Source organism: Bradyrhizobium sp. 139 (assembly GCF_023074175.1).
Taxonomy (GTDB): domain Bacteria; phylum Pseudomonadota; class Alphaproteobacteria; order Rhizobiales; family Xanthobacteraceae; genus Bradyrhizobium.
The window spans coordinates 55,141-109,960 of sequence record NZ_JADPKS010000104.1 but is presented as its reverse complement, the minus strand read 5'-3'; the positions used below and the strand labels follow the sequence as shown (position 1 = coordinate 109,960).

56 protein-coding genes and 3 pseudogenes (2 of these 59 running past the window's edge) are annotated in these 54,820 nt (G+C 64.0%); 33 read left to right on the top strand and 26 right to left on the bottom strand.

Annotated features, from left to right (window positions below; genetic code table 11):
- A protein-coding gene (locus tag IVA80_RS23510; protein WP_247435921.1) for a ribose-phosphate pyrophosphokinase crosses the window boundary here: on the top strand, positions 1 to 389 show its end. It extends 565 nt beyond the left edge of the window; 389 of the gene's 954 nt are visible here — the last part of the coding sequence; its start codon lies beyond the left edge, outside the window; it ends in the stop codon at positions 387 to 389.
- A gap of 45 nt (positions 390 to 434) precedes the next feature.
- Here the strand turns inward: IVA80_RS23510 and IVA80_RS23505 are convergent, their stop codons facing one another.
- Positions 435 to 1,298: an NADP-dependent oxidoreductase gene (locus IVA80_RS23505; protein WP_247435918.1), complete on the bottom strand. Its 864-nt coding sequence runs from the start codon at positions 1,296 to 1,298 to the stop codon at positions 435 to 437.
- 421 nt (positions 1,299 to 1,719) lie between these two features.
- On the opposite strand from IVA80_RS23505, the gene IVA80_RS23500 reads away from it, so the two are divergent.
- The gene (locus IVA80_RS23500) at positions 1,720 to 2,157 is read left to right on the top strand and encodes a CBS domain-containing protein (protein ID WP_247435916.1); all 438 of its coding nucleotides are present in this window, start codon (positions 1,720 to 1,722) and stop codon (positions 2,155 to 2,157) included.
- A 225-nt stretch (positions 2,158 to 2,382) separates the two neighbouring features.
- Here IVA80_RS23500 and IVA80_RS23495 read toward each other — a convergent pair whose 3' ends face one another.
- Both IVA80_RS23495 and IVA80_RS23490 read right to left on the bottom strand, forming a co-directional pair.
- A complete protein-coding gene (locus IVA80_RS23495; protein WP_247435913.1) occupies positions 2,383 to 3,063 on the bottom strand; it encodes an endonuclease/exonuclease/phosphatase family protein in 681 nt (226 codons plus the stop codon).
- Positions 3,063 to 5,117 carry a VTT domain-containing protein gene (locus IVA80_RS23490; RefSeq protein ID WP_247435911.1) on the bottom strand — a complete coding sequence of 685 codons (2,055 nt, stop codon included), beginning with the start codon at positions 5,115 to 5,117 and terminating at the stop codon, positions 3,063 to 3,065. Before IVA80_RS23490 ends, IVA80_RS23495 begins: the two co-directional genes overlap by 1 nt.
- A gap of 459 nt (positions 5,118 to 5,576) precedes the next feature.
- Here IVA80_RS23490 and IVA80_RS23485 point away from each other — a divergent pair.
- Positions 5,577 to 5,780 (top strand): annotated as a pseudogene (locus tag IVA80_RS23485) (hypothetical protein); the annotation flags it as partial.
- On the top strand, positions 5,695 to 6,018 hold the full coding sequence (locus tag IVA80_RS23480) for a four-helix bundle copper-binding protein (RefSeq protein WP_247435908.1): 324 nt from the start codon (positions 5,695 to 5,697) through the stop codon (positions 6,016 to 6,018). The pseudogene IVA80_RS23485 and the gene IVA80_RS23480, both read left to right, overlap by 86 nt.
- A 267-nt stretch (positions 6,019 to 6,285) precedes the next feature.
- Here the strand turns inward: IVA80_RS23480 and IVA80_RS23475 are convergent, their stop codons facing one another.
- Positions 6,286 to 6,483 (bottom strand): hypothetical protein, encoded by a 198-nt coding sequence (locus IVA80_RS23475; RefSeq protein WP_247435905.1) that lies wholly within the window; start codon positions 6,481 to 6,483, stop codon positions 6,286 to 6,288.
- 518 nt (positions 6,484 to 7,001) lie between these two features.
- On the opposite strand from IVA80_RS23475, the gene IVA80_RS23470 reads away from it, so the two are divergent.
- The 4 genes and pseudogenes from IVA80_RS23470 (at position 7,002) to IVA80_RS23455 (ending at position 10,301) form a co-directional block, all read left to right on the top strand.
- On the top strand, positions 7,002 to 7,442 hold the full coding sequence (locus IVA80_RS23470; protein ID WP_247435902.1) for a hypothetical protein: 441 nt from the start codon (positions 7,002 to 7,004) through the stop codon (positions 7,440 to 7,442).
- 188 nt (positions 7,443 to 7,630) lie between these two features.
- On the top strand, positions 7,631 to 8,293 hold the full coding sequence (locus IVA80_RS23465) for a heme-binding beta-barrel domain-containing protein (protein ID WP_247435899.1): 663 nt from the start codon (positions 7,631 to 7,633) through the stop codon (positions 8,291 to 8,293).
- 20 nt (positions 8,294 to 8,313) lie between these two features.
- Positions 8,314 to 9,021: a dihydrofolate reductase family protein gene (locus tag IVA80_RS23460; protein WP_247435895.1), complete on the top strand. Its 708-nt coding sequence runs from the start codon at positions 8,314 to 8,316 to the stop codon at positions 9,019 to 9,021.
- Positions 9,022 to 9,030: 9 nt separating this feature from the next.
- Positions 9,031 to 10,301: pseudogene (locus IVA80_RS23455) on the top strand (NAD(P)/FAD-dependent oxidoreductase).
- A gap of 33 nt (positions 10,302 to 10,334) precedes the next feature.
- Here IVA80_RS23455 and IVA80_RS23450 read toward each other — a convergent pair.
- The 7 genes and pseudogenes from IVA80_RS23450 to IVA80_RS23420 all read right to left on the bottom strand — a co-directional run bounded on the left by IVA80_RS23450 (position 10,335) and on the right by IVA80_RS23420 (position 15,731).
- On the bottom strand, positions 10,335 to 10,652 hold the full coding sequence (locus IVA80_RS23450) for a hypothetical protein (protein ID WP_247435892.1): 318 nt from the start codon (positions 10,650 to 10,652) through the stop codon (positions 10,335 to 10,337).
- A 132-nt stretch (positions 10,653 to 10,784) separates the two neighbouring features.
- Positions 10,785 to 11,354, bottom strand: coding sequence for a cysteine hydrolase family protein (locus IVA80_RS23445; protein WP_247435888.1), 570 nt, complete (start codon positions 11,352 to 11,354; stop codon positions 10,785 to 10,787).
- Between the two features lie 146 nt (positions 11,355 to 11,500).
- The gene (locus IVA80_RS23440) at positions 11,501 to 11,848 is read right to left on the bottom strand and encodes a DUF3088 domain-containing protein (RefSeq protein WP_247435885.1); all 348 of its coding nucleotides are present in this window, start codon (positions 11,846 to 11,848) and stop codon (positions 11,501 to 11,503) included.
- Positions 11,849 to 11,936: 88 nt separating this feature from the next.
- Positions 11,937 to 12,515 (bottom strand): hypothetical protein, encoded by a 579-nt coding sequence (locus IVA80_RS23435; protein ID WP_247435882.1) that lies wholly within the window; start codon positions 12,513 to 12,515, stop codon positions 11,937 to 11,939.
- Positions 12,516 to 12,715: 200 nt separating this feature from the next.
- A pseudogene (locus IVA80_RS23430) lies at positions 12,716 to 14,025 on the bottom strand (tetratricopeptide repeat protein).
- 13 nt (positions 14,026 to 14,038) lie between these two features.
- Positions 14,039 to 15,049: an aldo/keto reductase gene (locus tag IVA80_RS23425; protein WP_247435880.1), complete on the bottom strand. Its 1,011-nt coding sequence runs from the start codon at positions 15,047 to 15,049 to the stop codon at positions 14,039 to 14,041.
- A gap of 256 nt (positions 15,050 to 15,305) precedes the next feature.
- The gene (locus IVA80_RS23420) at positions 15,306 to 15,731 is read right to left on the bottom strand and encodes a PaaI family thioesterase (protein ID WP_247435877.1); all 426 of its coding nucleotides are present in this window, start codon (positions 15,729 to 15,731) and stop codon (positions 15,306 to 15,308) included.
- A gap of 68 nt (positions 15,732 to 15,799) precedes the next feature.
- Here IVA80_RS23420 and IVA80_RS23415 point away from each other — a divergent pair, with 68 nt between their 5' ends.
- Positions 15,800 to 16,426: a CoA pyrophosphatase gene (locus IVA80_RS23415; protein WP_247435874.1), complete on the top strand. Its 627-nt coding sequence runs from the start codon at positions 15,800 to 15,802 to the stop codon at positions 16,424 to 16,426.
- A gap of 71 nt (positions 16,427 to 16,497) precedes the next feature.
- A complete protein-coding gene (locus IVA80_RS23410) occupies positions 16,498 to 17,712 on the top strand; it encodes a hypothetical protein (protein ID WP_247435871.1) in 1,215 nt (404 codons plus the stop codon).
- Between the two features lie 146 nt (positions 17,713 to 17,858).
- Here IVA80_RS23410 and IVA80_RS23405 read toward each other — a convergent pair whose 3' ends face one another.
- The gene (locus tag IVA80_RS23405; RefSeq protein WP_247435869.1) at positions 17,859 to 18,161 is read right to left on the bottom strand and encodes a hypothetical protein; all 303 of its coding nucleotides are present in this window, start codon (positions 18,159 to 18,161) and stop codon (positions 17,859 to 17,861) included.
- 195 nt (positions 18,162 to 18,356) lie between these two features.
- Between IVA80_RS23405 and IVA80_RS23400 the strand changes: the two genes are divergently transcribed.
- The 5 genes from IVA80_RS23400 (at position 18,357) to IVA80_RS23380 (ending at position 23,544) form a co-directional block, all read left to right on the top strand.
- The gene (locus tag IVA80_RS23400; RefSeq protein ID WP_247435866.1) at positions 18,357 to 18,836 is read left to right on the top strand and encodes a hypothetical protein; all 480 of its coding nucleotides are present in this window, start codon (positions 18,357 to 18,359) and stop codon (positions 18,834 to 18,836) included.
- Between the two features lie 192 nt (positions 18,837 to 19,028).
- Complete coding sequence (locus IVA80_RS23395; protein ID WP_247435863.1) at positions 19,029 to 19,976, top strand: TAXI family TRAP transporter solute-binding subunit; 948 nt, start codon at positions 19,029 to 19,031, stop codon at positions 19,974 to 19,976.
- A 184-nt stretch (positions 19,977 to 20,160) separates the two neighbouring features.
- Positions 20,161 to 22,272: a TRAP transporter permease gene (locus tag IVA80_RS23390; protein WP_247435859.1), complete on the top strand. Its 2,112-nt coding sequence runs from the start codon at positions 20,161 to 20,163 to the stop codon at positions 22,270 to 22,272.
- The gene (locus IVA80_RS23385) at positions 22,269 to 22,646 is read left to right on the top strand and encodes a DUF1850 domain-containing protein (protein ID WP_247435856.1); all 378 of its coding nucleotides are present in this window, start codon (positions 22,269 to 22,271) and stop codon (positions 22,644 to 22,646) included. Before IVA80_RS23390 ends, IVA80_RS23385 begins: the two co-directional genes overlap by 4 nt.
- Before the next feature lie 91 nt (positions 22,647 to 22,737).
- Entirely contained in the window at positions 22,738 to 23,544 is an 807-nt protein-coding gene (locus IVA80_RS23380) for a glucose 1-dehydrogenase (protein ID WP_247435853.1), read from the top strand.
- Positions 23,545 to 23,723: 179 nt separating this feature from the next.
- Here IVA80_RS23380 and IVA80_RS23375 read toward each other — a convergent pair whose 3' ends face one another.
- On the bottom strand, positions 23,724 to 24,494 hold the full coding sequence (locus IVA80_RS23375; RefSeq protein WP_247435850.1) for a hypothetical protein: 771 nt from the start codon (positions 24,492 to 24,494) through the stop codon (positions 23,724 to 23,726).
- A 235-nt stretch (positions 24,495 to 24,729) separates the two neighbouring features.
- Positions 24,730 to 26,274, bottom strand: a complete 1,545-nt coding sequence (locus tag IVA80_RS23370) for a sodium:proton antiporter (protein WP_247435847.1) — start codon at positions 26,272 to 26,274, stop codon at positions 24,730 to 24,732.
- A 110-nt stretch (positions 26,275 to 26,384) separates the two neighbouring features.
- Between IVA80_RS23370 and IVA80_RS23365 the strand changes: the two genes are divergently transcribed.
- The 3 genes from IVA80_RS23365 (at position 26,385) to IVA80_RS23355 (ending at position 29,748) form a co-directional block, all read left to right on the top strand.
- Positions 26,385 to 27,161, top strand: coding sequence for a hypothetical protein (locus IVA80_RS23365; RefSeq protein ID WP_247435844.1), 777 nt, complete (start codon positions 26,385 to 26,387; stop codon positions 27,159 to 27,161).
- Between the two features lie 164 nt (positions 27,162 to 27,325).
- Positions 27,326 to 29,248 (top strand): propionyl-CoA synthetase, encoded by a 1,923-nt coding sequence (locus tag IVA80_RS23360; protein WP_247435842.1) that lies wholly within the window; start codon positions 27,326 to 27,328, stop codon positions 29,246 to 29,248.
- A gap of 230 nt (positions 29,249 to 29,478) precedes the next feature.
- Positions 29,479 to 29,748 (top strand): hypothetical protein, encoded by a 270-nt coding sequence (locus IVA80_RS23355; RefSeq protein ID WP_247435839.1) that lies wholly within the window; start codon positions 29,479 to 29,481, stop codon positions 29,746 to 29,748.
- A 93-nt stretch (positions 29,749 to 29,841) separates the two neighbouring features.
- On the opposite strand, the gene IVA80_RS23350 is transcribed toward IVA80_RS23355, so the two are convergent.
- Positions 29,842 to 30,537, bottom strand: coding sequence for a cell cycle transcriptional regulator TrcR (locus tag IVA80_RS23350; protein ID WP_247435836.1), 696 nt, complete (start codon positions 30,535 to 30,537; stop codon positions 29,842 to 29,844).
- A gap of 265 nt (positions 30,538 to 30,802) precedes the next feature.
- On the opposite strand from IVA80_RS23350, the gene ispH reads away from it, so the two are divergent.
- The 3 genes from ispH to rnhA are packed head-to-tail and all read left to right on the top strand — an operon-like array spanning position 30,803 to position 33,222.
- Positions 30,803 to 31,771 carry a 4-hydroxy-3-methylbut-2-enyl diphosphate reductase gene (gene ispH / locus IVA80_RS23345; RefSeq protein WP_247435833.1) on the top strand — a complete coding sequence of 323 codons (969 nt, stop codon included), beginning with the start codon at positions 30,803 to 30,805 and terminating at the stop codon, positions 31,769 to 31,771.
- A 6-nt stretch (positions 31,772 to 31,777) separates the two neighbouring features.
- A complete protein-coding gene (locus tag IVA80_RS23340) occupies positions 31,778 to 32,761 on the top strand; it encodes a homoserine kinase (protein ID WP_247435830.1) in 984 nt (327 codons plus the stop codon).
- Positions 32,758 to 33,222, top strand: a complete 465-nt coding sequence (gene rnhA / locus IVA80_RS23335; protein ID WP_247435828.1) for a ribonuclease HI — start codon at positions 32,758 to 32,760, stop codon at positions 33,220 to 33,222. The genes IVA80_RS23340 and rnhA overlap by 4 nt, the downstream gene beginning before the upstream one ends.
- A gap of 142 nt (positions 33,223 to 33,364) precedes the next feature.
- Here rnhA and IVA80_RS23330 read toward each other — a convergent pair whose 3' ends face one another.
- From IVA80_RS23330 to IVA80_RS23295, 8 genes are all read right to left on the bottom strand, one after another.
- Positions 33,365 to 33,850 (bottom strand): peroxiredoxin, encoded by a 486-nt coding sequence (locus tag IVA80_RS23330; RefSeq protein WP_247435825.1) that lies wholly within the window; start codon positions 33,848 to 33,850, stop codon positions 33,365 to 33,367.
- 106 nt (positions 33,851 to 33,956) lie between these two features.
- Positions 33,957 to 34,511, bottom strand: coding sequence for a DUF924 family protein (locus tag IVA80_RS23325; RefSeq protein ID WP_247435822.1), 555 nt, complete (start codon positions 34,509 to 34,511; stop codon positions 33,957 to 33,959).
- 13 nt (positions 34,512 to 34,524) lie between these two features.
- Positions 34,525 to 36,207, bottom strand: coding sequence for a long-chain fatty acid--CoA ligase (locus IVA80_RS23320; RefSeq protein WP_247435819.1), 1,683 nt, complete (start codon positions 36,205 to 36,207; stop codon positions 34,525 to 34,527).
- Positions 36,208 to 36,397: 190 nt separating this feature from the next.
- Positions 36,398 to 37,879, bottom strand: a complete 1,482-nt coding sequence (locus tag IVA80_RS23315; RefSeq protein WP_247435816.1) for a D-alanyl-D-alanine carboxypeptidase family protein — start codon at positions 37,877 to 37,879, stop codon at positions 36,398 to 36,400.
- 172 nt (positions 37,880 to 38,051) lie between these two features.
- Positions 38,052 to 39,848 carry a glucan ABC transporter ATP-binding protein/ permease gene (locus tag IVA80_RS23310; protein WP_247435813.1) on the bottom strand — a complete coding sequence of 599 codons (1,797 nt, stop codon included), beginning with the start codon at positions 39,846 to 39,848 and terminating at the stop codon, positions 38,052 to 38,054.
- 73 nt (positions 39,849 to 39,921) lie between these two features.
- The gene (locus IVA80_RS23305; RefSeq protein ID WP_247436042.1) at positions 39,922 to 40,233 is read right to left on the bottom strand and encodes a HigA family addiction module antitoxin; all 312 of its coding nucleotides are present in this window, start codon (positions 40,231 to 40,233) and stop codon (positions 39,922 to 39,924) included.
- A 16-nt stretch (positions 40,234 to 40,249) separates the two neighbouring features.
- Complete coding sequence (locus IVA80_RS23300; protein ID WP_247435810.1) at positions 40,250 to 40,525, bottom strand: type II toxin-antitoxin system RelE/ParE family toxin; 276 nt, start codon at positions 40,523 to 40,525, stop codon at positions 40,250 to 40,252.
- Positions 40,526 to 40,591: 66 nt separating this feature from the next.
- Positions 40,592 to 41,641: an ABC transporter substrate-binding protein gene (locus IVA80_RS23295; RefSeq protein WP_247435806.1), complete on the bottom strand. Its 1,050-nt coding sequence runs from the start codon at positions 41,639 to 41,641 to the stop codon at positions 40,592 to 40,594.
- 227 nt (positions 41,642 to 41,868) lie between these two features.
- Between IVA80_RS23295 and IVA80_RS23290 the strand changes: the two genes are divergently transcribed.
- The 7 genes from IVA80_RS23290 (at position 41,869) to IVA80_RS23260 (ending at position 47,587) form a co-directional block, all read left to right on the top strand.
- Entirely contained in the window at positions 41,869 to 42,255 is a 387-nt protein-coding gene (locus IVA80_RS23290) for a hypothetical protein (RefSeq protein WP_247435803.1), read from the top strand.
- A 119-nt stretch (positions 42,256 to 42,374) separates the two neighbouring features.
- A complete protein-coding gene (hisE, locus tag IVA80_RS23285; protein WP_247435800.1) occupies positions 42,375 to 42,779 on the top strand; it encodes a phosphoribosyl-ATP diphosphatase in 405 nt (134 codons plus the stop codon).
- A 45-nt stretch (positions 42,780 to 42,824) separates the two neighbouring features.
- Positions 42,825 to 43,427, top strand: a complete 603-nt coding sequence (locus IVA80_RS23280) for a YqaA family protein (RefSeq protein WP_247435798.1) — start codon at positions 42,825 to 42,827, stop codon at positions 43,425 to 43,427.
- A gap of 101 nt (positions 43,428 to 43,528) precedes the next feature.
- On the top strand, positions 43,529 to 44,068 hold the full coding sequence (locus tag IVA80_RS23275; protein WP_247435795.1) for a hypothetical protein: 540 nt from the start codon (positions 43,529 to 43,531) through the stop codon (positions 44,066 to 44,068).
- A gap of 27 nt (positions 44,069 to 44,095) precedes the next feature.
- Positions 44,096 to 45,496, top strand: a complete 1,401-nt coding sequence (locus IVA80_RS23270; RefSeq protein WP_247435792.1) for an aspartate ammonia-lyase — start codon at positions 44,096 to 44,098, stop codon at positions 45,494 to 45,496.
- Between the two features lie 263 nt (positions 45,497 to 45,759).
- The gene (locus IVA80_RS23265; protein WP_247435789.1) at positions 45,760 to 46,728 is read left to right on the top strand and encodes a nitronate monooxygenase family protein; all 969 of its coding nucleotides are present in this window, start codon (positions 45,760 to 45,762) and stop codon (positions 46,726 to 46,728) included.
- Between the two features lie 79 nt (positions 46,729 to 46,807).
- Positions 46,808 to 47,587 carry a thioesterase family protein gene (locus IVA80_RS23260; protein WP_247435787.1) on the top strand — a complete coding sequence of 260 codons (780 nt, stop codon included), beginning with the start codon at positions 46,808 to 46,810 and terminating at the stop codon, positions 47,585 to 47,587.
- A 359-nt stretch (positions 47,588 to 47,946) separates the two neighbouring features.
- On the opposite strand, the gene IVA80_RS23255 is transcribed toward IVA80_RS23260, so the two are convergent.
- Positions 47,947 to 49,509, bottom strand: coding sequence for an AMP-binding protein (locus IVA80_RS23255; protein ID WP_247435782.1), 1,563 nt, complete (start codon positions 49,507 to 49,509; stop codon positions 47,947 to 47,949).
- 141 nt (positions 49,510 to 49,650) lie between these two features.
- Here IVA80_RS23255 and IVA80_RS23250 point away from each other — a divergent pair, with 141 nt between their 5' ends.
- From IVA80_RS23250 to IVA80_RS23235, 4 genes are all read left to right on the top strand, one after another.
- Positions 49,651 to 50,616, top strand: a complete 966-nt coding sequence (locus tag IVA80_RS23250; protein ID WP_247435779.1) for a nitronate monooxygenase — start codon at positions 49,651 to 49,653, stop codon at positions 50,614 to 50,616.
- Positions 50,617 to 50,785: 169 nt separating this feature from the next.
- Positions 50,786 to 51,034 (top strand): hypothetical protein, encoded by a 249-nt coding sequence (locus tag IVA80_RS23245; protein ID WP_247435777.1) that lies wholly within the window; start codon positions 50,786 to 50,788, stop codon positions 51,032 to 51,034.
- A 130-nt stretch (positions 51,035 to 51,164) separates the two neighbouring features.
- The gene (locus IVA80_RS23240) at positions 51,165 to 51,872 is read left to right on the top strand and encodes a hypothetical protein (RefSeq protein WP_247435774.1); all 708 of its coding nucleotides are present in this window, start codon (positions 51,165 to 51,167) and stop codon (positions 51,870 to 51,872) included.
- An 85-nt stretch (positions 51,873 to 51,957) separates the two neighbouring features.
- Complete coding sequence (locus tag IVA80_RS23235) at positions 51,958 to 52,629, top strand: hypothetical protein (RefSeq protein ID WP_247435771.1); 672 nt, start codon at positions 51,958 to 51,960, stop codon at positions 52,627 to 52,629.
- Between the two features lie 71 nt (positions 52,630 to 52,700).
- On the opposite strand, the gene IVA80_RS23230 is transcribed toward IVA80_RS23235, so the two are convergent.
- Positions 52,701 to 52,925, bottom strand: a complete 225-nt coding sequence (locus IVA80_RS23230) for a cysteine rich repeat-containing protein (protein WP_247313417.1) — start codon at positions 52,923 to 52,925, stop codon at positions 52,701 to 52,703.
- Between the two features lie 226 nt (positions 52,926 to 53,151).
- On the opposite strand from IVA80_RS23230, the gene IVA80_RS23225 reads away from it, so the two are divergent.
- Positions 53,152 to 53,433: a hypothetical protein gene (locus IVA80_RS23225; RefSeq protein WP_247435769.1), complete on the top strand. Its 282-nt coding sequence runs from the start codon at positions 53,152 to 53,154 to the stop codon at positions 53,431 to 53,433.
- A 134-nt stretch (positions 53,434 to 53,567) separates the two neighbouring features.
- Here IVA80_RS23225 and IVA80_RS23220 read toward each other — a convergent pair whose 3' ends face one another.
- Positions 53,568 to 54,820: the 3' portion of an ATP-binding protein gene (locus IVA80_RS23220; protein WP_247435767.1), read on the bottom strand. Its footprint extends 694 nt past the window's final position; 1,253 of the gene's 1,947 nt are visible here — the last part of the coding sequence; its start codon lies off the right edge, out of view — the gene reads right to left on this strand; it ends in the stop codon at positions 53,568 to 53,570.

The following is a 54,820-nucleotide window of genomic DNA, read 5'->3' as shown; positions in this document are numbered from 1 at the left end:
TTAGCACAACCATGAATGAGGACGTCGAACTGAATGCGCTGGCCAAACGGCGAATAGACCACGTCGTCAGTACCGAGGAGGTTCCGGACGGCGTCCGGGACCGAACGGTGATTGCCTTTGACGATATGATCGCTACCGGCTCCACCATGCTGCGCGCGGTGAAGGCCTGCCGCGAGGGCGGGGCGGCCTATGTAATTGCGGCCGCCACACATGGCCTGTTCCTTCGCTGCGGCGAAGAACTGGTCGCGAGTAGTCTGGTGGATCGGATCATTGTTTCGGATACGATACCGCCCTTCCGTCTCGACGCGCGCCTGGTTGCGGAAAAAGTCACGATTCTGTCGGCGAGCCAGCCGATTGCTGACGCGATTCGCAGAATTGCCGCTGGCTAGTCTGAACGCGATCTCTCGAACTTCCTTGGCACTCATTTCCTGCGTTCAGGCCGCAAGGTCGAGCACGATCTTGCCCTGTGTGTGCTCAGTTTCGAGCTTCTGCTGAGCCGCGCCGGCCTGGCTCAACGGAAAGGTCGCGTCGACGATTGGACGGACCTTCCCCGCGTCGATCAGTTCGCCGATCTCGTTGAGCTGTGCGGCGTTCGGCCGTGCCATATAGACGACCGCGCGCGCGTGCCGCTGTTTGGCCTTTTCTTCCGACGGCTGAGCCAGCGTCGACACGATCGTTCCGCCGTCCTTGAGCACGGCCCAGGAGCGTTCCTGGGTCTCGCCGCCGATGAGATCGAAAACCAGATCGATATCGCGCACCACGTTCTCGAAGCGCTCGGCTTTGTAGTCGACTGCCTGATCAGCGCCGAGCTTCCCGGTAAAATCGATACCGCTGGCCGAGACCGTCGTCGCGACGAACGCGCCTTTTGCCTTCGCGAACTGAATTGCGAAATGGCCAACGCCGCCGGCCCCGCCGTGGATCAGGACGCGCTGTCCGGCCTTGAGGCCACCATGGTCGAACAAGCCTTGCCAGGCTGTCAATGCTGCAAGCGGTACGGCCGCAGCGTGAACATGATCGAGACTGGAGGGTTTGACGGCACCTTCAACTGCCTTGACCAGCACATACTCTTCGTAGCCACCGCGATCCCATCCGAGCATGGCATAGATCGGATCGCCTTTCCTCAGCGTGTGCGCGTCCACCCCGCAGAGTTCAACCGTGCCTGACACGTCGCGCCCGAGCACGACGGGCAATTGCTCCCGCTTCAAGCCGGACTTGCCCGAGCGCATCTTCCAGTCGATGGGATTGACGCTGGCCGCTTGCACCCTCAGGACGACTTCGTCCTCGCGCGGCTGGGGCATCTGGAGTTCGTCAAGCTTGAGGACTTCGGGTCCACCAAATGAATGCAACCGTACAGCTTTCATGATGATCTCGTCCCGGACAGAATCAACCGAATGGAAAAGCTAAAAGCCGATTACACCCATCCGGTTCCTAAGCGCTGGCGCGTTTAATTTCTCACGTAGGTCCGGTGGCTCTCAACGAAATTTGGAGCATTGCCTTGCGCGCCGCTTGGATCGAGCGCGACCCGTCGAGCAGGCGAGCCGCTGTGCTACCAAGGCGATGATCATGCCCGGCTTGCGGTTCCATTCAGCAGCCGCGATGGCGGTCGCGGCTGGGAACGCGGGGCCACCGGGTCAGTTGACTTGCAGTTCGCACGTCAATGGAAGAATCCGCCGAGTTCGCTCCGAGAGCTGCGGATGACGGCGGCCATAGGAGATGACCATGAAAATAATCAACGTAATGAAGCGCGACGCCAAACTCATAGGTCCGGACGATACGCTCCAGCATGCAGCCAAAATGATGAAGGATTGCGATTGCGGCGTGCTTCCTGTGGCTGAAGGTGACCGGCTCGTCGGTATGATCACCGACCGCGATATTGCGGTGCGTTGCATCGCGGAGGGTAAGGGGCCGAATGCCAGAGTTCGCGATGCAATGACACAGGAAGTGAAATACTGCTTCGAGCACGAGGATATATCGCACGTGTGCGCCAACATGAGCGAGATCCAGGTGCGGCGATTGCCGGTCGTGGATCGAAACAAGCGTCTCGTGGGAATCGTGTCTCTCAGCGATTTGGCCCACCAGTCGCCAGCGACTGCCAGGGCGCTGCATGGCATCACGCAGCCGAGCCAGCAACACAACCAGAGCTTCGCTGCCGCCTGAGTGGTATCTCTCTTTCGCAGGACCGTTGGGCACGCCTTCCGGCGCGGAGGATGCTTACGTTGTCGAAGAATATGCTCCAAATGGAACATTGATCCGACAATGGTAGCATTGGCTATGCGCGCGAGCTGGAACGAGGCACGCATGTTGTAGCTGCGCGCGAGGTGTCCGGCCACGTCGATTGCCGTTATCTGCGATGCCCGTCGGGGCAAGCAACGCAGAGCGAATTTACCTGGCCACTGCAATGTCGGCCAGCACGGGCAAATGGTCCGAGTAGGCTCGCGCGCTGCGATCTGTCCATGCCTCCATGATTTCACCACCGGGAGCGACGTAAATCCGATCAAGTCGCATGATCGGAAAACGCGAGGGGAACGTCCGCAGTCTCGTTCTCGATGGGCAGTGTTGTGCCAGTACACCTCTGACCGACTTCACCCAGAACCAGTCGTTGAAGTCACCGACGACGGCTGTCAGCGGCGCATCGATCAGGCGCGCCAACGCAGCCGCCTGAGCGCGCCGCTCACGGATGCTCAGCCCCAGATGAGTGGCAACCACTCTGACTCTGCCGATTGGGCATTCGATGTGCGCGGAGATGGCCCGCCGCGGCTCTCGCTCCTGATAGGAGACGTCCGTCACCGTTGGCTCATCGACAAATGGCCAGCGGCTCAGCAGAACCTGACCGTAGTCGCCATCCTTCGTGACGATAGATCGAGCATCGAATTGATGTCGGCCGACCGCCTTGGCAAGCTCTTTGAACGGGTCAGCTGTCCTATTTCGCGAGTCGACCTCCTGCAAGGCAGCAATATCTGGCGACCATTTCCGAATGGTCGCGCATACGCCGGCAAGGTCGAACTTCGGATTGAGGTTGAACGTGCCGTGTACGTTCCAGGTCAATACCCGAATCGTCGTCATCAACGCCGCTCACCCAGCAAGGTTAGAACGAATTGCACGCCGAGGCAGATCATCATCCAAAGTACGATCGTCAGCCCGATGGCGAGCGCCTTCGATGCGCTGGCTTGATTGACAAAATCCGCAAGCTGGGAGCCGAGTGCAGCCATCGCCGCGATCCCTGGAACCATGCCAAGGACGGTTCCTATCAGAAAGTCGCCCAGCTTCAGCTTGCTCGCTCCCGCTAGTAGGTTGACGACGGAAAATGGAGCGATCGGCACCATTCGGATCAGTGCCACGGCAATGATCCCCTTACTGACGATCCCTTTTTGGATATGAACGGCGCGCGGGCCAAGCAATGATTGCAGAGTTTGCTGACCCAGCACACGGCCGATCACAAAAAGGATAAGCGCGCTCAGGAGAACCCCGGCCGTCGCCGTCAACGAACCGGCCCATGGGCCGAGCACGATCGAGGTTGCGGCAATTAAGACAAGCACTGGAAACGCGACCAGGCCACCAAGGATGAAGCCTGTGATCGCATAGAACGGCGCGAGTGGAGAGTGAGAGTAATGCCCGAGGAGATCTGACACAAAGCCGAGATCGGCGTAGCTGCTCGGCGACAGGTAGCGCCACGCCAGGGCCACGCCGACCAGCGAGATGATGGGTATCCCGATCGAAAGCAGCGTTTTGCCAGTCCATACCTGCCGCGCGGCAGCCGCAACATCGAGCGGATCCTCGGGATCCGCGACCGGCTGAATAATTTCGGTCAAGACCCGAGAGGACGCGTCCTCCGGGTCGAGGGGACGGAGCATGATCCGTGATCCTGGTTTCGAAGTTCCATCCACCAGGGCGAAAAGATCATGCTCTGCCGCCGCAACTTCATGCTCGGCCAACCCGCAGAAATGACCGATCAGTTTGCGTCGCACGGATCGAATAAATGCGCGGTGCGCCTCGCAACCGGCTTCGAAGGCAAGATCGCATTCGGTATCTGCACCCATCGATCTGTTGTTCAGGTTCGCCGAACCGATGCGCAGAAAATCGTCGTCCACGATCATGAGCTTGCTATGGACCATGACGGCTGACGCCTGATCCTCGTCGCCAACCAATGGGTAAACTATTCGGAGCCGATCCGTGACCCGGGCTGTCTGGAACGCGCGCATGAACACCGCTCGACCGCCCTGCATCGCCTGTGTCTCCAGCCACGACGAATGCGCCCGGGGTGTCACGATCAGAACGCGCAGCGACGGAATTTCCGCCATGCGTTGCGCAAGCAGGTCGGCGATCGCCCCCGCCGTTGTGAACTGGCTTTCGACGTAGATGAACCGTGTGGCGGCGCGAATGGAGGCTTCGAAAAGCCGGACGACTTCGCGGACCCGATTTTCAGCCGCTTGTCCGACCTCTGTCCGCGCGACGCCTACTGGAATCCTGCTTGCGTGAACCGCGATCGAGTGCGGCCATCGTTGGCCGGGCGCAGTCGCGATCGGTTCCGTCCTCCAGCCCATGAGAGCGCACCGTTTCCGTGCGATTTCGGCCAGAGCACTTGCGACCTCGCCCTCGACCATGCACTGGACGTCATGAAAAGGTGGATAAGGTTTGCCGTAGGGGTCTTTTCGATATGGGTTTTCGGTCAGATGTTCGCTCGTGTCCCAGCGTCGGATCGTCAGGTCTAGACCACCCGCGAATGCGATCACGTCATCGATGACAACCATTTTCTGATGCTGGGCCGAGCCAAGCGGTAGGCTTGGATCAAGGCAGAACCGGATATTGCCGGAACAGCCCGAGGTAAATCTTTCCGCTGAATCCAATTCTCGCTCGGCAGCATACAGGCCAGAAAAATTCCAGATCAGAATGTGAATCTGAAGCTCGGGCCGGGTCCGCACCAGCGCCTTCAGGAAATCGCCGAACTGTTCCGGAAAGCCGTCGTCTGCGCGGCCGGACGGCCCGACTAGGCGTGTCCTGCTGTGAATGTCCCATCCGACAATGTAGATTTGCCTCTTGGCCAGCAGAAGCGTTGCTCGAAGGGCGCCGAAATATTCGGCAGCATCATTCAGAACCGCAACGCGGGTTGCTCCGCACATTCTCCAGACGGTTTTTCCGGGAACGAGAATGGAGGAGCTTTGTAGCAGGCGAACACCTCAAGAGCACCATGGGATCATTGGCCGGCGCCAAGTCAATGGATCATGCCAGAAAAACGCGCCACGAATGAACGTGTTCCCATACGCGAGGGCGACGAAGCAGTGGTTTGCTTTAACCCACGCTCGTAGCTTCCCCGCATCGCAACGATTGGCACGCCTGCCTTCATGGCTCGGCAAAGGGCGCTCCGGTTGGTCGGGTCGCTGAACTGTTCCCGCCTGATTTCGGTTTCTGTGTGGGAACTGTGAGCGCGACTTCGCGCTTTTTCCCGCACTTCGCCTGTCTCAACCTAGGCCTTGAAGCAAGCCACAGCTCGGTCCGGCGGGATCCGGCAGACGGCTCCTATTGGAACGATGGAAGCCCATCCCGGTTCACTGGAAAGTGCCGAGTTGGAGGTCTTGCATGGTGGAAAGCTTGGCGGCGAAGCATCGGCTCGCCGGCCTGCGGCGGAGCGCTTCGCTTCGGCCAGGAAGGCCGCCCGCACCCGCAAAAGACAAAAGACATGTCGCCTAGGAGCACGTCATGAACGAGGAGATAACGCGCTGCATCGAGACCTGCTTGTCCTGCTACAAGACCTGCCTCTCGACGGCGATGAACCACTGTCTTGAACTGGGCGGCAAGCATGTCGAAGCGGCCCATTTCCGTTTGATGATGGCGTGCGCGGAGATGTGTCGGACCTCGGCCCATTTCATGTTGATCAACACGCCGCATCACAAGCACACCTGCAAGGAGTGCGCGGAGATCTGTGCGGAGTGCGCCAGCGACTGCAGGCGGATCGGCGACATGGACGAATGTGTCGCCGCCTGCGAGGCCTGCGCCGAATCCTGCCGCAAGATGGCGGCGTAAGCGAACCGGCAGGCCGCCTGCTCGTGTACACCGCAGGGTGAGAGCGCGTTGTTGAAGAGGATCATGCCGTGACAGTGCATGCGATGCACGATCGAACCGACGGGCCGGCTTGATCGCGAGCGGATATGCTTCGCATCAATGGGATATTTCTGGAACGGCAGCACGGGGCCTCGGTTGTCCCACCTCCAGAATGAAAGGACATCGCATGAAACCCGCAACGATTGGCTTTGCCGCAGCGCTCGTACTCACCAGCTCTGTCGCGTTCGCTCAGGGCGGTGGTGGTGCAGGCGGCGGTGCTGGTGGCGCGACAGGCATGTCTGGCTCAAGCTCGACCGGGACGACGGGCAGCCCGGGATCCAGCAGCATGAGCAGCGGCACCGCCAGGTCCGAAAGGCGCGGGTCGAGCACAACGGGTTCGACCAGCGGAACCGGTTCAACGGACATGAACTCAACGGACATGAACAAGGGGACAACCGGCACAATGAGCCCACACGCGGGCTCGACCGGCAAGTAAACGCCACGGCGCAGATCGCGGCATCAATGCGTTGCAGCGAACTGCGTTTCGTATTGAGCTGGATCGACTGCTCGACTGCATGCGCCAGACATGGGGCCGAGCTCGGCTCGTGCGAGGAGCCAAGCTCGGTCCGTACCGATTTTACTCCACCCCAGCCGGCTGCACGATCGAACCGATCGGCCGGCGTGATCAAACGCAAATCTATAAGTGCTCAGTCGCTGTAGTGCGCCGGTGGCAAAGCCGAACTCGGCGCAAATCTCGTCCAGAACCTGATTAAAACTGTGGCAGCTGTGGCGTGATTGCGCGCCGGTGCCTCGGATCAAGTTGCGGGATTCGAGGATGCAACCTCGATTGTCTCGTGATATCCTCGTCTCGGGGATGGAATTGACCGTCCTCCCGCATCATGCCCATGACGTCATCGTCACGCTTCGTTACGCGTCCCGCTGTCGCACTCCCAACGATTGCACTGTTGCTGTGTGGCCTGAGCGGCACGGCAATGTCCCAACCGACGCAATCGGGCGGTGGCGGCGTCGAGCTTCCCCGCGTCACGGTCGACGCGCCGAAGCAAATGGCGAGGCCGCACAAGCCAACGTATCACGTGGCAGCCCGCAGCACCGGGTATCGGACGTCGTCACCCGCATCGAGCATCGCGACGGCGCCAATGTCTGATGCCGCGAAGCTCGCCAAGCTCGAACGCGAAACGAGCAGCTGCGCCGGCGGTTGCCAGTCGAGCTTCAAGTCCGCCAAGGGGCCGTGGACCGGCTGCAACGTTTCGGGCGGCGTGTATTCGTTCACGTGGCGGAACATCGGCAACTACAAGACCTACGACGAGTGCAAGGAGGCCGGACGGGTCACCGGCTGGCGCTCCGGTGAAACCTCGGCGTATTGCAGCAGCCTGGCGTTGAAGTAGGGCATCACGCCTGTTGCGGACCGGCGATCGCGGCACGCGGGGGCGCTGGCCGACAGATGCAACGGGCGTCGCCGCATGGCTCGAATGCCTCGGGCGCTTGTCGGAGACATGAGTTGAATTCACGAGTTGAATTCACGCCTCGTCTTCCTGTGATATTGCTGGCCTCTGCATCTTCCCGCGAGGCCATCATGCTCCCCATTCCCGCCGACATCTTCACCGAGCCCGAGGACGTCTCGCCCGCCGGCCTTGCCAATCTCGGCCCGCTGCGCCGTCTTGCCGGCATCTGGCAGGCGGAGAAGGGCATCGACGTCAATCCGAAGGCGCAGGGGCCTGAGCGGCGGGTGTTCATCGAGCATATCCGGATGGACCCGATCGATCCGCAAGCCAACGGGCCGCAGCTTCTTTACGGGCTGCGCTATCACATCCACATCAACACGCCTGAGGAAGATATCACCTTCCACGACCAGGTCGGCTATTGGCTATGGGAGCCCGCGACCGGGCTGATCATGCAGACGCTAGCGATCCCGCGCGGGCAGGTCCTGCTCGCCTCGGGCAAGGCCGGGCCGGATGACAAGACGATCTCCGTGACGGCCAAGCGCGGCGATACCGCTTACGGAATCTGCTCGACCGATTTCCTGGAACAGGCCTTTCGCACCGACTCCTATCGCTGCGACATCACCTTCAACGATGACGGAAGCTGGACCTATCTGATCCAGACCGAGTTGTTCGTGCGCGGCGCGCCATTCAACGATCATGACAGCAACACGCTCAAGCTCGTCGCGCCGCCAAAGCTCAATCCGCTGGCGGTGATCGTAAACGATCGCGCCAAGGGCAATGAGCCGGCCGCCTGAGCGCGGCCTGGAGATACCCCATGAAGCCTTACGTCATCTGTCTGATGCACTCCAGCCTGGATGGCCGCACCCATCCCAGCCGCTGGCGCCCGAAAGGCGCGGGCACCGACTGGTTCGAGAAGATCCATGGCGAGCTCGGCGGCGATGCCTGGGTGATCGGCCGCGTCACCGGATCCGAGTTCGCCAAGGGGAAGCCTTATCCCGCGACGACTGCGACATTTCCGCGCGAAAACTGGTTCGCGCGGCGTGATGCGAAAATCTACGGCGTCGTGCTCGACGCGCACGGCAAGATCGGCTGGGGCCGCTCCGATATCGGCGGCGATCCGATCGTGGTGGTGCTGACCGAGAGCGTGCCGGATTCGCATCTGGCTGGGCTCCGCGGCGAGGGCGTATCCTACATCTTTGGCGGCACGTCGGAGATCGACCTCGTGCTGACGCTCGATATCCTCAATCGCGAGCTCGGCGTGAAGCGCTTGCTGGTGGAGGGCGGCGGCGTTGCCAATGGCGCATTCCTGCGCGCCGGTCTGATCGACGAATTCAATCTGATCCTCAGCCCCGCGATCGACGGCGCCAGGGGCGCACCCTTCGTGTTCGACTCGACGGACGTGGAGAGCGACCAGCGCGCGCCACTGACTGCGATGACGCTGGAAAGCACGCGACCGCTCGGCGGCGGCGTGCTGCTGCTGCGCTACCTCATCCAGAACGACCCGCAAGCCGTGGCCAAGTAAAGCAGCGGCATGTCGGGACAATCGGAGCATATCGTTGTCATCGGCGCCGGCGCGGCCGGGCTGATGGCGGCGCGCAAGCTGGCACGTGCGGGCAGGACGGTAACGATCCTGGAGGCGCGCGAGCGCTGCGGGGGGCGCATCCTGCCGCTGCCGGCGTCGGAGTTTGGCTACCCCGCCGATGCCGGCGCCGAATTCGTCCCTGGCGAAGCGCCGGTCACGCGCGGGCTCCTGCGCGAGGCCGGGCTGTCCGTCCAGGAGATCGAAGGCACGCAGTGGAGCTTTGACGGCACGAGACTCTCGCGCGAGGATCGGCACGATCCGGATCAGGCGGAGTTGCATGACGTGCTCGGGGCGTTGCAGGACGACCTCACCGTCGCCGATTTCCTGCGCCGGCATTTTGCCGGGCCTGACTATGACCGGCTGCGCCATTCGATCGGGCGGATGGTTGAGGGCTACGACGCCGCTGATCCCGAGCGTGCCTCGACGCTGGCGCTGCGCGAGGAATGGATGGACGGCGGACGTCACACGCAGGCGCGCATCGTCGGCGGCTATGGCGCGCTGATTGACTTTCTGGCGGGCGAGTGCCGCGGGCTTGGCGTGACGTTTCGCTTCGGCTGCGCGGTGTCGGCGATCGAGGAGACGGGCGGCCCGCTGGCCGTCCGCTGTGCCGGCGGCGATTTGCATGGCTGCGATCGCGCGGTCCTCACTGTTCCGCTGCCGTTGCTGCGCGACATCGCGCTTCCGGAGAGCGCACGCGCGAAGGCCGCTTCCGCCGGCGACATTGGTTTCGGCAGTGTCATCAAAATCCTGCTGCGGTTCGCGCGGCCGTGGTGGCGCGAGCGAAACGAAGATCTCGCGGACATGACCTTCCTGCTATCGGACCAGTCGATCCCGGTGTGGTGGACGCGGCATCCGGACCAGCACCCCGTGCTCACCGGCTGGTTCGGCGGCCCGCGGACGGCCGAGCTGGCGACGCTCGATCGCCACGGGCTGATCGAGGCCGGTCTCGATTCGCTTGGCGCCATCTTCGGGATGTCGCGGGACGACATCGCGCGCGATCTCGTCGCGACTGCGGCGACCAACTGGCTGCACGATCCGTTCGCCCGCGGCGCCTATTCCTGGGCGACGCCGCGGACACGCGAGGCGCAGGCGATCCTTGCGTGCGCCGACGGCCCGGTGTTGTTCTCCGGCGAAGCGCTCTATCGCGGCGCGTCATGGGCACGGTGGAGGCGGCGCTGGCGAGCGGGCTGGAGACGGCGGAAATGATTTTGCGGGGATAAGAAAAAGGCCCGCACATTCGCGGGCCTTTCGTCTCACCATCGGCCGCCGCCGAATCCGAACGTCACACTGGGACCGCCGCCGCCGTAATATCCGTATGGTCCGCCGCCATAATAGCCGCGGTGCCGCGGATAATAGCCGTAGCTCCGGTAATGCGGCCGGTAGTAGCCGTGATGGCGCCAGTGGTGGCGATGTCCATAGCCGTAATGGTGATACCTGTGCTGCGCGCTGATGTCGGTCGATTGGCCGATCTGCCCGTTCTGCTTGGCGGTTCCGCCGTCGGCCGCATATGCCGCGGATCCACCGGCGAGTGCCGCAGCACCGACGGCCATCGCGGCAAAGAGATACTTCATGTCGTCACTCCAGTTGAGATATCGAGTGACAACACATGGGCGTCCGGCGTGTTCCGGCCAGTGCGGGCGTCGAAACGACGCAGACGGGAATTCCGATCAACGCGTGAATGTTCGATGTGCCGCGATCTATTGTCACGTCGCTTCGAACGAAGCGATCACGTCATCGGCGGCGACGATGCGCGCGAATTCGCCGTTGAGATTCGACAGCGTCATTGCATGAACTTCTTCAGCCGAATGCTTGTCGCCATCTGGCCCGATCCGGTCGAAGGTCCAGGTCGCATCGCGCACCAGCTGCGCGTCGAAGCCGAGGTTGCCGGCCATCCGCGTCGTCGTCTCGACACAATGATTGGTGGTGGCGCCGCAGATCACGAGCGTCGTGATGTTGACCGCGCGCAGGCGCGTATCGAGATCGGTCCCGATGAAGGCGCTGTTGACGCGCTTGACGACCACCGCCTCACCCGGCGCTTCGCGCGCCTCGTCCTTGACCGCGTAGCCGGAGTTTTGCGGCAGGAACGACGAGGTCGGCTTGGTGCCCTCGTGGCGGATGTGGAAGATCGGCGCGCCGCTCCTCCTGAATGCCGCGAGCAGATCGGCGATGCGCGCCACCGCATCCGGATTGTTGCGCCGCTTGCCTGCCGCCTCCCATTCGTCGAACGCGCGCTGAACATCGACGACGAGGAGGGCGGGGAGGGGACTGCGCATGGAGGACGGCTCTCAGTCTTGCTTACTGCGCCAAATATGCGAGGCAACGGCGGCGGCCGGCAATGCCGATTTTCCCTCCTTTCGGGACGGCTCACGTGCCCCGTCCGGGACACGAGAGTGGGTTGCACCGGCGTCGCGCGTCCTCCTCACGGATGCGGATCGGGGAAGCCGTGGCGTTCGGAGAGCGCGGCGAGGATCGCGTCCTTGTCGGCAACGAACGCGCGGCCCTGGTGGCTGCCGGTCTGGTGCCGCGACGTCGCCCCATCCGCCAGCACGAGCAGCGGCAGCGACTGGTCCTCCTCGCCGACCAGCGCTATCACCGGCTGCCTTGGGTGCGGCCATGCGATGCGCTCGACCTCGAGCTTTTTGGAAAGCGCCGGAAACGAGGCGAGCACGCCCTCGATCAGCGCGCAATGCCAGCAATAGAAGTGCCGGCCCGGAAATGCGGGGTCTTCGAAACCGGGCCGCAGCAGAAACAAAAGGTCGCGTGTCATGGCTCGCTCCGAAGCATGGCGCAAATCATACACAATGACTGGTGTCCGGCGTCATGCGTTCCGGCTTTTTCGCCAGGACGGGATGCCGTTACTTGAACGGATCCTGGATCGACGGCGACGATTGCCGGATCCGGCGCACGCTCACCGGCTTGCCGTCCGAGACGAACAGCAGCTCATATCGGCGGCCATCGCTGTCGGTGGCTGAGCAGGTGACATCCGTCACCTTCTTGGCGGCGAAATTGCCGGTCTGGCGGCAGACGCCCGTCGAGGTCTGCTCGGCCGGCACCGGCAGGCCGTCGATCCTCGGCCGATCCTTGGAATTGAGCAGCATGCGGTCGATCCGCAGCTCGTAGGAATTGTCGTCGGCCCGCTTACCGTTCTCGCCGGAGAACGACACGACATGGTTGTCGTCGGCGGGATCGTCGACGGCGACCGTAAAATTGACCCGGCCCTTGTCGCCATGGGCGTAGGCTACAGTCCTGCAGGGAAAGGTGCGCCCAGCGACCTTCAGCGTCTTGCAGTGACCGGACATCAGGGCCAGCAGGTCAACGAAGGAATTCTGCTGCGCCGGCGGATTGTTGACCGGGATCGGCGCGGAAGGCTCGCCAAAACAAGGACTTGCGAGAGCCACGAGGGCCGCGGCGAGGACCGGTCGGCGGAGGCGCATCGTCAAGCTCGTATGCCAGGGGGCCACGGCGGCGGAAAAGTTCCGTCCAACAACGATCGAACCGCAAATTGGTTGCGATCCCGTTTGTTCAGCCAAGCCCGCTTGGAATACCACTGCACCATCCATCGGCGATTCGCCTGATCGCCCGCCCCGTCCTAGCAGGCACTTGCTGCCAGGCTGATGTTTTTTTCGTGGCAGAGCTAGCCCATCGCGGCCTGCCAGCGCGTGTCCCGACGGGACGGCGGTGCAGGCGGGCGTCGAGCAGCGCGCGGGCGCGGGGCAGCTCGCCGCTGCGCATGAGCGCGACGATGTAGGTATCCTCGATCAGTTCGCGCTGGGCATGGCTGCCGCCGATGCGCACGACCTCGCCGAGGATGGGCGAGAGCGTTTGCCCGCATGAGGCGTAATCCCGGTCGGCAAAGGCCACGAGCGCTCGGCAGATCGCCGGTACCACGGGACCGGCCGGCAGCTTGCCGTCGCCGAGCCGCTGCTCGATCGCCGCAAGGCGCGCAGCGAGCGCCTCTTGGTTCTGCGTCGCCGCAGCGAACAGCGCCATGTGGACGTCGGCAAAGGGAAGGCTCGATTTCGGAAACAGTTTTTGCGCGGTGGCATCGGCATCAAGCCAGAGCGCCTCCGGCACGGTGTGGCCGTAAGCCGACAGGCGCCACAAGAGCGAGGCGCCGTCGGTGATGACGTTCAGCGGCGGCGCCTGCGTGGCGGAGGGCTGAAGCACGTCGGCATAGATCGCAAGCGCGCGCGCCGCATCGCCATGTTCGAGCGCGCCGAGCGCCTGGTGCCAGCGGATATGGCCGTGCAGAATGCCGGTGCGGTCGTACGATTGTATCCAGTCGTCGACGAGACGATCAGCCGCGTCGATCGAGCCGTCCTCGAACATCGCATGCAGCACCGCGTGTGCGGCATGCGCGTTCGCGCGCCGCAACGCGAAGCCGCGCTCAGTCACCGCGCGGCCTCGGGCGACGTTGCCGTTCTCGGTCATGGCCCAGCCGTAAAGCGTCAGGAACCACCAGTCCTCGCTATAGTGATGCGCGACGCGCTCGCAGAGCTCATGCCGGGCGCGGTCGTGATCGGGCATGCCGGAGAACGCGAACAGGCCGAACGCACCGAGCGGCAGCGACAGCACCACGACATCGCGTGGCCACGCGTCGATGTGCTTCAGCGTCAATGCGATCGCCTCGGGCAGCTGTCCCTCGATCGCGAGCGCCAGCGTCTCGACGTGCGAACGCTCGCGTTCCGTGCCGCGTTTCGCCACGAGCTCGCGTGCGAGCGCCGCCTTGCTTCGTGCGAGGTCGCCCTGCTGATAGAAGCCATGCACGCGGGCGCGGGCGATATGGGCCAGCGCGAAATCCGGATCAGCCGCCATGGCGCGCTCCAGGGTCTCCGCCGTGCCGGTCCAGCCGGCGAGCATGAGGTCGACACCTTCGCGATAGGCGCTTGCCGCCTCGTGTGAAGAGGTGGAGAGCGGCAGGCCGTAGCGGTCTTCGTGCGCCATCCTTGTCTCCGTCTCAAGCCGTTCGCGCGCGGCGTCCTTCGATCGGATAGGCGGGGTCGTTGTAGCCGGGCGTCGAGGGATGGCCCGGCACGACCAGGCTGTCGATCAGCGCCTCGTCATCCCCAGTGAAGCGGTAGTCGAGCGCGCGGATGTAGCCGTCCCACTGCTCCTCGGTGCGCGGGCCCGCGACGATCGAGCTGACGTAGGCGGAGTTGAGCACCCAGGCGACCGCGAACTGGCCGGCGGTGATGCCGTTCTTCTCGGCGTGGATCTTGATCTCCTGCGCGAGCTGGAGCGATTCCGGCCGCCATTCCGTCTGCATCATGCGGGTGTCGTTGCGGCCGGCGCGCGTCTCCTTGTCCGGTGCTGCGTCGGGCTTGTACTTGCCGGTGAGCACGCCGCGCGCCAGCGGACTATAGGGGACGATGCCGAGGCCGTAATAGGCGCAGGCCGGAAAATGCTCGACCTCCGGCATGCGGTTCATCGCGTTGTAGTAAGGCTGGCTCACCGCGGGCCGGTCGATGCCGAGCCGATCGCAGATGTTGCAGATTTCGGCGACGCGCCAGGCGCGATAGTTCGAGATGCCGAAATAGCGCACCTTGCCCGCGCGGATCAGGTCGCCCATCGCGCGAACCGTCTCCTCCAGCGGCGTCGCATGGTCTTCCTTGTGAAGGTAGTAGATGTCGATGTGGTCGGTGCCGAGCCGCGTCAGGCTTTCGTCGGCGGCCTGCAACACCCAGCGCCGCGACAGGCCGGCGCGGTTGGGATCGTTGCCCATGGGATTGGCAAGTTTCGTGGCGAGCACCCAGCCGTGGCGATGGTTGCCGATCGCGCGTCCCACGACCTCCTCCGATGCACCCTTCGAATAGGCATCCGCCGTATCGATGAAATTGATTCCGGCCTCGTAGGCCTTGTCGATGATTCGCTTTGACGAGGCCTCATCCGTCGGCCCGCCGAACATCATGGTGCCAAGGCATATCGGCGATACCTTCAGGCCGCTACGGCCGAGCTGGCGGTATTGCATGGGCTGGCTCCTCAGTGCTTCAATGGCCGCCAGCATAGCCAGCTACTCCCGTCATTGCGAGCATAGCGAAGCAATCCAGAAACGCGTCCGCTTCTCGTCGTCCCGGACAAGCGGAGCGCAGATCCCGGACCCATAATCACAAGACGTGGTTTGACGAAGACTCGTGGTTTCCAACTTCGCGCCACAACTTCACCCTGTGGTTATGGGTCCCCGCCTTCGCCGGGACGACAGTGGAGCAAGTGGCTGCAGCGATGGCCTATTCCGGCCCCTTCAAGATCTTGAACACGCCATTTGCCATCACCACGCAGCGGTCGTCCACGCTGACCTCGGTGCTCATGAAGATGAGGCTGCGCGTCGAGCGCACCACGCGCGGGCGGGAGATCAGGATGTCGCCGATCTTTCCGGCCTCGACGAAATGGGTGTCGAGCTGCACCGTCGCCATGAATTCCTTGCCGGAGACGTAGCGGGCGGTCATGCCGCAGGTACGGTCGGCAAACGTCATCATCACGCCGCCCTGAACCATGCCGCGGCGGTTGTGGTGCTTGTCTTCGGTCGCGAGTGCGAATTCGTAATGTCCCTCGACCTTGCGCTCCCACAAGGGGCCGATCAGGTGCATGAAGCCCGTGGTCTCCAGGATGGTCCAGCCGTCTGATTTGAGCCTTGCGGCGGCCTTGTTGGTCATGTGGTCGTCCGTTGCTGCGCGGGCCTTGCGATCTCATTTCATCGGGGCCGGAGGTGGTGTAGTCAAGCATGATGAGACCGTTCGACGATGCCACCCGGCGGAATATCGCGGCCGCCTGCGCGGCCTTCACGCGCCTGCCCGAGGATGATGCGCCGGCGGCATTGAAGCGGGCCGCGGTTGCGGTCGCGCTGACCGCGGCAGGCGAGGGCGACACCGCATTCCTGCTCACGCTGCGCGCGTCACACCTGCGCGCCCATCGCGGCCAATGGGCCTTGCCCGGCGGGCGCTGCGATGCCGGCGAGATGCCGGTCGAGGCTGCGCTGCGCGAGCTCGACGAGGAGCTCGGCCTCCGCCTCACGCATGCGGAGGTTCTCGGCACGCTGGACGATTATCCGACCCGCTCCGGCTATTTGATCACGCCGGTGGTGGTCTGGGTCGAGGGGAGCGCCGCGATTCGGCCGAACCCGGACGAGGTCGCCTCCGTCCATCGCATCGCGCTCGCGACGATCGAGCGCGACGACGCCTTCGATTTCGTCGCGATCCCCGAAAGCTCCCGCCGCGTGATCCGCTTCCATCACCAGATGAGCCTGATTCACGCACCGACGGCGGCGCTGATCTACCAATTCCGCGAGGTGCTGGCGGGACGGCACACCCGTGTGACCGAGCTGGAACAGCCGGTGTTCGCCTGGAAGTGACGCAAGAGACGAAAAAAGAGGTAAACGGCGCGTTAACGTGACGGTTACCGGATGCCTGCTAAAAGGGCAGCATGCATCGATCGATTCGAAATAGTCTGGCGCTGGTTCCACTCGCGCTTGTCCTGATCTCACCTGCCGCGCGTGGCGGCGAGGCCGACGCGCTGCCGCCCGCCGTCCGCAATGCCAATGCCCAGCTGCTGTCGCAGTTTTTTGCGCAAGGTGGCGCCTCGCCGGCAGTGCTCGAATATCGCCGCAAGCTCGGGGAATATCAGGCCGCGCGTGCGGCCTTCGACGAGGAGGCGGGCGCCTATTGGAGTCGGATCTCGGAGAAGCGCCGCGGTCGCAACGCCAAGCGGCGCAGCGGACAGCAGGTCACGCTGGAGGATTACGTGCTGGAGCATCCGCCGCTCTATAACGGGCCGAAGCGGCCGGTGAACCCGGAGCCGGAGGAAGCGCCGGACCGTCCCGCCAAAAAGCCCATTCCCGTCGTCTCCGATTTCCTGCGCGCCGCGCAGGAGCTCTACCAGTTTACACCACAGCGTCCGACATCAGAGGTCGAGTTCAAGCGCGCCTATGCGCGCTACGCGCTCGCTTCGGGCCTGACGCGCGAGCAGGCGGTGCGGGTCTATTCGTTCGAGACCGGCGGCACCGGCAGTTACGACGTGCAAGCGGGAATCGAGCATGGCGGCAAGCGCGCGATCTCGACCGCGATGGGCTACAATCAGTTGCTGACGACGAACAGTGTCGAGCTGCTGGCCGAGCAGGGCCATGAATTGATCCGCGCGCTCTCGGACAAGGTGGCGCGGACATCGGGGCCGGCGCGCCAGTCGCTCGAGCACAAGCTTGCCGTGCTGAAGAAAATGGTGACGCATGCGAAGTCGGTGCCCGACACCTGGTCGGAGCACGAGAAGATCGGCAACACCGCGCAGGGCTGGGCCATGCATGCGATGGTGCTGGACGTCGATATCGGCCCGATGCTGCAAACCCATAAACTTTTGACTTCAGTGCTGTTTGCGCGCGCCAAGGGTTACACCCGGCCGCTCACCGCCGCCGAGCTCGAGATGATGAATCTTACCGGCGACGGCACCGGCCTCGACATGGTGACGATGCCGCAGGCGGTGCGCGAGCAGGTGCCGACCTCGAACTTCTTCCGGCGCGGCGGTTACGAGCGCAACCCGGTCGCGATCCGCCACAACACGGTGGCCAAGCTGCTGGCGGTGACGGACATGCGAATGGACAGCAACAGCAGCAATGCCGGCGCGCGGGAGCTGGCTGGGGCGTTTTAATCCTCGGTAGCTGTCATGCTCCGCGAAGGCGGGGCATCCAGTACGCCGTGGCCTCTCGACTCAAGAACGACCGCCTCTGGAATACTGGATCGTGCGCCTTCGCGGAGGATGACACCGAGTGTGCGGGCGGCCGCGCCCCGACGCCCCTACTGATCCGGCCCGAACTTGAATTTGCCGTCGCCTTCCAGATACGGGCTGCTGCGCATGTAGAGCTGGCCGTTGTGGCCGATGAAGAACAGCGTGCCCTTCGGCACCTTCTTGGCGCCCTTCAGGAGTTCGCCGGCATTGCTGGTGCCCATCTTGTAGGCGAAGGTCTTGCCGTCCTTGTCGTAGGCATAGCCCGTGTCGGGCTTGAGCTCCCAGGGTGTCGCCGCGGTCTGCGCCAATGCGGGTGCTGCGAATGTGCCGAGCGTGGCTGCGAGTGCAAATGCCTTCGTCAAAAATGCCATGATCTCATCCTCCCCACCATAGGGGTGCCCCGCTTGAACAAATCACGAACGGCGTTTCCGGGTCAACTCGCGAAAGTGCCGCAGCGCATCACGTCCTGCCCAGCAGCTTGTGATTTTCCCTTCGTCCCCGCGCGACTATGTTCCGCTTTCCGTCTAGAACGCAACTCGACAACATTATGGGCAGGGATGATTCGGATGCGCCATGTGATTAAACTTTGCTGGGCTGCTGCATTGTCGCTGACGGCGCTGGCGCCGGCCGCCCGGGCCGATGACTACCAGCTCAGCCACAACCAGCGGATTTCGTGCAGCCGTGGCCTCGCCCCGGGCAAGTTGAACACCGCGACCTGCAAGTCCTACACCTACCTGTTCAATACCAAGACCTCTGAATATTTCCGCTGCCAGGTTTCGCTGGCGCTGACCCGCGACAACAAGGAAGTCATCAACGTCCAGACCGACGGCGGCTGCACCAAGAAGCCGCGCATCTTCGAGACGGACGGGCACTACGACTTCGACGCCACCGAGACCGAGCCGCCGAACACCAATTCGTTCTTCGGCCCCGGCGGCTACTCGGTGTGGGCCGCCGACGTCACCGCGCAGAAGGTGCGCGGCTGCATCATCATTTCCTCCGGCCTTGGCTCCGACATCTCCAAGTGCCTGGACATGACCTTCCAGTGAGAGGACAGCGCGCTCGAGCCTGATGCGTTGGGGCGCGGCTGACATGGCTGCGCCACGTCGCCGCACCCGCCGGGTTCCCCAGAAATCGAGCCGGAACGGCCATTTACCGCAGTCCTGTTTTGCCTATTGGATGGGTTGACCCGCTCCCCTCATCCGGCCAATTTCCCCGCCGGTTTGGGGAGTGGAAAAATCATGAAACGAACGTTCTTCGGCGTGGCCGCAGCTCTTGCTCTGGCGGCGTCGGCACCTTGCGCGCATGCGCAATCCTTCATCAACGTGCTGACCGGCGGCACCTCCGGCGTCTACTACCCGCTCGGGGTCGCGATCGGGAAGATCTACGGCGACAAGATTCCGAACGTGAAGACGCAGGTGCAGGCCACCAAGGCGTCGGTCGAGAATTTAATCCTGCTCCAGCAGGGCCGCGGCGAACTGGCGTTCACGCTGGGCGACTCGCTGAAAGCCGCCTGGGATGGCGAGGAGGAGGCGGGCTTCAAGACCAAGCTCGACAAGCTCAGGACCATCGGCGCGATCTATCCGAACTACATCCAGATCGTCGCAACCGCCGAGAGCGGCATCAAGACGCTGGCGGACCTCAAGGGCAAGAGCCTATCGGTCGGCGCGCCCAAATCCGGCACGGAGCTGAATTCGCGCGCGATCCTGGCGGCGGCCGGCATGAGCTACAAGGATCTCGGCAAGGTGGAATATCTGCCGTTTGCCGAATCCGTCGACCTCATGAAGAATCGTCAGCTCGCAGCGACCCTGCAATCGGCCGGCCTCGGCGTCGCTTCGTTGAAGGATCTCTCGACCTCGAGCCCGATCACGGTGGTGTCGGTGCCGAAGGAGACCGTCGACAAGATCGGCCCACCCTTCATCTCGGCGATCATTCCGGCCAACACCTATACCGGCCAGGACAAGGACGTGCCGACCGCGGCCGTGGTCAACTATCTCGTGACCAGTTCTGCGGTATCGGACGATCTCGCCTATCAGATGACCAAGCTGGTTTTCGAGTCGCTGCCGGAATTGCAAAATGCTCATGCCGCGGGCAAGGAGATCAAGCTCGAGACGGCGGCCTCCGGCAGCCCGGTTCCGCTGCACCCCGGCGCGATCCGCTATTATAAGGAAAAGGGGCTGATCAAGTAGTTAGCCTTACCCGTCGACGTCGTGCCCGGGCAAAAGCGCGAAGCGCGTCTTCGCGCAGATGTCCCGGGCATCCACGTTCTTGGCGGCACTGTAGCCGTGGATGGCCGGGACAAGCCCGGCCGCGACGTTGCGGAGACGGTGCCGATGTTATGATGGCCCTTCGTAGGGTTGAGGACGAATTGAAATGCTGGAAAAGCCAGAGGGCACCGGAGCGCCCATCAAGGTCGAGTTCGACAATTTCGAGCATGGCTTCCCGGAAGGTTTTGGTCCAGGCTGGTGGGGCACTCTCGCCTACTGGATCGGCATCGCGTTTGCCACCTTCCAGCTCTATGTCGCCGCCTTCAACTATCTGCCGAGCCAGGTGGTGCGCGGCGTCCATGTCGGCTTCCTCGTTCTCCTCACCTTTGGCCTGATCGGCAATTTCACCGCGAAGAGCGATCTCGGCCGCTCGCTCGGCTGGCTGATCGGCGGCGCCGGGTTCCTATGCGGGCTCTATCAGTGGATATTCTATGCCGATCTGATCGCGCGCGACGGCGATCCGACCAGGCTCGATCTCGTGGTCGGCACGCTGCTCGCGGTGCTGATCTTCGAGGGCACGCGGCGGTTGATGGGCGCGGCGCTGCCGCTGATGTGCGGCGCGTGTCTCGTCTACTGGTTCTTCGGGCAATATCTGCCGTCGCCGCTCAACCATCGCGGCTATGATTTCGATCAGATCATCACGCATCTGTCGTTCGGCACCGAAGGTTTCTACGGCGTGCCGATCTACGTGTCCGCGACCTACATCTTCCTGTTCATCCTGTTCGGTTCGTTCCTGGAGCGCGCCGGCATGATCCAGCTCTTCACCGATGTCTCGCTCGGCCTGTTCGGCCGCACCCGTGGCGGTCCGGCCAAAGTCGCGGTGTTCGCCTCGGGCATGATGGGCACGATCTCCGGCTCCGGCGTCGCCAACGTCGTCACCGTCGGCCAGTTCACGATCCCGCTGATGATCAGGTTCGGCTACCGCCGCGCCTTTGCTGCCGGCGTCGAAGCGACGGCCTCGATGGGTGGGCAGATCATGCCGCCGGTGATGGGCGCGGTTGCATTTATCATGGCGGAGACGCTTGGCGTCCAGTACTCGGAAATCGTCAAGGCGGCCGCGATTCCTGCGATGCTCTATTTCGCTTCCGCGTTCTGGATGGTGCATCTGGAAGCCGGCAAGCACGGTCTCGTCGGCATGAAGCGCGGGGAAATTCCGAGCGCCTGGAAGGCGCTGGTGACGCGCTGGTACCTCGTGTTGCCGCTCGCGGCGCTGGTCTACATGCTGTTCGAGGGCTTCACGCCGCTCTATGCCGGCAGCATGGGCCTCGCGCTGACGGTGGCGCTGATCCTGGGGACCAGCATCACCGCGGGCGTCTCGGCAACAGTCATCCGCTACATCTTCTGGATCGGGCTCGCGCTCGTCGTCGCCGCGCTGTCGCGTGACGGCCTTCAGATCGTGCCGGTCGCAGGAATCGTCGTCGCGTTGATCGTGATCACCGCCTTCGTGCGCGGCGGATTTTCCGCTCTGCGCGGGTGCCGCGATGCTCTCGCCGAAAGCGCAAAATCAGCCATCACCGTCGGCATGGCCTGCGCCATCGTCGGCGTCATCATCGGCATGATGTCGCAGACCGGCGTCGGCACCATTTTCGGTGGCTGGGTGATCGGTCTCGGCGAGAAGAGCCTGTTCCTGGCGCTGATCATGACCATGCTGCTGTCGATCTTGCTCGGCACCGGCATCCCCACCATTCCGACCTACATCATCACCGCCGCGCTCGCCGCGCCGGCGCTGGCAAAACTCGGCGTTCCTCTGATTGCGAGCCACATGTTCGCGTTCTACTACGGCATCATGGCCGATCTCTCGCCGCCGGTGGCGCTGGCGGCGCTCGCGGCCGCGCCGATCGCGAAGGAAAATCCGGACAAGATCGGTTGGGAGGCGATGCGCATCGCGCTCGCCGGCTACGTCATTCCCTTCATTTTCGTTTATTCGCCGGCGTTGATGCTCCAGGCCGGCGACCCCATGGCGGCGAAGCTTGGCTTCTATGGTGCGGTTGTGCTCGCCGCGTTCAAGGCGCTGGTGGCGATCGCGCTGTTCGGCATGGTCGCGATCGGATTCCTGTTCACGCGGCTGACACTGCTCGAGCGCCTCGTTGCGCTCGGCGCCGCGATGTGCCTGCTCGGCGATTTCCCGTTCAGCGACACCGCGGGCTTCGTGCTGACCGCGGCAATCGTGCTGTGGCAGTGGCGGCAGCGTCCGCCGGCGAGGGTCGAGGCGGTGTGAGCCTCTGCTTCGCAACAGCTTCAGGCGTGAAGGCGCTGGCGTTGTCCGCCTTCACGCTGGTGTGGACGCATTCGATCGAGAAGGTCGACTGGCAGGAAGACTGGCGCGTCACGCGGGCCGGCCTCGAACTGGTGCGGGCGCGGGTCAAAGGCACCGGCGCCGGCATGGAGCCGCCGCCCGAGGCGCGGCTCGTCGATGGCTGGTTTCAATGGCAGCCGAAGCGCGCGCCGATGCCGGAGGTCGCGCTCGGCAATTCGGCCGCGGCCGGCGAATGGCGGGTGTGTCATGACGGGCAGTGCCAGACGCTGTCCGAGATTGTCGGTCATGCAATCGGTGCTAACGTCACCACGATGAAGGTCTGCAACGATCCGTAGCTCGGATGGAGCGGAGCGAAATCCGGGAACGACACCGCCGGATTACGCTGCGCTCGATCCGGGCTGCAAATAACAACAAAGGAGACACGCGATGGATCGGCTCAAGGGCAAGGTTGCGATGGTGGTGGGCGCCGGCTCGATCGGCCCCGGCTGGGGCAACGGCAAGGCCACCGCGGTGACCTTTGCGCGCGAGGGCGCGCAGGTGATTTGCGTCGATCGCAATGGTGCTGCGGCCGAGGAGACTGCGAAGATCATCACGGATGAGGGCGGCAAGGCGACAGCTTTCACTGCAGACGTGTCGCGCGCGAGCGAGATCGAGGCAATGGTCGCGGCGTGCCTCAAGGCTTACGGCCGCATCGACGTGCTCGACAACAATGTCGGCATCGCCGAGATGGGCAGTGTGGTCGAGGTCACCGAGGAAAGCTGGGACCGCGTCTTCAGCGTCAATCTCAAGAGCGCCTATTTCGCCATGAAGCATGTCATTCCCGTCATGGTGAAGCAGGGCGGCGGCTCGATCATCAACATCTCCTCGATCGCCTCGATCCGCCACATGGGCATCTCCTACGTCACCTACGGCACCTCGAAGGCTGCGATGAACCAGATGACGCGCACCACCGCGATCGAGTTCGCGCGCCACCATGTGCGCGTCAACGCGATCCTGCCCGGCCTGATGAAGACCCCGATGGTCGAACATTCCGCAGGCCTCGCCGCCAGCTACGCCAAGGGCGATGTCGAAGCGATGTGGCGCGCGCGCGATGCGCAGGTGCCGATGGGCCACATGGGCGAGGCCTGGGATGTTGCCAATGCAGCGCTGTTCCTGGCGTCGGACGAGTCGAAATATGTCACGGGGATCGAGCTCGTGGTGGACGGCGGGATCACGTGCAAGGCGGGGGCGTAACAAACTTCAGCCAGCCCCGTCATCCTGAGGTGCGAGTAGCGCAGTGCATTTGCACTGCGCTACGAGCCTCGAAGGATGAGCGGCCACGCTGCAGCCGGGCCGTCGCCCTTCGAGGGCCGCTAAAGAAGCGGCCACCTCAGGGTGACGGGTTTTGCATTGGTGTTTCGGCTACAGAGCGCTCACTGCGCCAGCGCCAGAATCCCGCCGGCGAATGAATGCCATGCGGCCGTCTCACTGATCGGCCAGTTCAGCACCTTCACCGCCAGCAGCGCGAGTGTGCCGTAGATGTAGACCGGATGCACGCGGCCCTCGGCGCGCCAGTCGCGCACCATGGCGACGACGAGCAGGAGCGAAGCGACCACGGCCGGGGCGATCGTAACGGGCACCGGGGGCGGACCGGGCGGTCCGGATGGCGCAAGGAAGGTGAGGAACCAGCGCGCGATCGCGGCATCGAGGATCGAGACCGCGGCGAGCAGCATCAGGCGCTTGTGAATCTCGGGTTTGCGCGTGTTCATGATCGCGAGCACGAACACCACTGCGAAGAACGCGATGCCGCTCATCGGCACGATCGAGAAGGCGATGCCGGCCGCTTTCTGCCCGAGCGCGGCGGAATGCTGCATCACATGCACGGAGGCGAGGAAGCCGAAGATCGTCATCGCGGTCGCAAGCGACACGCCGGCAATCCCGAGTGCGCGGTGATTGACCACGCGGCCCGACGCTGCGAGCCAGGTCTGGATCACGAAATAGACAGACCAGGTGAAGAACAAGAGTCCGTGAAAATGAATCACCGGGCTCGCGGAAAACGTCCGGTGCGCGAGCGGTACAAAATAGGTCGGGGCGAAGCCGAGAAACGCGGTGGCCGCGCAAGCCAGTGCCATATTGAGATAAAAATATCGTGCAGGCGACGCATCACGCGCGCGTACACGACGGTCGTCGCTCAAGGTCGTCATCTGGAGTGAGTCTGGAGAGCAGGGGTTTGGTTCAATGCCGGCGGTTGATCCTCCGCCGTCGTCCCGGACAAGCGTAAGCGCAGATCCGGGACCCATAGCCACAGAGTCTGGTTGTGGCGCGAGATTGGCAACTCCGAGTCTTCGCCAAACGCCTCCCTGTGGCTATGGTCCCGGATCGGCGCGTGCTTGCGGCGCGCTTGTCCGGGACGACAGCTGTGTTTTCGGCTCGAAAGCATCATCCCCCCGCGCTCAATTCTGCGCGATCGAGCTCTTCCTCGATCTTGTGAAAGGCGTCGTCGCCGATCACTTCGGTGGCGCGGAGGTCGAAGATCGATTTGCGCGCGGCTTCGATGGCGCGGCGGCGCAGGGGATCGGCGGGCAATTCGCCGTTGCCGATGCCGCCGTTCGGATCGTCGTCTGCCTGCATCAGGACGGCGCGGTATTCGAGCCGCAGGATTTCCGCCTCCTCCGAGGGGTCGTCCTCGATCGCATCGAGCGCGGCGCGATAGGCGACCGCGCGGGCGCGCGCGACTTCGACTCGGACGGGGTCGTCGTCCTTGAGGCCGAAGGCCAGGATCAGAGGACGCAGCGTCAGCCCCTGCACGACCAGCGTGCCAAGCACGACCGCGAAGGCACTGAAGACGATGAAATCGCGATAGGGAAAGTTTTCGGGCAATGCAAAGGCGGTCGCGAGCGTGACGAGGCCCCGCATGCCGCACCAGGAGATGATGAGGCCGCCCTTGGGCGAGACGACGGACTTGGGATCCTTCGGGTGATAGATCCCGTGCGCGATCAGTGCGCGCAGCGTCGTGCGATAGAACGTCACCCAGGCGAGCCGCACCAGGATGACCGTGAGCAGGATCCAGCCCGCCGCCATGCAATATTCCCAGCGCACGTCCACATCGAGCCGCGTCCAGATCGGCCGCATCTGCATGCCGATCAGCATGAAGGCGAGCACGTTGAGCACGAACACCATCGTCTCCCAGACGGCATAGGACGGCACCCGCAGCCGTGCCGGCATGCGCGCCGGCGCCGTGCGCGCAACGGTAATGGCGTAGACGACGATGGTGAGGATGCCGGAGAGGCCGAGATGTTCGGCGGCGATCCAGACCATGAAGGTGGTCGCGAACTGCACGATGATCGCGCTCGGTGCCTCCGTCATCCGCTCCATGAACAGCGGAATGATGCGGCCGGCGAGAAGGCCGGCAACGACGCTGCCGACCAGCGCCAGCGCCATGGTCGGCGCGACCTGGCTCCATGTCAGATGCTCGGTGGCGACCGCGCCGACCGCGATGCGATAGATCAAGAGCGCGGTCGCGTCATTGAGCAGGCTCTCGCCTTCCAGGACCTTCACCATACGGTGGGGCAGCTTCACCTGACTCAGGATCGCGACCGCGGCCGCCGCATCCGGCGGCGCCACGATGGCGCCGAGCGCAATTGCGGCGGCCCAGGGCATATCAGGCATCATCCGATGCGCGACGTAGGCCACGCCGACTGTGGTGAGGCCGACCGCGGCCACCACCAGGGTCGAGACCGGAACCCAGTTGTTGCGGAGATCGCGCAGCGAGGTGTCGAAGGCGGCATCCAGCAGCACCGGTGCGACAAAAAGTGCCAACGCCAGGTCGGGTTCGAGCGTCCAGGACGGGCTGTTCGGCACGAAGGCGATCAGCGCGCCGCCGATGGCGAGAAAGGTCGGGTAGGGGACCTTGATCCGCCGCGCCAGCGCCGATAATGCAACGGCGCCGAGCAGAAGCACGATGATCCATTCGAATGTCGACACGTTGATTCCCGAAACCGATTGAGCGACGCCACAAGCTAGCACCAATCCGGCCCTATGATGGATAGTGCGGCCTCAAGGCAAGCCTCCAAGACTTTCCGACTGCAGCAAGCATGCGTTTTCAAAACCTCGTTCAATTGTCAGGTGCCGTACTGCTCTACGCGGTTTCGCTCAGTTCGGCTCACGCCGTAACCGGCGGCGAGCCGGCCGCTGTCACGCAGGTCGATGTCGCCCCCTGCCTTGCCGCGGCCGCGGCCGACGACTTGGACAAGGCCAATTCGACCTGCGCGGCGGTCATCGACAATGAGAAGACGGCCAAGGCGGACCTGCTCAAGGCGCTGATCGCGCGGGCCGCGCTGATGGCGCGGCACGACCAGATCGACCGTGCGATCGCCGACGACAGCCGCGCTCTTCTGCTCGATTCCACCCTCGCTGACCTCTTCAATGCCCGCGGCGAGCTCTGGCTGAAGAAGGGCGACAAACCGAAGGCGGTGCAGGATTTCGCCGCGGCGCTGAAAATCGATCCCAACCACGAGAAGGCCAAGGCCAATCACAAGGCGATGGCGCGCGAGCTCGAGCGGATCGGCGCGCAGATGGCGGTCGCGGGCAAGCCCAGCTTCAATTGCAGGAGCGCGCGCCGTGCGGTGGAGAAAGCGATCTGCGCCAACCGCGAGCTCGCCGACCTCGACCGCGAGGTTTTTGCGGCCAACGCGCGCGCCGTCCGCGAGGCGCAAAGCATGCGAAATCCCAGCCCCAACGCGCGCGCGCTCCAGCGCGAGCAGGACGATTTCATCACCCGCCGCAACGCCGAGTTTGGGCGGCCGGGATACGATCTGAAGAAGTCGATGCAGGAGCGGTTGCAGCGCCTGAACGGGGTGGATGGGCATTGAGGCGATCTTCGCCTCTCCCCGCAACACTCTTTTCAGCTTGAACCGCAGCCCGTTCCCGGGAAGATACCTCTCAAACAAGGCCGGCACTTGATCCTGGTCATGGCGGGACGAATGTCCTGTCGTCAGGTCCAAGCCAGGCCGATAAAGGGAACGGGAGCGCAGGCATGAAAGTCCAGGGAAACTTCGACACAAAGAGCAGCTATCACGAGGTCCATGCGCGCTCGCTGGCCGATCCCGAAGGCTTTTGGGCCGAGGCGGCCAAGGAGATCGATTGGATCGAGCCGCCGAAGAAGATCTTCGATGGCTCGCAAGGCGTCTACGGTCGCTGGTTCAGCGGCGGCGTCGTCAACACCTGCTACAACGCGCTCGACCGCCATGTCGAGGGCGGCCGCGCCAACCAGGTCGCGCTGATCCATGATTCGCCGCTGACGAACAGCGTCACCAAATTCACCTATGCCGAGCTCTTGAACGAAGTCCAGGCGCTCGGCGCCATCATGCAGGATTTCGGCGTCGCCAAGGGCGATCGCGTCATTCTTTATATGCCGATGGTGCCGGAGGCGGTGGTCGCGATGCTCGCCTGCGCACGCATCGGCGCGGTGCACTCCGTGGTGTTCGGCGGCTTTGCCGCGAAGGAACTCGCGACCCGCATCGACGATGCGCAGCCAAAGCTCATTCTCTCCGCAAGCTGCGGCATCGAGCCCGGCCGCATCGTCCAGTACAAACCGCTGCTCGACGAGGCGATCAAGCTTGCCAGCAGCAAGCCGAAGGCCTGCATCGTGTTGCAACGTCCGCAGCTCGTCTGCGATCTCACGCCCGGCCGCGATTACGATTGGGCGAGCCTGCGCCGCAAGGCGATGAACGACGGCAAGAAAGCCCCTTGCGTGCCTGTCGCCGCCACCGATCCGCTCTACATCCTCTACACCTCGGGCACGACGGGCATTCCCAAGGGTGTCGTGCGCGACAATGGCGGCCATCTCGTCGCGGTGAAATGGTCGATGTTCAACCTCTACGGCGTCAAGCCGGGCGAGGTCTGGTGGTGCGGCTCCGACATCGGTTGGGTGGTCGGCCACAGCTACATCATCTATGGCCCGCTGCTGCATGGTGCGACGTCGATCATGTACGAGGGCAAGCCAATCGGCACGCCCGATGCGGGTGCGTTCTGGCGCGTCATCTCGCAGCACAAGGCGGTCGCCTTCTTCACCGCGCCGACGGCGTTCCGCGCGATCCGGAAAGAAGATCCGGACGGCAAGTTCATCCGGCAGTATGATCTGTCGATGTTCCGCACGCTGTTTCTCGCCGGCGAGCGCGCCGATCCGCCGACGGTGGAATGGGCGGAGCAGCAGTTGAAGGTGCCGGTGATCGATCACTGGTGGCAGACCGAGACCGGCTGGTGCATCGCCGGCAATCCCGTCGGTCTCGGCATGCTGCCGGTGAAGCACGGCTCGCCCACGGTGCCGATGCCGGGCTATCAGGTCGAAATCGTGGACGAAGCCGCAAAGCCGGTCGGTCCCAACACCATGGGCTCGATCGTCATCAAGCTGCCGATGCCGCCGGGTTGCCTGCCGACGCTGTGGAATCAGGACGCGCGCTTCAAGGAAGCCTACCTCACCGAATTCCCCGGCTACTACAAAACCTCGGACGCCGGCTACAGGGATGAGGACGGCTACGTCTTCGTCATGGGCCGCACCGACGACATCATCAACGTCGCCGGCCATCGCCTCTCTACCGGCGGCATGGAGGAGATTTTGGCCTCGCATCCGGATGTCGCCGAATGCGCGGTGCTCGGCGTCAAGGATGCGATCAAGGGCGAGGCACCCTGCGGCTTCCTGGTGCTCAAGGCCGGCGTGACGCGAGCGCCTGCCGAGATCGAAAAAGAGATCGTCGCGCTGGTGCGCGACAAGCTCGGCCCCGTCGCTGCCTTCAAGCTCGCCATCACCGTCGGCCGCCTGCCCAAGACGCGTTCCGGCAAGATCCTGCGCGGTACCATCAAGAAGATCGCCGATGGCGAGGCCTGGACCATGCCGGCCACGATCGAGGATCCCAAGGTGCTGGACGAGATTGGCAAGGCGTTGAAGGGGAGGGTGTGAGGCGGAGTGTCATGCCGGCGAGGCGCGACGACTCTTCACCAGCTTCCGCTGTCATCACCCGCGAAAGCGCGCGATCCAGTATTCCAGAGACGCCGATGCTAGAGCTGAAACGCCGCGGCGTACTGGATTTCCCGCTTTCGCGGGGAATGACGTCGAGCGGGGGAACGGCGTCCGAGGACTTACATTCTCCTCATTCCGCGCTAAACAGGGCGGGCCAATAGGAACCTCGTATGCCACTCGCCGCTGCGCCGCGCCTGCTTGCAGCTGTGCTGCTCGCGACCACTCTCTCCGCCTGCTCCGCGCGCTACCAGACGCCGGTGGCGATGGGTGGGGACGATGACGACGCTGTGTGCCAGAGCCGCGGCTATGCGCAAGGCTCGCCGGAATATGTGTCCTGCCGCAAGGACCGCGACGTCCAGCGCAGCGCCGCGATCACCCGCTCCGACCGCCGCCAGCGCGATCTCGGCGAGTACATGCTGAACCATCCGGATCGGCCGTAGGCGCGTACATTGCCGTCGCTCGCAACAAAAACGCGGCGGGTCGCCCCGCCGCGTTCGAATCGGATTCGATAGCGAACGAAGAGAAGAGGAATACTACTCCTCCTCCTGGTCCTGCTTCTTGCCGCCGAGCGTCTTCAGCTTGGCGAACACGGCGTCGACATTGAGATCGTCGCTCGATCGCTCCGCGGGCTCGTACTCGTCCTTCTTGGTGGTCTCGGAGGCCGGCAGCAGGGTGGCGCCGCCATAGGCAGCGTCGATCGGCTTTTCCTTGGCTGCGCGCGCCACTTCGAAATCAAGCTCGATCTGCGAGCAGAGGCCGAGGGTGACAGGGTCGATCGGCGTCAGCTGGGAGGTGTTCCAGTGGGTGCGGTCGCGCACGCTCGCGATCGTGCTCTTGGTCGTGCCGACCAGGCGCATGATCTGGGCGTCCTTGAGCTCGGCGTGGTTGCGCAGCAGCCAGAGGATGGCGCTCGGGCGCTCGTGGCGGCGGGAGACCGGGGTGTAGCGCGGGCCCTTGCGCTTGGGCTGGGGCGGCAGCACCACCTTGCTCTCCTGAAGGCGGAGCCGGTAGTCCGGGTTCCTCTCGCCCTTCTCGATCTCCTCACGGGTCAACTGGCCGTTGGAGAGGGGATCCATGCCCTTGATGCCCTGGGCGGCGTCGCCGTCGGCGATCGCGCGCACCTCGAGGGGATGCATCTTGGTGAAATCGGCGACCTGGTCGAAGGTCAGCGCAGTGTTGTCGAGCAGCCAGACGGCGGTCGCCTTGGGCATCAGAGGTGCGTTGCTCATGGCAAATCTCCTTTGTGCTTCGCCCACCCTTTTGGAGGCGAAACCGGTGGTCATCAGCGATGACAGGGAATTCGTGCTATATAAGCCCGGAGGGGGTAGCCACGCAATGGTTCTGCTATAGATAGTGCCTTGACAGCGCCCGAAAGGGGGCCCAATTCCCTTTGAAGTGCCTGTAAAGTCCTAGCAGACCCTTTTAAGCCCTATTCAATCCATCGACCGCCCCCGCCAGAAGGCGAAACGGGTGATTCGGTCCCGAGATCGCTCAATGTCAGCCAAACCAGACCTCAAGATCGTGCTTTGTTCTCCCCGCGGTTTCTGCGCCGGGGTGGTCCGGGCGATCGACACAGTGGAACGGGCGCTCAATAAATACGGCGCCCCCGTCTACGTTCGCCACGAGATTGTGCATAATAAGTACGTCGTGGACGGGTTGAAGAAGAAGGGTGCGATCTTCGTCGAGGAGCTCGCCGAAATCCCGGAAAACACCACCGCGCCGGTGGTGTTCTCGGCCCATGGCGTGCCGAAATCGGTTCCGGCCGACGCCACGTCCCGCAACCTGTTCTCGCTGGATGCGACCTGCCCGTTGGTGACCAAGGTGCACCGCGAGGCCGCGATCCACTTCAAGCGCGGCCGCGAGATCTTTCTGATCGGCCACTCCCACCACCCCGAAGTGGTCGGCACGCTCGGCCAGCTTCCGGTTGGTGCCGTAACCCTGATCGAGACCGCCGAGGACGCCAAGACCATCGCCCCGAAGGATCCGAACAACCTCGCCTTCGTGACCCAGACCACACTGTCGATCGACGACACCGCGGAGATCGTGGCGCTGCTCAAGGAGCGCTTCCCGAACATCAACGGCCCGCACAAGGAAGACATCTGCTACGCCACCACCAACCGCCAGCTCGCGGTGAAGAAGGTGGCGCCGGTGGTGGACGCCCTGATCGTGGTCGGTGCGCCGAATTCGTCGAACTCACAGCGCCTGCGCGAAGTCGCCGAGCGCGAGGGCTGCCCGATCGCGGTGCTGGCGCAGCGCGCCGCCGAGATCGACTGGAAGCGTTTCGAAAACATCACCAGCCTCGGCATCACCGCGGGCGCGTCCGCGCCGGAAGTAATCGTCGAGGAGATCATGGACGCCTTCGCCGAGCGTTTCACGCTGCATGTGGAGACGGTCTCGGCCGCGGAAGAGAACGAGTTCTTCCCGCTGCCGCGCTCGGTGCGCCCCGAAGCCGCCGCCGAGTAGACTTTTATGGCGGTCTACACCGACGTTGCCGCCGACGAGCTTGCGGATTTCCTGAAGCAATACGATCTCGGCGAATTGCTCTCCTACAAGGGCATCGCCGAGGGCGTCGAGAATTCCAATTTCTTGCTGCATACCACCAAGGGCTCGTTCATCCTCACGCTCTACGAAAAGCGTGTGGCGAAAAACGATCTGCCGTACTTCCTCGCACTGATGGCGCATCTCGCCGAGCACGGCATCAACTGCCCGCTTCCGGTGAAAGCAAAGGACGGCGAGGCGCTGCGCCAGCTGTCGGGAAGGCCTGCGGCGATCATCACCTTTCTCGAAGGCGTCTGGCCGCGCAAGCCGAATGCGACCCATTGCGCCGGCGTCGGCGAGGCGCTGGCCAGGATGCATCTGGCCGGTGGCAATTTTGCAATCAAGCGCGTCAACGCGCTGTCGGTCTCGGGCTGGCGGCCGCTGTTCGACGCGGCAGCAAGCCGCGCCGATGAGGTCCAGCCGGGCCTGCATGCGTTTCTTGCCGCCGAGCTCGATTATCTCGCGAGCGGGGTGTGGCCGAGCAATCTGCCGGAAGGCGTGATCCACGCCGATCTCTTCAACGACAACGTCTTCTTCCTCGGCGACAAGCTCTCCGGCATCATCGACTTCACCTTCGCCTGCAACGATATGCTGGCCTATGACATCGCGATCTGCCTGAACGCCTGGTGTTTCGAACCGGATCATTCCTTCAATGTCACCAAGGCGCGCGCCTTCCTCAATGCCTATGGCCGTGTACGAAAACTCTCCGAGGCGGAAGAAGCCGCGCTGCCCCTGCTCGCGCGCGGCGCCGCGATCCGCTTCCTGCTGACGCGGCTGGTCGACTGGCTCAACGTGCCGCCGGGTGCGCTGGTCAAGCCGAAGGATCCGCTGGAATATTTTCGCAAGCTGCGCTTCCACCAGAGCGTTTCCAGCGCGCGCGACTACGGGCTGATGGCGTCAGGACTGGTGGCGTGAGCGAGCTTCCGGTCGTAACGATCTATACCGACGGCGCCTGCTCGGGAAATCCCGGGCCCGGCGGCTGGGGCGCGATCCTGAAGTTCGGCGACAAGGAAAAAGAGCTGAACGGCGGCGAGCGCCACACCACCAACAACCAGATGGAATTGATGGCGGCGATCTCCGCGCTGGAAGCGCTGAAGAAGCCGTGCACGGTCGATCTCTACACCGACAGCCAGTATGTCCGGCAGGGCATCACCGGCTGGATCCACGGCTGGAAGCGCAACGGCTGGCGCACCGCCGACAAGAAGCCGGTGAAGAATGTCGAGCTATGGCAACGGCTCGACGCCGCGCTCAAGGCGCATGACGTGCGCTGGCACTGGGTCAAGGGCCACGCCGGCCACCCCGAGAACGAGCGAGCGGATCAGCTCGCGCGTGACGGGATCGTGAAGGCACGGCTGCAGCAGAGGGTGGCGGAGTAGCGCGGGGGTGCGCGCCCTCTCGACTGGTCATGGCCGGGCTTGACCCGGCCACCCACGTCTTACCGCGCGTGACCAAGAACGTGGGTGCCCGGGACAAGCCCGGGCATGACGTCATCCTTGGATACAGGCGCGTTCAAACGGCTTACAACTGCCCCAGCAGCGTATCGCCGCCCGACACCTCGACCTTGCCGGGCATCGCCTCGAGGTTCAGCTTCTTGACCACGCCGTCCTCGACCAGCATCGAGTAGCGCTTGGAGCGGATGCCGAGGCCGTTGCCGGAGGCGTCCAGCTCCATGCCGATCGCCTTGGTGAAGTCGGCATTGCCGTCGGCGAGGAAAATGGCCTCGTCGCGCTGATCGGTGTCGCGCTTCCAGGCGTTCATGACGAAGGCGTCGTTGACGGAGACGATGGCGATGGTGTCGACGCCCTTGTCCTTGATGGCGTAGGCGTTGAGGAAGATGCTCGGCAGATGCATCTTGTGGCAGGTGCCGGTGTAGGCGCCGGGCACTGCGAACAGCGCCACCTTCTTGCCCTTGAAGATATCGTCGGTGGTCTTCACCTGCGGACCTTCGGCCGTCATCACGCGGAATTTCGCCTCGGGCAGCTTGTCGCCAGTCTGGATCGCCATCGTCAGTCTCCCTGAAAATCGGTCCCGCTTTTTAGACCGTGCGGTGGCCCTGCACAATATTGCCGGCGGGGGGAGACGGGGGTCGCCGTCCTTCACCGTTATGTCATCAGCCGGCAAAACCGCCGCTGTCGAGGAAGGCCTGTTCTTCCTCGGTGGTGTCGCGGTCGAGGAGGTGGTTGCGGTGGGGAAAGCGGCCGAACCGCCGGATGATGTCGGCGTGCTGCCGCGCATATTTCAGGTTCTCGGCATTGTCGGTGTTCTGGAACAGCGCGACGCAATGCAACTGGTCGGGCAGGTGCTCGGAATGCATGAAGGGCAGGTAAAGGAATTCGAGCAGAATGGGATCGATCCTGCGATCGACGCCCCGATCGATTGCGCGGCGGGCGACGTCGCGCGCCAGCGCATCGCTGGCAAAGGCCTCCGCGGTGCCGCGAAACATGTTGCGAGGAAACTGGTCGAGCGCGATGACGAGCGCGAGCGCGCCGTCGTCGCTTTCCTCCCAGGACGCCAGCTGGCCAGCGGCCGCCTTCTCCCAGAGGCCGAGAAAGCGACGCCTGACCTCCGCGTCGAATGCGTCGCTGCGCTTGTACCAGTGCTCGCGCCCGGCCTCGCGCCAGAAGGCGAGAATGCCGGCCGGTGTGATGTCGTCGACGTCAGTCATCAACCCAAGCGGCCTACGCCGCCTCCGCCTTCTCGTCGCGGAGCTGCCGGCGCAGGATCTTGCCGACATTGGTCTTCGGCAGGTCGGTGCGGAATTCGATGTGCTTGGGCACTTTGTATCCGGTGAGCTGCTCCTGGCAGAACTTGATCACGTCCTCCGCGGCGAGGTTCGGGTCCTTCTTGACCACGAACGCCTTCACCGCCTCGCCTGACTTGGAATCGGGGATACCGATCACGGCGCATTCGAGCACGCCCGGATTGCTCGCGATCACTTCCTCGATCTCGTTCGGATAGACGTTGAAGCCGGAGACCAGGATCATGTCCTTCTTGCGGTCGACGATCTTGGTGTAACCCTTCTCGTCCATCACGCCGATGTCGCCGGTGCGGAAATAGCCGTCGGCGGTCGTCACCTGGGCGGTCTCCTCCGGTCTGTTCCAGTAGCCCGACATCACCTGCGGGCCCTTGGCGCAGATCTCGCCGGGTTGGCCCAGCGGCAGCTCGTTGCCGTCATCGTCACGGATCGAGATCCAGGTCGAGGGCACGGGAATGCCGATCGACCCGGAGAACTCGGTCGTCGTCGCCGGATTGCATGTCAGTGTCGGCGAGGTCTCCGATAGGCCGTAGCCTTCGGCGATGAAGCAACCGGTCACCGCTTTCCACTGCTCGGCGACGGGGCGCTGCACCGCCATGCCGCCGCCGTTCGAGATCTTCAGCTTGGAGAAGTCGAGCTTCTTGAAGTCGGGATGGTGCATCAAGCCGTTGTAGAGCGTGTTTACGGCCGGGAAGCTGTTGACCTGGTACTTCGCAAGCTCCTTGACGAAACCCGCGATGTCGCGCGGGTTGGGGATCAGCAGATTGCAGCCGCCGGCGCGCACCGCGAGCAGGTAACAGGCCGTCAGGGCGAAGATGTGATAGAGCGGCAGCGCGCAGACGATCATGAGCTGTTCGACATGCGGAGGCGCGGCGATCGCCGGCTGGAGCCAAGCGTCATTCTGCAGGACGTTGGCGACGATGTTGCGGTGGAGCAGGGTGGCGCCCTTGGAGACGCCGGTGGTGCCGCCGGTATACTGCAGGAAGGCCACGTCGCCCGGCGACAGCTTCGGCTTGTGGAACGTCAGGCCACGGCCGGCGGATATCGCGTCGTTGAAGGACACCGCGCCCGGCAGCGACCAGGCCGGCACCATCTTCTTGACGCGCCGGACGACGAGGTTGACGATCACACCTTTGAAGCCGAGCAGGTCGCCCATGCTGCCGACGATGACATGCTTGACTTGTGTCTTCGCGATCACCTGCTCGACCGTGTGGGCAAAATTTTCCAGCACGATGATGGCTTCGGCGCCGGAATCCTTGAGCTGATGCTCGAGCTCGCGCGGCGTGTAGAGCGGGTTGACGTTGACCACCGCGAAACCGGCACGCAGCACGGCGGCGGTGGCGAGCGGATATTGCAGCACGTTGGGCATCATGATCGCGACGCGGGCGCCGCGCTGGAGGCCGCGTTCCTGCAAATAGGCAGCGAGCGCCAGCGACATCTGGTCGAGGTCGCGATAGCTGATCGCCTTGTCCATGCAGATGAACGCCTTGCGATTGGCGAATTTGGTGAAGCTCTCCTCCAGGAGGTCGACCAGCGATGCGTATTGCGTCGGCTCGATATCAGCGGGCACGCCGGGCGGATATTGCTTGAGCCAGATGCGCTCCATGGAAACTCCCCTCATTTTGCCTGAGCCCGTTGTGTCTCGGGCTTGCCTCATTACCGGCAGTATCGAGCCTGCCGGAACGGGTGGCAAGTCGGTCGAGGCTTAGGACAACGGTCAGGGAGTGGCTACTGGAATCGTCGCAAACCGCGCTGCCGCAGGTGCGAAGCGCGGGGGCGGTTTGGCCTCGAGGGCGTTAACTGTTGTTGGCCGGCTTGGCGGCAGGCTTGGTCGCGGCCTTGGGTTTGGCGGCCTGCTCGCCGCTCGGTGCGGGCTTCGCCGCTGCATCAGGCTTGGCTGCATCAGGCTTGGCTGCAGCGTGCTTGGCTGCAGCGTGCTTGGGCCCGACCGGTTTGGCTGCGGTCTTGGTATCGCTCTTGGTATCGCCTTTGGCGTCGGGCTTGGCATCCGGCTTCGCCGCTGCCGTCTTGGTGCCCGCGTCTTTCAGCTTGTCGGCTGGATCAGGCTTTTTGGCGGCACGCGACTTCTTGCCACGCGGTTTCGGAGTTGCCTGCTGGTCGGCATCGGCCGCGACCGCCGCGATCAGGGCGGTGCCAGTGCGGGTCGGGCCAGTATAGACCAGCACGGGCTCGGCCGCAGCGGGCGGCGAGGCCATCAGCTCGGAGGCTTTCATCAGAGGCGGCTGAAGCCCGGCCGTGAAGAAGGTGACCTGGGCTTCGCCGCCGGTCGCCGAGGCCGATCCGGACGTGCCGCCAGCGCTGGCGATCAGCGCGTCGTCATCGTCGCTGGCCGGCCGCTTGCGATGACCGCCGCACATGTCGTCGCGCAGGTTCGGCGGCGAGGCGTCGACCGGCACCAGCTTATCGACGGTGCCGAGCGAGGGGCGGAGCCAGGTGAGATTGTCCTGGCTGAAGCCGCGCTCGAGCAACTGCGCCGCCTTCACCGCGCGCGCGGTGCCGGAATTCGCACCAAGCACCACCGCGATCAGCCGGCGGCCATTGCGCGAGGCCGAGGCGACGAGATTATAGCCGGAGGCGCAGATGAAGCCGGTCTTGAAACCGTCGGCGCCGGGATAGCGGCCGATCAGCTTGTTGAAGTTGCCGGTGACGCGCTTGCCAAAGCGGATCGCCGGGATGTGCACGTAATATTCGTATTCGGGCAGATCGCGCAGGAACGAGCGCGCGAGGATGCCGAGGTCGCGCGCGGACGTGATCTGGCCGTCGGCGGGCAGGCCGTTCGGATTGACGTAGCTCGTCTGCGTCATGCCGAGCTTCTGCGCGGTGTCGTTCATGATCGCCGAGAAGCCGTCGATTGAACCGCCGACGCCTTCGGCAAGCACCACGGCCATGTCGTTGGCCGACTTGACCATCATCATCTTCAGCGCGTTGTCGACGGTGAGCTGCGTTCCCGGGCGGAACCCCATCTTCGAGGGCGACTGCGAGGCCGCCGTCGGCGACACCGTGAGCAGCGTGTCCAGCGTGAGCCTGCCGTCCTTGACCGCCTTCAGCGTCACATAGGCAGTCATGATCTTGGTGACGGAGGCCGGATACCAGGGAATGGTCGCGTTATCGGCCTGCAACACCTTGCCGGTGTCGGCCTCGATCAGGAGCAGCGCTTCGGCGCTGGCCGCGTGCGGCGCAAGCAATGCGGCGCATGCGAGCGTCGCCGCGAACAGGTTGAACAGGGATTTGCGAAGCAGCGGGCGAAGGGCGTGCACTATCCGATTCCGGTCCTTGGAGATCCGCCGGTTCCGGTCGGCTCTCGCGATCTGATGTTCGGTTCTGAATCCGGCGCCGCTTGCGGCGTCGCAAACCTATACCGGCTCGTGCGTCGGGAATAGGGGTTTCGGCCGGGTATTCCGCAATGAAATAGGCCAAATTTCGACGGTCCTATGGGGACTTGACAGCAGTCGTTATAGCCTCAGCGGCCATCACGCTGGTCCGTGTATTCTCGTGAACCATGAACTGGGCCCTGGCGAGCTCGGCAAAATGGCCGCCTTTGGCGACGAGTTCATCGAAAGTTCCGCTTTCGATCACGCGGCCGTTCTCGAACACGAGGATCCGCGTGGCATTGCGGATGGTGGAGAGACGGTGGGCGATCACGAAGGTGGTGCGTCCCTTCATCACTTCGTCGAGAGCGGCATTCACCTTGGCCTCGGTGACGGCGTCGAGCGCGCTGGTGGCCTCGTCCAGGATCAGGATCGGCGGATCCTTCAGCAGCGCGCGGGCGATCGACAGCCGCTGGCGTTCGCCGCCGGAGAGCATGCGGCCGCGCTCGCCGGCATTGGTCTCGAAGCCGCCGCTGCGCTCGATGAATTCGAGCGCCTGCGCGCGCTCCGCGGCCTTGCGCATCTCGGCTTCGGTCGCATCCGGTTTGCCGACGCGCAAATTCTCCGCGATCGAGCGGTTGAACAGCAGCGCCTCCTGAAAGACCACGCCGATGTTTCGCCGCAGCGACGTCAGCGTCACGCCGCGCACGTCCATGCCGTCGATCCTGATGAAGCCGGATTGCGGATCGAAGGCGCGATGCAGAAGCGCGATTGCGGTGGATTTGCCGGCGCCGGTGGCGCCGACCAGCGCGATGGTTTGACCGGGCAGGGCCGTGAAGGCGAGATCCTCGACCGCCGGCCGCTTGCCGTCATAGGAGAAGGTGACGTCGTTGAATTCGACCAGGCCGGAGAGCCGCCCCGCATCGATCGCGTCGGGGCGGTCGTGCACCGCGGGCACCGCATCGAGCACGTTGAAGAATTCGCGCAGGCGCGGGGCTTCCATGAACACGTTGTTGATGAAGCTCACGACCTGTTCGAGCTTCTGGATCAGCAGCGTCGCGAAGCTCACGAACATCACGATATCGCCGACCGAGGTGAGCCCCTGGTCGTGCAGCGCGATGCCGAGCGTGAAGATCGCGAGCACCGTGATGGTGGTGGAGGCGCGGGTGATGACGGTGACGAGCGCCCACCACGACAGCACCGGCATTTGTGCCGCGAGCAATTGGTCGGCGATGGAGCGCAGGCCCTGCACCTCGGATTCGACGCGGACAAAACTCTGCACCAGCGCGACATTGCCGAGCGCGTCGGAGGCGCGGGCGGAGAGCTCGCTATATTGCTCCTCGACCGCCATCTGCATGCCGAAGGTCCTGCGCACGACGAAGGTGGTCAGCACCGTGAACACAATGCAGAGCACGAACAGCAGGATTGCCAGCCGCCAGTTCAGGTAGAGCGACAGCGGCAGCAGCACCACCACCGACAGGATCGCGGCAAAGTGCTCGCGGAAGAAGCCGAGCCAGAGCCGCCACAGCGCATCCGTGCCGTTGAGCATCACCTTCATCAGCCGGCCCGAATGAGTGCCGGAGTGGAAGGTCAGCGGCAATTGCAGGATATGCTCGAAATAGCTGGTCAGCACCGCCTGGCGCTGGCGGTGGGAGAGCCGGTCGGCCTGGAGCGCGACAAGCGCACTGCAGGCAATCGTGAACAGCCCGAATGCGACCCAGGCGATCAGGAACGGCCAGGCCGAGCTCGAGCCGGCCACCGTCTTGCCCGAGAGCACGTCGACGATGCGGCCGAACAGCACGGGCTCGGCAAATTGCGAGCCCGCCAGCAGGAGATTGGCGACCGCAAGCAGCCAGCCCAGTCGAGATTCTTTGCCAAGCAGTTCCAGAACGCGGGTGTAGAGGCGGAAAATGGACATGCAATACGCTGACCGCGGGCAGGTCGGTAGTCAACCGGCTGATGGATTGCAGGACTACACTGGTGTGGACGGCTCAGGCCACCTTCAAGGTTGGGATCTGGCTGACGTCCACCGTCTGTTCCGCGTGCCAGGTGTCGTAAGTGGCCTGCATCCGGACCCAGATGCCGGCGCCGCCTCCAAACAGTTTTCCGACGCGCACCGCCACCTCCGGAGACAGCGGCTTCTTCTCTCCGACGATGTCGTGAAGATGCTGTCGCGAAATACCCAAGAGGCGCGCGATCTCGACCTTGGTCTTGCCAGAGACTGGCAGCATGTCTTCGCGGAGCACTGCACCGGGATGGACGGGACAGCGACGGGAATTTCTCTTGGCAGGGTACTCGGCCATGACGCCCTCGACTCGGTTAATGATATTGCTCGAGATCGACCCGATAGGCATCGCCATTCTCGAACTCGAAGGTGATGCACCATGGTCCATTCACATGGACGGTGTACCTGACTGGCTTCCCGTGCAAACGGTGAAAGTCGAAGCCAAGCATGTTCATGTCCTCAGGAAACGAGGCGCTATCGAGTTGATCGAGCCGTCGCAGGATTCTGGCGTGCATCTTCAAATCGATCTTCGCCGTCTTTCTCCTAGACCAAAGATCGCCAAGGGCCTTGTTCCGGAAGGACTTGATCAAGGTGCTACCAAAATCCGATAGATACCGAATGTAAGCTATTTGCTTACATATGTCAAGATCGGCACCTCAATTGATCAGCCGCCCCTGCACCGGCGGCAGGAACCGATCGTCGAAGATATCGCCCGCCGCCGGCCGCTTGCGGAATTTGAAATCCTGCGCGATCTGGTCGATCGAGCGCTCCAAGCGCGCTGGGTCGATGCCGCCGAGGCCGTTGCGCTTGACCTCGTCGGTCAGGATGTTGTCGACGAGCGCGCTGCGCAGGCGTTGCAGCTCGAGGTCGCGGTCGCCGTCGTCGACGCGGCTTGCGGCCTCCGCCGCCGCACGCGCCGGCTCTTTGACTGTTATGTTGACACCGGCGATCAACGCGCGGACGAATCCCTTCACTGTGTCGGGCTTCGCGGCTGCGAAAGCGGGGTTGGCCACCACGGCGAAGCCGTAGGCTTCGCAGCCATAGTCGGCATAGCGGAGGACCACGAGATCACCGCCGGGCACGCCGCGGTCGCGCAGGTTCACCGCCGAGAGATAGCTGAAGCCGGCGACCGCATCGACCTGTCCCGCCGAGAGGATCGGCTCGCGCACCGCGGGGCTCATCTTGTGGAATTTCACATGCTGCGTGTTGATGCCGTTCTGCTGCGCCAGCGCCGGCCACAGCCGCATCGACAGATCGCCGTCGGCGACGCCGACGGTCTTGCCGTCGAGATCGGGCAGCAAGTGAATGCCGCGGCTTCTGCGCGCGACGATCGCGTAAGGCGCGCGGTTGAACAGCACGAACACCGCCTTGACCGGCGCGGCATCGTCCTTATCGCGAAAGCGGATCAACTCGTTGATGTCGACGAGCGCGAGCTCGCTGTCGCCTTTGGCGACGCGTGCGAGCGCATCGGGTGATCCGGCCGCCCTGTTGAAGGCGACGTTGATACGCTCGGCGCCGAATCGGCCGTCCTTCGCCGCCATGAAGAACGGCGCCATGCTCGCATCGATCGCGCGGTCGAAAGTGAAGTGGATCGCAACGGACGGCGTGGCGGTCTCGGTCGCTGTGACATCGCGTGCGGTCAGCGCGGCAAGCGGGATTGCAAGGGCCAGCAGGCCGCGAAGGGCGATGGTCTTGAATGCGAACATCAGTCGCGCCGGTCCCGCATTGTTACGGTTCAGTGACGCTCGGAGCGCCCGCCGGCGGCGAGTCTCTCCGCGCCAACATGAACGGTGGATGAGCGGCGGTTGCGTCATGATTACGCAACCCCGTTCAGCTTGTGTTGGGGTTGGGGAACCCAACATGGGATGCGGGTGTTTGAGAGACATGAACCTGTCGTCAGGCACCATTCGAGGTCCCAAGGAGGGTCCAGGACATGTTTGACAGATTTTCGAGATTTGGCGGCCGCAAGGCCGTGCTCGCCACCGCCGCGGCGTTGGCGCTGACCGCGGTCGCCCCTACCGCCTCATACGCAGGCGGCCGCCACTGGCACGGCGGCGGCGGCGCGGCGGCTGCTGCAGCCATTGCCGGCATCGTCGGTACTGGCCTTGCGATCGCGGCGACCCGCAATGCCTACGCCTACGACGACGGGCCGTACTATGGCGGTCCCGCCTATTACAGCGGCCCGACCTATTACAGCGGGCCTGCCTACTACGGCAACGGCCCCTATTACGGTCCGGGCCCGAACTACCAGTATCAACGTTACGGCGGCACCGCTCCGTCCGAACTCTGCGGCCAAGGCTACCACACGAACTGCTACTAGCTTTGGCTACTAACGACTGACCACGACAAGCCGTCGCGCTTGCCGCGCCGGCCTGTCCTTTTGCTTTAATTGTCAGGCGTTAACGCGCTCGCCATTGGTTTAGAGTAGTTTTGAGTACCATGAGTGATTCGCTTGAGCGGCTATATCTGGCTGTGCTCGCGGCCAAGGACCTTGATCCGGCAACATCGCGCACCGCGCGGCTGTTTCAGCGTGGTCCTTCCAAAATGGCGAAAAAGCTGGCCGAAGAGGCCATCGAGGTCGTGATCGATGCGGTTAACGGCGATAGCGAGGCCGTGATCCGGGAAAGTGCCGACCTGCTCTACAATCTCACCGTGCTCTGGGCCTCGGCCGGCGTGCGCCCTGAGGACGTTTGGCGCGAAATGACGCGGCGGGAAGACATGCTCGGCATCGCCGAGAAGCTGCCGAAGTCGCCGATGAAGCTGCCCAAAGTTGCGTCACCGCGCGTTGCCGCCAGGCGGCCAATTGTCACGCTCGAAGGCCGCACCGCGCGCAAGCGCCATTAGAATTGGCGCAATTCGCCTCAATCTCGGCATGGACAAATCCGTCCCATGGTGCTTCATCGCGGCGCCATGCTGAAACGAATCTACGACTGGTGCATCGACGCCGCCCACAAGCCTTACGCGCTCTGGATCATGGGCGCCGTGGCTTTCGCAGAAAGCTCGTTCTTTCCCGTTCCTCCGGACGTGATGCTGATCCCGATGTCACTGGCGCGCCCGCAGCGCGCCTGGGTCTATGCGGCGGTCTGCACCGCGACATCGGTGGTTGGCGGCCTGCTGGGCTACGCCATCGGAGCGCTGCTCTTTGACTCGGTCGGTCACTGGCTGATCCAGGTCTATGGCCTCGGCGACAAGGTCGATGCCTTCCGCGCCTCCTACGCCGAGTGGGGCGCCGTGATCATCCTGCTCAAGGGCCTGACGCCGATCCCCTACAAGCTCGTGACCATCACGTCGGGCTTTGCCGGTTACAATATCGGGCTCTTCATCCTGTGTTCGATCGTGGCGCGCGGCGGACGCTTCTTTATCGTGGCGATCCTGCTCAATCGTTACGGCGACTGGATCCGGGTCAGGATCGAGAAGCATCTCGGATTGTGGGTGGCGATTGGCGCCGCGGTGCTGGTGCTCGGCTTCGTCGTCGCGATCAAGCTGATCTAGAGCATGGTGCGGGAAAGTGTGAAGCGGTCTTCCGAAAAGATCATGCTCACTCATTAACCCTGCGCTTTGCCGCAGCGCCGGGTTCGGCTACGGTCGCCGTTATGATGGTTCGATCCGGCAATCCGGTCCTGCGACTGGGGACGCTGACTTCAGCAGCACTGTTGCTCCTGCTTGGTGCCGGCGGGACCGGATGGCCGCAATCCACGCCGCCATCGCTCGGCCTCCAGGAGCAGGGGCCGCAGGCCGCGCCGTCGCCGTCGACACCCGCTCCACAGGCGCCACCGGCCCGTGAGGAGAATTCCGGGCTAATCAACGAAATGGGCAAGCTGTTCGATAAGCTGCCCTCGATCCTGCCGCCGATCAAAAGCCCCAGCGAGACCATGAACGATCTGTCGCGGCTGGCGAAGCCGTCCGCGATGGTGTCCGGGCGCATGGCCTGCCCGGTCTCGTCAAACGGCGCGCCGGACTGCAAGCAGGCCGCCGACCAGCTCTGCCAGAGCAAGGGCTATAAAGAAGGCAAGAGCCTGAACGCGGACTCCGCGGAAAAATGCTCGGCGAAGGTCCTGATCCCGGGCAGGCAACGCAAACCGGATGACTGCCGCACCGATACCGTCGTCACCAGCGCGCTGTGCCAGAACTGAGGACATCGCGCGAGCAAAGGAGCGCCCATGAGCCGCACGGAGCAGGACTTCCTCGGACAACGTGAGATCGCTGACGACATTTACTACGGCGTCCAGACCATCCGCGGGAAGGAGAACTTCCACATCACCGGCATTCCGATGAACCAGGAGCCTTACTTCGTGAAGGCGCTTGGTTATGTCAAGAAGGCAGCCGCCATGGCCAATCGCGACCTCGGCGCGGTCGACGCCAAGGTTGCGGACGCGATCATCCTCGGCTGCGACCGCGTCATCGCCGGCGACATGATGGATCAGTTCGTCACCGACTTCATCCAGGGCGGCGCAGGCACCTCCACCAACATGAATGCAAACGAGGTGATCGCCAACCTCGCGCTGGAATCGCTGGGCTTTGTCAAGGGCGACTATCAGCACGTTAGCCCCAACGATCACGTCAATTACGGTCAGTCCACCAACGACACCTACCCGACCGCCTTCCGCCTGGCGCTGATTCTGCGGCTCGAGAGCTACATGACGGCGCTGCGCCAGCTCCAGGAGGCGTTCTCCGCCAAGGGCCGGGAGTTCGAGCGCGTCCTGAAGATGGGCCGCACCCATTTGCAGGACGCGGTGCCGATGTCGCTCGGCGCGGAATTCCGCGGCTGGGGCACCACGATCGGCGAGGAGGTCGACCGCATCTCGGAAGCACGTGCGCTGCTGCGAGAGATCAATCTCGGCGCGACCGCGATCGGCACCTCCGTCACGGCGGCGCACGGCTATCCCAAGCTCGCGGTCCGGCATTTGAGCGCGCTCACCGGCGTCGACTTCATCCTTGCCGGCGATCTCGTCGAGGCGACCTCGGACACCGGCGCCTATGTCCAACTGTCCGGCGTGCTCAAGCGCACCGCGAGCAAGCTGACAAAAATCTGCAACGACATCCGCCTGCTCGCCTCCGGCCCGCGCGCCGGCTTCAACGAGATCAACCTGCCGCAGCTCCAGCCGGGCTCGTCGATCATGCCGGGCAAGGTCAATCCTGTCATTCCCGAGGTCGTCAACCAGACCAGCTTCCTCGTCATCGGCCTCGACACCACCGTGACGCTGGCGGCCTCGGCCGGCCAGCTCCAGCTCAACGTGATGGAGCCCGTGATCTCGTTCGCATTGTTCTTCTCGATCCGCACCATGGAGCGCGCGGTCAACAGCCTGCGCGAGAATTGCGTCGTCGGCATCACCGCCAACGAGGAGCACACCCGCAATATGGTGCTGAACTCGTTGGGTATCGTTACGGTGCTGAAGCCGCTGCTCGGCTACAAGCAATGCGCCGAGATTGCGCGCGAGGGCTACAAGAGCGGTAAGTCGCTGCATCAGATCGTCGTAGTCGAGCGGAAATTGCTCACGCAGGAGAAGTGGGACGAGATGTTCTCGTTCGAGCGGCTGATCAATCCGGATCTAATTGCGTAAGTGCTGATCTCGCCTCTCGTCATTCCGGGGCGCGCGGAAGCGCGAACCCGGAATCCATCACGCCACCCACGCTGAGGCCCGATGGATTCCGGGCCTGCGCCTGTCGGCGCATCCCGGAATGACGGAGGAAGGAATTCCGCGGCTTGGAATTGCGGTAGCGACGTCCGGTCCGGCGTCAAAACGCAATACTTGACAGTGGAAAGATTGCCCTGTTGGTATGGCTCCCAAGCTTCAATTCGTCGGCCAATAAGGATCGTTCCGCAATGTCCATGCCTGCCTTGTTCAAGGGACGCCTGTCGATTCCCGTGATTGGTTCGCCGCTCTTCATCATCTCGGTTCCCGATCTCGTGATCGCGCAGTGCAAGGCAGGTGTGGTCGGCGCGTTTCCGTCGCTGAACGCGCGTCCGCCGGAGCTGCTCGACGAGTGGCTGGCGCGGATCACGGAAGAGCTCGCGGCCTATGATCGTGCGCATCCCGACCAGCCGTCGGCGCCGTTCGCGGTCAACCAGATCGTGCACAAGTCGAACAACCGCCTCGATCACGACATGCAGCTCTGCGCCAAGTACAAGGTGCCGATGATCATCTCTTCGCTCGGCGCGCGCGAGGAACTCAACCAGGCGGTGCACGGCTGGGGCGGCATTGTCTTCCACGACGTGATCAACCAGAAATTCGCGCACAAGGCGATCGAGAAGGGCGCCGACGGCCTGATCCTGGTCGCGGCCGGCGCCGGCGGCCATGCCGGCACCATCTCGCCGCTGGCCTTCGTCGCCGAAACGCGGAAATGGTTCGACGGTCCGATCGCGCTGTCGGGTGCGATCGGCAACGGCAAGGCGATCCGCGCTGCGCGCATTCTCGGCGCAGACTTCGCCTATATCGGCTCGGCCTTCATTGCGACCAAGGAAGCCAACGCGGTCGAGAAATACAAGCAGATGATCGCGGGCGCGACGGCCGACGATATCGTCTACTCCAACCTCTTCACCGGCGTGCACGGCAATTATCTGAAGCCTTCGATTCTCGCCGCCGGCATGGATCCGGAAAACCTGCCGACCTCCGATCCGTCCAAGATGAATTTCGGCACAGACGCTTCCGGCGAACGTGCCAAGCCGAAGGCCTGGAAGGAGATCTGGGGCTCGGGCCAGGGCATCGGCAGCGTGGAGAAGGTCATGCCCGCAGCCGAGCTGATCGCGCGCTTCAAGAAAGAATACGACGAGGCGGTCGATCCGCCGTTGTGACCACTCCCGTGTCCAGGACGCGGTGCACCGCTACGCGTTGCGCAGCATCCGGGGAACGCCAGCCGAGATCGAGTCGGACATGACCGCCATCTACCGCGTGGACGGCAACAGCGTCGTCACCAGCCCGGACGCCGCGGGGCCGTGGGACCGGCGCATGCAGCATGGTTCGGCGCCGGCTTCGCTGGTGACGTGGGCGGCCGAACGGATTCCGACACCGGTGCCGATGGATATCGCCCGCGTCACCATCGACCTGATGCGCCCGGTCCCGGTCGCGCCCCTCACGATTGCGACCGAGGTTTTGCGCGAGGGCCGCAAGATTCAGCTCTGCGAAATCAAGCTGCTCGCCGACGGCGTGCAGGTGGTTGGCGCCACCGTGCTCAAGATCAAGCGGCAGTCGTTGCCCCTGCCCGATGACGTCAAGGAGCTGCCGGTTGTGCTGCCCTCGCCCGAGGACTCCCTTGTCGAGGACGGCCACGCTGCCATCAGTCCTTTCGTGCGATCGGTCTCGATGCGCGCTGCGCGCGGCCGCTTCGGCCAGGCCGGCGCCGGCGCGATCTGGTTCCGTGTCGACCATCCCCTGATCGAGGGCGAAGTGGTCTCGCAAGCGATGCGCGCGGTGGTCGCCGCCGATTTCTCCAACGGCACCGCCTCGACGCTCGATTTTCGCGCCTGGACCTACATCAATGCCGACCTCACTGTGAGTTTGTCGCGCCAGCCCATCGGCGAGTGGATCTTGCTTGACGGCGAATCCTGGATCGGGCCCGACGGCACCGGGCTCGCGATGTCGCGGCTCGCCGACCGGCAGGGCTATTTCGGCCGCGCGGTGCAGAGCCTGGTGATCGAGAAGCGGCGAGGATGACGGGCAAGCCGTGATCGCTCCTTGAGCCGCTTGAACGGCAGGCTTCCGCCGCCGCGGAAGGGATGCTTGGTCGCGAGCCTCTTGTCCGGAGGTCTCTTGTTCGACGCGGCGTCCTGCCTGTTCACATGCCGTAGAAGATCTTGATCTCCCACAGCACCACGATGATGGCCGTGATCAACGTGACCGCAGCCAACGCACTTTCCAGGGAAGCGACTCTCATTTCATACTCCGCTTCCCAGCCCCGCCAGCGGTTTAGTTGATTCCCTGATTCGCCCGCAATTGCGCGACCATCGCGGGCGCAAACTCGGTTGCATGCTGTTGTTCGGCGGCCACAACGACCCCGTAAAATCCCGGGGTGTTCATCCCACCATCCGGTCCCGTCCGCTCCAGAAGCCTGCGCGCAGCACCTTCTTGTCGACCTTGCCCACGCCGGTCATCGGCAGCTGCTTGACGAACTGGATCTGCTTCGGCGCATGCGCCGAGCCTTTTCGCGTTTTCACCAGATTGATCAGCTCATCGGCATCAGGCTTTGCGCCCTCGCGCGGCTCGACGACGGCGATGACGGCTTCGCCCCATTTCTCGTCGGGAATGCCGACGACCGCGACCATCGCAACATCCGCGTGTTGCGACAGCACGTCCTCGACCTCGCGCGGAAAAATATTGAAGCCGCCGGAGACGATCATGTCCTTCTTGCGGTCGAGGATGAACATGTAGCCGCGCTCGTCCTTGCGCGCGATGTCGCCGGTGTGGACCCAGCCATTCTTCAGCGTCTCGGCAGTAATGTCTGGCCGCTTCCAGTATTCGGCCATGACATGCGGGGCGCGCACGCAGATTTCGCCGGCTTCGCCCGTCTTCACGTCCTGGTCGTTGTCGTCGAGAATCCTGACCTCGCAGGCTGAGATCGGGAAGCCGCAGGACAGGAACAGCTCCGGCGTTTTCGGATCATGATCTGCCTTGCGCAGCACCGAGACCGGATAGCATTCGGTCTGGCCGTAGAGTTGCGAGAACACCGGCCCGATTCGCTCGATCCCCTCGATCAGTCGGCTCGGCGACATCGCGGAGGCGCCATAGAGCACGAGCTCGAGTGAGGAGAGATCGGTCTTGCCCAAAGCGGGATGGTCGAGCAGCACATAGATCATGGTCGGCACGAACAACGTGAAATTGATGCGCTCGCGCGCGATCGTTGCCAGCACGGCCTCGGGATCGAAACCTTTCAGCATGTGCACGGTGCCGCCGCGCATCAGCGTCGGCAGCACCTTTGTGCCCGCGACATGGCTGATCGGGGCGACCGTCAGATAGCGCGCGGCCTCGGGAATTTCGAAGTCGGCGAGGATCGCGCCGGCGGCCCCGCTGTTTTCGCGGTGGTAGCGCAGCGCGCCCTTGGATTTGCCGGTCGTGCCGCCGGTGTAGTTCAGCGTGGCGAGATCGTCAGGGCCGGCGAGGCATAGCGCGCTGGCATGACCTTCGATCTCGATCGCCTGCAACAGGTCGATGCCGTAGTCGGCCGGTCCCATGGTGAAGACCGCCTTGAGCCGGTCCGCCTGCGCGGCGAGTTCGCCGCCGCGCTCGCGGAAGGCTGCCGCATCGACCACCAGCATTTCGGCCTCGGAATCCTCGAGCTGGAACAGCTGGTCCCCTCGCGATCCCAGAGGATGCAGCCAGGTGATGCAGAGCCGGGATAATTGCGCGGCGACACCGGCGCACCAGGTGTCGGCGCGATTGGCGGTGAGAAATGCGACGCGCGCGCCGGGCTGCAATCCAAGCCGCATGAACACGCCCTGGATGCGTCCGATCAGGTCGAGGGTGTCCTGATAGCTCAGCGATCCGCCGGGCCAGGCGAAAGCGATGCGGCCGGGATAGCGCGACAGCGCCCGTAGCGTCTGCGCACAAGCCGGGGACGATGCGTGGAGCAGATTGGACATTTGTTTCCTCGTTGCTTTGTCATCGGCTTCTGACGTGCCAATGTTGCGTGCAACGCTAGCACAGAGAATGCGGGATGGAACGACGAAGCCAGCACAAGAAGGCTTGAGTGAAAGAGAGGCTCGAGTGAAGGAGAGGCTTGGGTGACGTCCGATCGACTGCAACACTTCCGCGATCGTCTCAGCCTGCCTTTGATCGCGGCGCCGATGTTTCTGGTGTCGGGCGTCGAGCTCATGGCCGCTGCCTGCCGCAATGGTGTGATCGGCAGCTTCCCCACCGTGAATTGCCGCAGCACGGAACAACTCGATGCGTGGCTCACCGAGATCGAAACGCGGCTGCAGCAGCATGAGGATCAAGCCGGCCGCAAGGCCGCGCCGCTCTGTGCCAACCTGATCGTGCATCGCTCCAACGCGCGGCTGGAGCAGGATCTCGCCGTGCTGCTGCGACACCAGCCGGAGATCGTCATCACCTCTGTCGGATCGCCCGCGCCGGTGTTGAAGCCGCTGCATGATGCCGGCGCGCTGGTGCTGGCGGACGTTGCCTCGATCCGCCATGCCGAGCGCGCGGCGGAAGCCGGCGCCGACGGGCTCGTGCTGCTCACGGCGGGCGCAGGCGGGCAGACCGGCTGGCTCAATCCGTTCGCCTTCGTCCGCGCGGTGCGCGCGTTCTTTGACGGCATCATCGTGCTCGCCGGAGGCATCAGCGACGGACGCGCGCTGCATGCGGCCGAAGTGCTCGGCTGCGATCTCGCTTACATGGGCACGAAGTTCATCGCGACGCGCGAGAGCATGGCGGACGAGCGCCACAAGGACATGCTGGTCGGGAGCAGTGCCGACGACATCTTGCTCACCACCGCGTTCACGGGGTTGCAGACCAGCATGCTGAAGCCGTCGATCGTGGCTGCGGGCCTCGATCCCGACGATCTGCCGGCCCGTGGCACGATCGACATCGGCAAGGACATCGACGTCAACGCGCGCGAAAACCGCCCGAAACGCTGGCGCGATATCTGGAGCGGGGGACACTCGACATCGGGCGTGACCGAGGTGATGGCGGTGGACGATCTCGTTGCGCGGACGCTCGCCGAATATCGCGATGCGGGCGGCCGATAGGCGGCTCCCTTCACCTCGCCCGCTTGCGGGGAGAGGCAGAAGGAGGCGTCGTCGCTCCCGATCACAGTTAATCGAGCTCTCCGCCGCACCCCCGCACTTAACGGCAGATTAACCAACACCCGCCAAGAATCCCCTCACGGCCGCCAATCAGGACCGAGAGGGACAGGCGATGGACTTCGATTTTCTCAACAGCAGGACAGCCGCGACTCTGGACGAAATCCGGGTCCGCGTGGCCCATGCCCTGGCCCGTCATCCGCTGTGCCGCAACGTGCGCTTCGACATCCTCAGCGTCCCCCGCACCCGCCGGGGCGGCAACTGGACGGTGACGCTGCAATCGGTTGAGCCGCGCGCGGTCTGGGAGGCCTCCGAGATCGTCGCCGACATCCAGGATGCCTACGACCTGGCGCTAGCCGCCTGATCTTCTGGAGATTTCGGGCATGTCGCCGCAGTCCGCGCGATTGCCGTCGCAATTGCACGGTTAAGCCTTAATTACCGCCCAGTTTTCGGGCACTGATCACGTGGACTTGAAGCTGGGCGCGGAGAGACGTTTGTCCAAAGCCATCACCATCGTCGTGCTGACCTGTTTCCTCGTCCTCGGCGCCGCCACCACCGCAATTCTCGGTCGCGACAGCGTGCCCAGTGTGAGCGCCGAGATGATCACGCAGGCCCCGCCGAAGCCGCTCGCGTCCAACCGCGCCGCCAAGGCCGACCGGCTGGTTCCGACGCTGGCGCTGGCTTCGGCCGCGATCGAGCCGGTGCGGGTGCCCGCCGACAAGCTTTCGCAGGCGCCGCTGCTGACCGAGCCCCTGCGCCAGGCCTTTGCCGCCGCCACGCCGTCCGACTTTCCGATGCCCAAGGCGAGCGTGAACGAGGCCCCAGCCGCCGCAGAGGCTCCGGCTGTCGAAGCTCCGGCCAAGCCGAAAGTCATCGCAAAGCCGCAGCCGCAGAAATCCTATTCACTGCTCTCCGACGTGCAGATCGCGGGCATCAGGGATCGTCTGAAGCTGTCGTCGTCGCAGGAATATTATTGGCCCTCGGTCGAGACCGCGCTGCGCAATGTTGTCCGCAAGATCTCGGCAAACAAGCTCTCCAATCCGAACGGGCCAAGCGTGCCGATCGATCCGAATTGCGACGAGGTCCAGCAGTTGAAGTCGGCGGCGATGCCGCTCTTGTTCCAGCTGCGTGACGACCAGAAAGAAGAAGTGCGCAAGCTCGCCCGCATCATCGGGCTGGAGAAGGTCGCGCAGCAGATCTGACGTGTAAGTTCCAGCGGGAACTGCGCCTTATCAGGAACATCCGGCAATCGACAAGCGTTGCCCGCTCCAAACAGGGAGTGGACCGATGCGCGCCTCGACAGCCTATTTCGTCGGTGCCGGAACGATCGTCGCCGCCATCGCCATTGGTCTCGGCGGCGGCATCGTCGCCGGCAACATCATGAATCCGGTCGCGCCCAAGCAGGGGCCTGATACGAGCAAGATGGCGCAGCGCGCCGATGCCGCCAAACCGGCGACGACGGACGCGCCATCCGAGCGCCTGCAATATCTCACCGGCTCGCAAGCCTTCGGCGCGATGATCGCCGCGCCGGTACAGGCCGAAGCCAGGCCTGAAGCTGCAAAGCCCGAGACGCAGACCACCCAGGCGAATGCTGAACCGCCAGCGCCACAGCCTTCGCAAGCGGCCGCGGTGGAGCCGCCCAAGTCGGCGCCGGCATCGCCCGCGCCAACCGATCGGCAAGCGTCGACAGAGCAGTCATCCTCACCCGACAACGCCTATGCCAAGGCGAGGGATTCCGAGGTAAAGCGTGCCGCGTCCGAACGACGCCGGGCGGAGCGCCGCGAGCGCTGGGCCGAGCGCCGCCACTACGATTTCCGGGAGCCGCGCGGGATGCGCGACCGCACCGATTGGGACGACGTCGCGCGCAATATCCGCGAAGATTCCGATGCGCGCGATGTCGTCAGCCGGCCGCGCGGCGGCTTCCCGCAAATCAGGTTGTTCGGGCCTGACGACGATTAGGCACTATTGATCGCCTGTAGCGGAATGGATCCGGGTTCGCTCCGCTGGAGCGTCCCGGAATGATTGCCGGCTCACCCGCCGTGCGATTCCACCACCTTGCGGCAGGCGTCCGAGAGCTTCGTCTTGTTCTCGCGCAGGCAGGCGTTCATCTGCGGCGGCTTGCCGATATGTTCGGCGCAGAATTTGCCGGCGTCGCTGCGGCAGGCCATCTGCTCCTGCGGCGTCGGACCGGATTGCGCAGCGGCGGGCAGGATGGCGGCAGCGAGCAGCAGCGCGGCAAGAACTGAAGTCTTCATAAAGCACCTCTTTGGGCTTGTGATTGGTCCCGCTTGGTTCGGGTGAGCCGGACCATCTCGCGGCGGCCCGTTGCCGGTCCATGCCATGTTCATGGCATCGGCTCGCCCGCCGCACCCCCATCTTCATGGCATGTATCCGCGCGCCGTCTTTTGCCATTCAGGCTGGACGTCGGCTGCGAGACCCGGTGATTGCATCGGGGCGCCGAACGGGAAGCAGGAGAGCAAGATGTCGAAAAAATTGGGAGCGCTGAACGCCGGGCTGACGGTCATGATGCTCGCGGGTGCGGCGATCGTGTCGCTCGGCACGAGTCCGGCGCAGGCGGTGGTCTATTGCAAGACGGTTGGCGTGCCCAAGGGCTGCGTGGTGCGGCCGACCAGGGCGGTGGTGGTTGCGCCGGCCGCCGCGCTCGCGGTGGCGACGCCCGGGGTCGGCGCGCCCGGCGTAGGCGTTCGTGCGGGAACCCCGATGAATCGCGGAGGTCCGGTCAATCGTGTCGGCGTGCGCTGACGGCTCGTTCGATTGAGTTGATTGCATCGCTTCGGGCGAAAGGATGACTTGCGGACGCCCCCCGTCCTCCGCATGAACATAATCCGGCCCGTTCCCTCTCTCCGTGCGTCCCACACGTTCGGGGAGGGGGCTTTTCAACCCGCGGCGGCGTCGCTATCGGGAAAGATTTTCGGCAATTGCAGCCGTACGCGTGTACCCGAGGAATCCGAAGCCAGATCCAGCACCGCGCCGCAGCGCGCGGCGCGGCTTCGCATGTTGCGCAGACCCCGCGCGGTCTGGCCCGCGCTCGCGGCTTCGCCGTTGCCGGACACGGCAAAGCCCTTGCCGTCGTCCACAATGCTGATCATGCCGCACGGTCCGCAGCCATCTCCTTCGCCATCCCCATGGCCATCGTCGAGCGTCTCGATGGTAACAGTAATATGGCGCGCCTGCGCGTGCTTGACCGCGTTGGTCACGGCCTCGTCGAGGATACGCACGATCTGGATGACGTGCCATGGCCGCAGTTCAGGATGCAGCGGCAGACCCTGCGGCATCGCCACTTGCCATCCGAGTGCGATGTCGTGCGGCCGCAATTGTGCTGTCGCGCGCTCGCGCCAGGAGCCGAGCGCAAGCATCAGGTCGCCGCCGATATCGTCCATGGAATCGATGACGAGGCGCAGATCCTTCAACGCGGCGCGCGCCGCGTCCGTGATGCTCGCGCCCTCATGGCCGCGTTCGGACAGCGCGACGATACTGACGAGCTGGCCGCCGAGGCCATCATGGAGGTCGCGCATCAGCCGTGTGCGCTCGTTGGCGAGCGTCGCGGCCCGTGCACGTTCCTCCTCTCGGACGAAGCTCGCCTTCAGCCGTTCCTCGGCCTCGCGTACGCGCGTCACAAGCTGGTCGGCAAAGCCGTCGACCTGGTTCAGGGCGCGTGCAAAGCGCCAGGTCAGCCCGGCGCCGATCGCGACCAGCATCGCCGAATAGGACAAACGCGAGACGAAGGTGCGCTCGTTAGCTACGATCTCGAACACCGACAGCATGTCGTGGACCCAGCAAGTCAGCACGATGGTCACGGCGCAGCCGAGCGTGAAGCTTGCTGCGTCCTGCCTCCGCACCACCTGTGTTGCCGTGATGCTGGCCATCAGCAACAGACAGACACCGACCATGGGGATACCGAGGACCAGGAAGAGAATGCGCGGCAGCGGCGGCCCCCCTATCAGTCCGACCACGAACACCACGATGCCCGGCGCGAACAGCAGCGCGCCATAACGCGGCCAGCGCCAATCGAAGAACAGCAGGGCAAATACGACGATCAGCGCGCTCTCGACCGGCGCCGATGCCAGCAGGACCGCGGCAAGCCGCGACGTGTTGGCCGGCGGCAGCGGCGGTGGTACGAATGCCTGTA

Coding starts and splice junctions, on each gene's coding strand:
- IVA80_RS23505 (WP_247435918.1), bottom strand. CDS start 1,298: ATGCCCCAGCCGCGCGAGGACGAAGTCGTCCTGAGGGTGCAAGCGGCC.
- IVA80_RS23500 (WP_247435916.1), top strand. CDS start 1,720: ATGAAAATAATCAACGTAATGAAGCGCGACGCCAAACTCATAGGTCCG.
- IVA80_RS23495 (WP_247435913.1), bottom strand. CDS start 3,063: ATGACGACGATTCGGGTATTGACCTGGAACGTACACGGCACGTTCAAC.
- IVA80_RS23490 (WP_247435911.1), bottom strand. CDS start 5,117: ATGTGCGGAGCAACCCGCGTTGCGGTTCTGAATGATGCTGCCGAATAT.
- IVA80_RS23480 (WP_247435908.1), top strand. CDS start 5,695: ATGAACGAGGAGATAACGCGCTGCATCGAGACCTGCTTGTCCTGCTAC.
- IVA80_RS23465 (WP_247435899.1), top strand. CDS start 7,631: ATGCTCCCCATTCCCGCCGACATCTTCACCGAGCCCGAGGACGTCTCG.
- IVA80_RS23460 (WP_247435895.1), top strand. CDS start 8,314: ATGAAGCCTTACGTCATCTGTCTGATGCACTCCAGCCTGGATGGCCGC.
- IVA80_RS23450 (WP_247435892.1), bottom strand. CDS start 10,652: ATGAAGTATCTCTTTGCCGCGATGGCCGTCGGTGCTGCGGCACTCGCC.
- IVA80_RS23445 (WP_247435888.1), bottom strand. CDS start 11,354: ATGCGCAGTCCCCTCCCCGCCCTCCTCGTCGTCGATGTTCAGCGCGCG.
- IVA80_RS23440 (WP_247435885.1), bottom strand. CDS start 11,848: ATGACACGCGACCTTTTGTTTCTGCTGCGGCCCGGTTTCGAAGACCCC.
- IVA80_RS23435 (WP_247435882.1), bottom strand. CDS start 12,515: ATGCGCCTCCGCCGACCGGTCCTCGCCGCGGCCCTCGTGGCTCTCGCA.
- IVA80_RS23425 (WP_247435880.1), bottom strand. CDS start 15,049: ATGCAATACCGCCAGCTCGGCCGTAGCGGCCTGAAGGTATCGCCGATA.
- IVA80_RS23420 (WP_247435877.1), bottom strand. CDS start 15,731: ATGACCAACAAGGCCGCCGCAAGGCTCAAATCAGACGGCTGGACCATC.
- IVA80_RS23415 (WP_247435874.1), top strand. CDS start 15,800: ATGATGAGACCGTTCGACGATGCCACCCGGCGGAATATCGCGGCCGCC.
- IVA80_RS23410 (WP_247435871.1), top strand. CDS start 16,498: ATGCATCGATCGATTCGAAATAGTCTGGCGCTGGTTCCACTCGCGCTT.
- IVA80_RS23405 (WP_247435869.1), bottom strand. CDS start 18,161: ATGGCATTTTTGACGAAGGCATTTGCACTCGCAGCCACGCTCGGCACA.
- IVA80_RS23400 (WP_247435866.1), top strand. CDS start 18,357: ATGCGCCATGTGATTAAACTTTGCTGGGCTGCTGCATTGTCGCTGACG.
- IVA80_RS23395 (WP_247435863.1), top strand. CDS start 19,029: ATGAAACGAACGTTCTTCGGCGTGGCCGCAGCTCTTGCTCTGGCGGCG.
- IVA80_RS23390 (WP_247435859.1), top strand. CDS start 20,161: ATGCTGGAAAAGCCAGAGGGCACCGGAGCGCCCATCAAGGTCGAGTTC.
- IVA80_RS23380 (WP_247435853.1), top strand. CDS start 22,738: ATGGATCGGCTCAAGGGCAAGGTTGCGATGGTGGTGGGCGCCGGCTCG.
- IVA80_RS23375 (WP_247435850.1), bottom strand. CDS start 24,494: ATGACGACCTTGAGCGACGACCGTCGTGTACGCGCGCGTGATGCGTCG.
- IVA80_RS23365 (WP_247435844.1), top strand. CDS start 26,385: ATGCGTTTTCAAAACCTCGTTCAATTGTCAGGTGCCGTACTGCTCTAC.
- IVA80_RS23360 (WP_247435842.1), top strand. CDS start 27,326: ATGAAAGTCCAGGGAAACTTCGACACAAAGAGCAGCTATCACGAGGTC.
- IVA80_RS23355 (WP_247435839.1), top strand. CDS start 29,479: ATGCCACTCGCCGCTGCGCCGCGCCTGCTTGCAGCTGTGCTGCTCGCG.
- IVA80_RS23350 (WP_247435836.1), bottom strand. CDS start 30,537: ATGAGCAACGCACCTCTGATGCCCAAGGCGACCGCCGTCTGGCTGCTC.
- ispH (WP_247435833.1), top strand. CDS start 30,803: ATGTCAGCCAAACCAGACCTCAAGATCGTGCTTTGTTCTCCCCGCGGT.
- IVA80_RS23340 (WP_247435830.1), top strand. CDS start 31,778: ATGGCGGTCTACACCGACGTTGCCGCCGACGAGCTTGCGGATTTCCTG.
- IVA80_RS23330 (WP_247435825.1), bottom strand. CDS start 33,850: ATGGCGATCCAGACTGGCGACAAGCTGCCCGAGGCGAAATTCCGCGTG.
- IVA80_RS23325 (WP_247435822.1), bottom strand. CDS start 34,511: ATGACTGACGTCGACGACATCACACCGGCCGGCATTCTCGCCTTCTGG.
- IVA80_RS23320 (WP_247435819.1), bottom strand. CDS start 36,207: ATGGAGCGCATCTGGCTCAAGCAATATCCGCCCGGCGTGCCCGCTGAT.
- IVA80_RS23310 (WP_247435813.1), bottom strand. CDS start 39,848: ATGTCCATTTTCCGCCTCTACACCCGCGTTCTGGAACTGCTTGGCAAA.
- IVA80_RS23305 (WP_247436042.1), bottom strand. CDS start 40,233: ATGGCCGAGTACCCTGCCAAGAGAAATTCCCGTCGCTGTCCCGTCCAT.
- IVA80_RS23295 (WP_247435806.1), bottom strand. CDS start 41,641: ATGTTCGCATTCAAGACCATCGCCCTTCGCGGCCTGCTGGCCCTTGCA.
- IVA80_RS23290 (WP_247435803.1), top strand. CDS start 41,869: ATGTTTGACAGATTTTCGAGATTTGGCGGCCGCAAGGCCGTGCTCGCC.
- hisE (WP_247435800.1), top strand. CDS start 42,375: ATGAGTGATTCGCTTGAGCGGCTATATCTGGCTGTGCTCGCGGCCAAG.
- IVA80_RS23280 (WP_247435798.1), top strand. CDS start 42,825: ATGGTGCTTCATCGCGGCGCCATGCTGAAACGAATCTACGACTGGTGC.
- IVA80_RS23275 (WP_247435795.1), top strand. CDS start 43,529: ATGATGGTTCGATCCGGCAATCCGGTCCTGCGACTGGGGACGCTGACT.
- IVA80_RS23270 (WP_247435792.1), top strand. CDS start 44,096: ATGAGCCGCACGGAGCAGGACTTCCTCGGACAACGTGAGATCGCTGAC.
- IVA80_RS23265 (WP_247435789.1), top strand. CDS start 45,760: ATGTCCATGCCTGCCTTGTTCAAGGGACGCCTGTCGATTCCCGTGATT.
- IVA80_RS23260 (WP_247435787.1), top strand. CDS start 46,808: ATGACCGCCATCTACCGCGTGGACGGCAACAGCGTCGTCACCAGCCCG.
- IVA80_RS23255 (WP_247435782.1), bottom strand. CDS start 49,509: ATGTCCAATCTGCTCCACGCATCGTCCCCGGCTTGTGCGCAGACGCTA.
- IVA80_RS23245 (WP_247435777.1), top strand. CDS start 50,786: ATGGACTTCGATTTTCTCAACAGCAGGACAGCCGCGACTCTGGACGAA.
- IVA80_RS23235 (WP_247435771.1), top strand. CDS start 51,958: ATGCGCGCCTCGACAGCCTATTTCGTCGGTGCCGGAACGATCGTCGCC.
- IVA80_RS23230 (WP_247313417.1), bottom strand. CDS start 52,925: ATGAAGACTTCAGTTCTTGCCGCGCTGCTGCTCGCTGCCGCCATCCTG.
- IVA80_RS23225 (WP_247435769.1), top strand. CDS start 53,152: ATGTCGAAAAAATTGGGAGCGCTGAACGCCGGGCTGACGGTCATGATG.